We start from the raw sequence: 56,864 nt of genomic DNA on the forward strand, positions 1-56,864 counted from the left end.
TGCGCGAGCTTCTCGATCAGCCAGACATCCTGTAACAGCGCCGGGCCGCGCGGGCCTGCGGTCTGGGTGTTCTGATTGTCGACGACGGGGGCGCCGAATGCCGTGGTGAGTTTGCTCATGGGGTTTCCTTTGGAGTGGCGATCAATATTGACTTCAAAAACATCCAGCTAGTGCCCCGGCGTGATCGACGCCGGCGCCTGGGTCAGCCGTGCTGATGCGACGGATCATCGCAATGCACGCAGCCATGTGCGTCATCAACCCACGCATTGCCGAGGATGATGCTGCAAAAGTTCATGCGTCTGAATTTCGGGTCCTTCAGCGCGAGCACGTCGTCGTTGACGGTGCCGAACGTCGACTCCGGACGATGCTTCATGCCATCGTTGAACGCGTCGATGATCTGTTCCTTGAAGTTCACCGCGCGCGGGTGCGCGGCCACCACCTGGCGGCGCTGCTCTTCGCTGAATTCGTTGTAGGCCAGGCCGAGCACATCCATTTCGACGCCGGCCGTCACCAGTTGCACGACCGGCTTCTTGAACGGCGGAATGCCCGGTGTCGTGTGCAGCGCAATCGCGTCCCAGACAACGTCGACATCCGTTTCAGCGATGCCGTGCGAACGCAGGAAGCTGGCTGCGGCATTCGCGCCGTCCACTTCGAAGCGGTCCTGCGAATTCCGGTATTTCTGCGTGAGTCCGATATCGTGAAACATGCCGCCGATATACAACAGCTCCGCGTCGTACTTCAGCTTCTTGCGCTCGCCGGTCAACGCACCGAACAGAAACACACGAGTCGAGTGGTGGAAAAGAAGATCCGATTCGGTATCCCGGATCAGTTCAGTCGCCTCACGTGCCATTTTGCTGTCGGGGATCTTGATACCGGCGATGGTCTTGCTCATTGCGTTGCTCCAAAGAAGTAGAAGGTCTCCGGTTTGCCGCTCGCGCATTGCGTCAGTAAGCGGCATACCCTGTCTGGACTACGCAACAAGTTTGGATCGCTGGCCGTTTTCACTCAATGAGTTCGTTCCGTCAAACCGTGCCAATCACACTGCAAGTTCTGCCATGAGGCCGCTTCAGGCGTCGGCGCGGAGCCAACCGTTGTACGCGCAACGTCATTTGCATATCGAAGCTATAGACGCTATCAATGCGCCACTACGTCAGCGTGACAAGCGACGACTGGCGATCCAGCATGATGGACTGGCAGCGTGTCGGTTTTCTGCCATTTTGCACAAGGATTATCTGAATTGCACGGTTCTCTGTTTGGCCGTCACGCGTGCAAAGGGGATAAACTGACATCGGCGCAATACAAACAAACCACAACGCACAACCAATAATATGGACCAAAAGATAAACGTACGTCGGATCGCTGCGCACGAGGCGACGCACTGCGTCGAGGCGCTCGCCGATGTCCTGATCGACTGTGTGGAAGGTGGCGCGTCGGTCAGCTTCATGCTGCCGCTGCCGCGCGAGCGCGCGCAGGCGTTCTGGCGCGATGTCGCGCAAAGTGTGATGCGCGGCGAACGTGCACTGCTCGTGGCCGAGGACTCTACGGGCCGCATCGTCGGCACCGTGCAGATGATCCTCGCGCAGCCCGACAATCAGCCACATCGCGCGGATGTCGCGAAAATGCTGGTGCGCCGCGAGCTTCGCCGGCGCGGCATCGCGCGACGCCTGATGGACGCGGTCGACATACTCGCGCGCGACGAAGGCAAGACCGTGCTGGTGCTCGATACGGTCACCGGCTCGGCGGCGGCGCGGCTATACGAACAGGCCGGCTGGCAGAGGGCCGGCGACGTACCGAAGTACGCGCTCATGCCGGATGGCGAATTCTGTTCCACGACCTTCTACTACAAGCACCTGTGAAGTACGTCGATGGCCGAAAAGCACATTCCCCTGCTTTTCGGCCCGTGCGGCGCAAAGACCATGTCACATATGACGCAGCAACGACCCTTGCCGGCTGCGAAAAACCGACCTCAGACGATCGAGCCAACCGCGTGCGGCTTGCGCCCCGAAGTAGTCGCTCGTCACTGAAATTTCTACGGCACGATCGGCGTCGGTGCTAATGCTGATGCGTTCGCGCTTCGGCAAGCGAAGCACGCCACCGGGTTCGAGCCAGTAGTCGTAATCGCAGTTGGCGCGGGTCAGCCATACACGCTCGCTGAGCGTGCGCACTTCGGCCCCCGGCGTGCAGTCCCAGTAAAACACCTCGCCAGGTTCGACGGCGAAGTGATAGGTAATTTTCGGAAGTCGCACATTCGCTCGGATGTGCTGCGCCAAGTGTTGCATCTTGCCTCCTTTCTGGCCAGTCGGGCGCGTTCGTTAGCCGGCCCGCCCGCATCGGCGAATGCCGTTCTGTCGAACGAGCAGCCTGAAACGCCTCGCGGTATCAACAAAACACCTGACAACCGCGAATATTCCCAGTCCTGAATAACGCGCGGGCACCGCGCGCCGAACCGGTCAGATCGTGATTGTGGGCGTTACCGGTGTTATCCGTGTGACGTTTGCGGGTGGCGTATGCTTGATTCTGGTGCATCAATTGCGCGTAGCACGGCGCTTGCTGCCTGTGACATCACAAACGATCCGGAGGAGGCACGAGCAAATGAACTTATTTGCGCAACGGACGAATGGGCGCGTACCGTTCACCCGCACGGTCACCGTCACGGTCGCGGCAATGCGAATGCTCGCTGCGCTAGTTGCGCTCGTGCTCGCCTGCATCGCGCCGCTCACGCCATCATTCGCAGCGGACAATCCGGCCGCCGCGCTGCGCGACAAATATCAGAGCCTCGCGCCGCAACTGGCCAATAATCCGTTTCATCGTCCGCTTTATCTCGATTCGACGGAAGCTTCGAACCTGCTGAAGGGCAGCATCTATGCGGTCATCAATTATCCGTTCGCTACCGTCAGCGGCGCTTTAAACGATCCGGCGAGCGGTCCGGCCAACTGGTGCGACGTGCTGATCCTGCATCTGAACATCAAGTATTGCCACGCGACAACGGACAGCAACGGCAGCACACTCAACGTCAATCTCGGGAAGAAAGTCGAGGAGAAGCTGTCGTCGACGTTTCGCGTCGCGTTCAACTACCACCCGGACGTCGCCCGTTCCGACTACTTCAGGGTGGACCTGAGCGCGGACACTGGGCCAATGAGCACGAAGGACTATCACATCGTGCTCGAAGCGGTCGCGCTCGACAGCACGCGCACGTTCATCCACCTGACCTATTCATATGGTTATGGCGCCGCGGGACGGCTTGCGATGAAAACCTATCTGGCGACCATCGGCAGCGACAAGGTGGGCTTTTCGAAATCAGCCGACAGCGGCGACTATATCGGCGGCGTGCGCGGCCTCGTCGAGCGCAATACCATGCGCTACTACCTCGCGATCGATGCGTATCTTGCGTCGCTGTCCGCCCCGGCCGGCCAGCAGCTCGACGATCGCCTGAATCGTTGGTTCGACGCGACTGAACAGTACCCGCGACAGTTGCACGAGGTGGAGAAGGACGACTACATCCAGATGAAACACCACGAGTATCAGCGCCAGCAGACGGCACAGTAACTCGGCACAGTCACGCGCCACCCCATCACGCGGCGCGCTCACGCAAGCGGCGCCGCACCCGGTGATGCGGCAAGCGCACCTGGCCTGCGCAGCAATTTGTCGACTTCGCCGGCGTGCAGCTCTTCCGCGTAAATCATCTGGCGCGCGTATTCCTCGAGCGCCACCGAGCGGTCCTGCACAAGCGCGAGCAGCTCGCGATAAAGTTCGAGCGCGATGTTCTCCGCTTCAAGTGACTCGCGCAGAATTGAGCCGATATCGAAGGTGTGCGAATCGAGCAAAGGCCCGATTTCCAGCGACGGATACGCGCCGAGCGTCGTGATCCACTCACCCGCCTGCTGCGCATGCAGCAGCGATTCGTCCGCCTGTTGTCTGAGCCACTCGACAATCGGAATCCGGCCGAAGCCGAACACGAGAAACGAGTAGTGCGTATAGCGCACGACGCCAGCCAGCTCCGATTCGAGAATGTGATTGAGCACGCCCACCACGCTCTGCTGATCGAGTTCGGACATGGTTTCCTCCCCACACGCCGCGCGCGTCGCCGCACACGCAATTGACACACACGCTCAGGCCCAGCCGGGAATTCGGCCGAAGGCTCTCATAGTGCGCCATGCGAGCGCTGCAGAGCAAGCAGACGGATTTGCGCGCCGCAACACCGCGCGGGCGCGGCGCTGCCCGGCGGCGTCCGGCATGGGTGCTTCACGCCGGCGCCCGCGGGCCCTGTGCTCGTCGCCGTTGGTTATCTGTCGCGTACCGTGATTTTCCGGGCGATTTCCGCGGCGTTGCGCGCCTGCTCAGTTCAACCTCCGCCGAAGTAGACGTTGCAAAAGCTGATCGGGCCCACGCAATTCATGCTGTTATTGCCGTAGCTGTACCACGGCCATCCGGTCCGATGTGTGCCACTCGCGGTCATGCCCGCCATGCCGGGTCCCTCTCCGGAGCCACCGCTGCTGGATGCGCTGACTCCCGCGCTCATCGGTTGCGCGTCCGATGGCTGCGCGCTGGTTGACTGGGCGGACGCGCTCGTGAATACACCGGTCAGCAAGAGCGCAGCCACTGACGTCGTAATCAAGACAAGCCTTCTCATTTCCACCTCCTTGCCAAAGCAGAACGTGACAAGTCCGGCAAGCCGCACCCGTCACTTCGAAACTTAGTCCGAAAAAGCAGGCCCGGCAGTTAACATTCGCTGCGTCATTTCAAATCTGCACGGACATGTGTGTTGACGTTCGCGATCGGTTCTTTCGCTTGCGAAATCGCAAGGCGAACGATTGCGTTCAGCTTGTCGCGTTTTCGTCGGTCGGCGTGTGGAAACGCGCGATGTCCGCCAATGCGATGGCGTCGGAAGCGGTTATCTCATTCGTAACCGGACTGTTTCGTCGCGTGCGCGAAAGAAATGCGTCAGCACGCGTGCAGCGTGCGGGATATCCATCGGCAGCAACGTTTATTGAGTTTGCTCGGAGCCGAGGATCGATTGCAGGCACCGCATGAACTCCGCGGCATCGACCGGCTTGTGAAGGAAGAAGCGCGCGCCGTTTTCGCTCGCGCGACGTTTCGCCGCGTCGGACGGAAACGCGGTCACGAAAACGATCGGCAGCGGATTGCCGCTTCCGACGAGGTGCGCCTGCAACTCGAGACCGTTCATGCCGGGCATCTGGATATCGCAGACGACACATGCCGTATGCACGAATCCAGGTGAGCGCAGGAACGCCTCAGCCGATGCGTAGGCCTGCACACACCAGCCCAACGAGCGGATCAGGCTGGCGGTCGCGAGCCTGACCGACTCGTCGTCGTCTACGATCGAAACAATGGGAGCATTGGGCAAGCTGCACATCCTTCACGAGGATTGACGAAGGGCCTGATCTCACGCCCTTTGACACATGGAATTCAATCTATCTGCAAGGGTTTTTAGCGTAAATCATATGTAAGTATGAAGCCCATGATGTATCGGTTATAGACACGGCATCGTTAAGCGTACTGGCTGCATCTACACACCGCTCGGCCTGATCCTTCCGCGCAAGAATGCGACCGATTTCGAATCGCCATCGATCGCTCGCATCGATGGTGGCGCACAACAGCGTGATGCATCTCGCAACCCCACACGCCGCATAAAGCACGCGGCGAGCAGCACTAAATAGCAAAAAACGTGCGTCTGGAATAAACGACCGGCTTCCTCGGTTAACGCACATACACGCGACGCGAACGACATGGAGATACGGCATAAACAAGCGAGCAGCTACAGACAAACATCACGTGTAAGCGTTGCTTGCGCCACGGGTGCACACCGGCATTGATCGTTTACCGCTTGTTACACCGCAACGCATATCGCTATCCCTTTGATCGGACACATCAACACAGCTACGGGAACGCAATATGAAAAATGCCTTCGACGCCACTGTCCGCCTGGCTATCGCACGCTATAGACAATCGCTGATGCGCGAAGCTGCGTCACATCATATGGACTGGTCGACACGGGCATCGTACCGGAACGACCTTTCGAATGAGGGGCGCTTGAACAACATTGTCAAGTTTCGCAGCATCGACCAAGAAGGCTTTTTGTTCGGCGCACTGATCCGTTCAGCGATCAGGCCGACGGCTGCGCGAACAACTGTAGGCGAACTACACGCTGCGCACCGACATCGCTTTTGAACCGGACATTCTCCCAGGGACCGTACCGTGGTCCCCTTTGTGCCGCTCGCTCACTCAGTGCGAGCGGCGCTTTTTTTGCGCACGCTGACGCAAAGCGCAAAGACTGTCCCGAAACAGGTAGGTGTGTGACGAAGCACACGCTAACCCGCGCGATCGACGCCATCTCCATGTGCGCGACTCTTGCGCCAGCCCGCGGGCGGCATACCGAACTCGCGCTTGAATGCACGATTGAACGCCGCTTCCGATTCATAGCCGACTTGCTCCGCGACCGCAGCGAGCGTCTTGCTGCCGGACGCGAGTTCCTGCGCGGCTATCCTGAGACGCCAGCTCGCCAGATATTGCATCGGCGGTTGTCCGAGCAAGTCCGTAAAGCGTTGCGCGAGCGCCGAACGCGACAGGCCGACCTTGCGCGCGAGCTCGTCGACGGTCCAGCCGTATGCAGGCTGCGCATGCAGACTCGCGAGCGCGCGGCCGACGAAGCGATCGCGCACACCCGCAAGCCAACCCTTGCGCTCCTGCGGCAGCGCATCGATGCAGCGGCGCACGGCCTCGACGAACAGCAGTTCGGAGAGCCGTGCGAGCACGGTTGCACTGCCGGCGCGCCACTGCGCGGCCTCGGCCGCGGCGAATTCGAGCGACGCCTCGAGCCACGCAGAGCGCGGATCGTTGCGCATATCGATCTTGAAGATGCGCGGCAACGCGGACAGCACCGGATTGTTCAGCGTTTCGTCACAAGCAAGAAAGCCGCATAAGAGCCGCGTGCACTCGCCACCCCCGCCATACGACACACGCAGCACTTCCCCCGGTGCCGCCTGCATCCGGCTTGTCAGCAGCGGCGCGGCAGGTACGGGCGTGAGGTCGAGAGCGCTACCCATCAGGTGCGCTTCGCCTTGCGGCACCACGAGCAATTCGCCCGCTTCAACACGAATGGCCGAAGCGGGATCGCCCGGCAGTTGCGCCCAGCAATGCCCTTCCGTGATCAGATGATAGGACACCACACGTTCCGCGCGCGGCAGAAAACCTGCACACAGCGTTGCATCCGGTTCGCCGCTCACGCACCAGGGTGCAGTGAACTCTCCATTCAGATAAAGCGCGCCGGACAAGCGCACGAAACGCAGCACATCGGATACGGCATCCATGTTCACTGAACCCTGCAAACCGCGGTGATTTCCTGTTCCGGCGTTCCGCACAAAAAATCTGGACGCCAGATCATTCATCGATGAGGACTTCGTCAAGATACTACTCCCACGTACAGCTGCAACAGCATGCATCCGATGCAAATGACGATGCACGCGGAAACGGTCATCCGTGTATTGAAGTTGAACGATCAACACGTACGTTTTTTGCACGTTCCGGAGGGTTGATCGGTACCAGCGGCGCAGCACTCCGACATTCGATTGTTCGACTATTCAGGAGCACTATCATGACTCGTAGCCACCTCATCCCGATCGCCCGCTCGCTTGCCGCCGCATGCGCGGTATGTGCACTAAGTGCACTGAGCGCACCTGTCTTCGCAAGCGGCTACGGCCCTTCGCCCTACTACCAGCCAGGCGACGGCGCACCGGTTTCGCAACGCGGCATCAGCGCACAGACGTTGTCCACGGAACAGAAATCCGGCTACGCAATGAATGAAACAGACACTGCGGATGCCGCACAGCGTGACATCGCGAACACGATGATCACAGCGGGCGACAAACACTAGCGTCTGTGCGACCCGTGCGCCGTGCTCGATTCGATGCGGCGCGCAGTGGCACGAAGGGCCGGCATGCATCGGCATGCCGGCCCTTCGGTATCGCGCAACGATGTCGTGCTATCGCACGTCAGCCGGTTCCCATACGCGTCTGGTCGACGAATCGCTCGGTCGCGTCGTCGATCTTGCGGCCCTTGCGGCCGACCGGACCGTGTATATAAAGCGTCTTCGCACTGGCGTTCGCCTCGGCGCTTGCCGTCTCGGGCGGCGGCGTCATTTCATAGCGCACTTCGCGTGCATGATCGGCAAGCTGCAGTTGCGGATTGAATACCGAGTTGAAACGCCACAGCATCCGCACAAAGTTCGTCTGACCATGCAACAGCAGGCGACACGCTTCGCCAGCGGCGCCACGCAAGGCGGCCCAGCCGAGGTGTTTGCGATTGAGCACCTGTTGGGTGTTCACCAACTCCCGGTAGAACTCGGGCAAAGGTAAGCGCGTCGGCAGCACCGCGTGCTGAATGTCGTACAGACGATAGTCGAGGCTCGTCAGCCGGCGCCGCTCGCGCAGCCAGATCTCCGTGCCTGGGTACGGCGTATTCACGCTGATGTTCACGATCTCCGGAATCTCGAGGCACCATTGCCGCACCGCTTCAAAGCGATCGTGATCCCAGTCCGGATCCGCAATCAGATTGATCGCGACCACGATGCCAAGCGAGCGAGCGAACCCGAGCGCCTCGAAGTTCTTGTCGAGATCGATGCGCTTGCGGAATGCTTCGAGCCCTGCGGCGTCGATCGCTTCCATACCGATGAACATGTACTCCAGACCGAGCTCGCGCCAGAACTTGAACACTTCCTTATTGCGCAGCAGAACGTCGCCGCGCGTCTCGAGGTAATACCGCTTGCGGATATTGCGTCGCTGGATCGCACGGCCGATTTCCATCCCATGGTCCGCATGCACGAATGCGACGTCGTCGACGATAAAGATGCCCGGCTCGCGAATCGACTCGAGCTCGTCCGCAATCACCTCGGGGCTGCGCGATCGATAGGTGCGTCCGTAGAATGTCCACGCGCTGCAGAATGTGCAATCCCATGGGCAACCCCGCGCAAATTCGATCGACGCGCAAGGGTCCAGCACGCCGATGAAGTATTTGCGCCGATGCCTTAGCAGGTCGCGCGCAGGGCGAATGTGATCGAGTGATTCGATAAAGCCCGGTGCCGGCCCGGCACCATTGCGCGTAACAACGCCCGGCACGCGCAACAGTTCGCCGCGCTGTTGCACGGTCTCAAGCAACTGCGCGACTGATGCCTCGCCTTCGCCTTTGAGCACGCAATCGATCGCCCCGTCCGCATGGCGCAGCAGGTCCGGCGCGGTGAACGACACGCTATGGCCGCCGACGAACACGAAGCAGTTCGGCAGCTTCTGCCGGATCGCCTTCGAGAGGTCGATTATTTCAGGAATGTTGGCGAGATAGTTGCCGGAGAAACAAACTGCATCGGGCCGCCAGTCGCGTATCCAGCGGTCGAAGTCGCGATGCGTCTCGACTTGCAGGTCGAGCAGGCGCACGTCATGGCCCGCTTCACGCATCACCGCTGCCACGGTTTCGAGACCCAGAGGCTCCAGGCGCAGAAACACACGGGTGTACATCAAGCCACTGGGGTGAACCGCAAGTACTTTCATGCAATCTCCTCGCGGCCGAAACGGCACGCCAAGTGCAGCAGCGGTCATCTGCTGCCGGTTACGATGAAATTTCCTGCGCATCATCCGCTGCCCGTCCTGCCACGGCAGCCGACATTGGCGAGGTTCCGCTCCCCGTCAGATCTCCTCGTCAGGACGATTCTACTGTCGAAGCGGGCAAGTCTGCGTTGAAGTGCGCGCGAGCCCGTGTTGGAGACCGTTGTGTCCGGTCTGCAGCCGGACGGTCGGAAATGGGTGGCGCCAAGGCGCCACCCCGCTGGCGGGCCGTACGCTACGGGCGGCCGCGCTCATACAGGCCGATACACAGACCGATACACGAGCCGACAATCGGACACGCCCGGAGCGGGTTTGTTCTTCAACATGCTCCGCAGCGCGTTGCCGGGCGCATGGCTCCGGCTAATCGAGGTCGCGCGTTTCCAGTTCGACCGACTGGCCGCCGTTGCGCTCCAGCACGCGCTGCGCGGCGGCCTCGATGCGCGGGCGATTCGCTTCGAATGACTGAATCAACTCATGGGAAGACGTACCCCGGTTGCCGAAATGATCGTTCAACGCATCCATCGAAACGCTGCACCAGACTTCCTTGCCGCTCACCTTCGCTTCGAATGCAACGCGCGACGCCGCCACGACATGGCGCCGGCCGGTAAATTCGATCGTCATTTTGCTTTTCCTCGTGTGCTGAATCCCTTCACGATGAAATCGTCACGCAGCAAGGAACGCTCCCGCACCGTCAGCAAACATGCGACGGCGCTGCAACGGGCGCCGCGCGAGCGACAGTGGACAGCCTATGCCGATCGCTGAAGACACACAATAGGCGCTCTATAATCGGCATCGGGCGTGTCGAAGGTTCAACCTGCTGCCGCCAGCAGGCTCGCGCCGGCATAGCGGGTCACCCGCTATGCGCCTGCCTTTTGCGTCGGCTTTTACGCCGCTTTTGCGTCAGTTTTTACGGCCGCTTTTGCGTCCGCTTTTGTGTCATTTCCGCGCCGCACAGGATCGATCCCATGTATATCGCGATGAATCGCTTCAAGGTCACCCTCGGTTCCGAGGCCGCGTTCGAACAGATCTGGAAGAGCCGCGACTCGCACCTGGCACAGGTGCCCGGCTTTGTCGAATTTCACTTGCTCAAGGGTCCGCAAAAAGAGGATCACGTGCTGTATTCGAGTCACACGATCTGGGCAAGTCAGCAGGCATTCGAAGACTGGACGCGGTCCGATGCGTTTCGTGCAGCGCACCGCGAGGCTGGGAACAATCGACCGCTCTATCTGGGCCACCCCGAATTCGAAGGCTTCGAGGTGATCCAGACCATCGGCAAGTAGCGGCAGCACGGGCACGGCGCCCGCAACTTAGGCCAGCCTTGCCGGATCACCCCCGCCCAATACGCATCGTCCGCGAACAGCGCCGCGTAGAAATCGAGGAACGCGCGCACTTTCGACGCCACCGTCTTCGTCGGCGGATACACGGCCCCGAACGGGCCGCTGCCGCGCGGGTTGGGCTAACGCCGCCCGTGCGTTTCACGAGTATCCATTTGTCGTCAGGCGCGAGCGAAAAGCGCAACGCGGCATGCGCGACCCGTTGCGAATCGGGCAGCACACCGACGCGGATCGCCAGATCGATGCGCGCTTCGATGATATTCAATGGCTCATCCGTGACCACCGCATCGACATCGATACGCGGATAACGCCTGGTGAATTCAGGCAAGTGCGGAATCACATGCCGACGTCCGAAGGAAGCGGGCATCGTCACACGCAGCACGCCTTTCGGTGACGCGTTGAGCGACGAAGTCGACTGCCGTGCGTCATCGAGGCTTTGCATCGCGGCCAACGCATGCGTGCGAAAGACCTGCCCGCCCTCGGTCAGCACAAGCCCGCGGGTTGACCGGTTGAACAGCGCGATACCGAGATCGGCTTCGAGCTCGTTGATATGCCGCGACACCGTCGACGTCTTGACCTCCATCTGCGCGGCGGCCTTGCTGAAGCTGCCAGGTTCCGCCGCATGAAGAAAGGCACGCACCGCAGCGAAATAGTCCATGGCGATCGATAGGTAGCGGGAACAATAAGCACGCAAAGCGCGCGCGAAACCCGGGTTTGAGCACAACAACGGATGATGTTCCACCGAACATAGCGTCGCGCCGCACGCCTGGCCGCCCCCAAATCCGCAAAGCAGATTCTGCGTTCGGGACTCTTCTCCATCGCGTGCAAGCCGCGCCCCGCAAGCCTTGGCGGTCCATGAAACCGCGCGACATAGTTTTCCAACAGACTTCGCGGGACCGTCCTTCTATAGTTCGTTCCGTCGCCACGCAATGCAGTACCGGCAATCGCCCGTGGCCCGAACTGACCGAACCACGAAGGACTTTCCGTGAACACCTTTTCGAACGTCGCTCCCGTCGGCCGCGTGACGCCGGCCTTCACCGCACCGGCCACGCGCTCGCGCCATGCCGTGCGCCGCCTGGTCCTGACGGCCGCGGCGGCCGTGCTCACGCTCGGCAGCGCGTCGGCCTGGGCCGGCTGGGCGCACGGCGGCACCGCGTACACATCGCGTGGCACGTACAGCGGCGGCCACTACACGTCGTGCGGCGGCAGCAGCTGCTCGCATGCGGGCGGCGTGGTCGGCCCGTGGGGTGGCGTCGGCACCAATAGCGGCACGGTCACGCGCACCGCGCCGGGGCAGTTCTCGAACTCCGGCACGGCCGTCGGCCCTTATGGCAACTCGGTCCAGCACGCCGGCAACACCAACTGCGCGAGCGGCACCTGCTCGCATACCGGCAGCATGACCGGCTCCAACGGCAACACGGCCACGACGTCGGGCAGCGTGACGCGCACGGCGCCGGGCCAGTACTCATCGTCGGGCACGGTCACGGGATCGAACGGCAACACGGCCACCCATTCTGCGTCGACGAATTGCGCGGGCAATTCGTGCTACCGGTCAGGCACGGTTACCGGCAACGACGGCGGCACCGTGACGCATTCGGGCAGCGCGACGCGCGTGTCGACCGGCACCGTCGTCACCACGGGCACCGTCACCGGCACGCACGGCACAACGGTCACGACGAGCGGCTCGGTCACGACGGTGGGGGCGACGGTCGCGGTCGGCACCGCACCTGTGGTGGTGGCGCCGGCTGTCTATGTGCCGCCGCCCGCGCCGGCTGTCGTGGTAGTGCCGCCGCCTCCGCCTCCGGCTGTCGTGGTCACGCCCGCGCCTGTCGTGTACGTGCCGCCGCCTCCGCCGAAGACGGTTTATGTTGCGCCGCCTCCGCCGAAGACCGTCTATGTTGCGCCGCCTGCGCCGAAAGCGGTGGTGTATGTCGCTCCGGCCCCGGTCGTATATGTCGCACCGAAGCCGCGGCCCGCGGTGTGGGTGCCGGGCCACTGGGTCGGGCGCGTGTGGATTCCGGCTCACTGGGTGTGAAGGGGATTGGGCGGATACACGACGTAAAAATCAATGCGGGCCGGAACCGGATCAAACCGGTTCCGGCCCGTACCATTGAACCAGAGATGAATCCCTAAAGATTGTCGTTAACCGACAACGCCGGCTGCGCGCGAAACCGCATGCAATAGGTCAGAAAACGCCCCGCGAAAATACCCGCGACGATCCCTGAAATCAGTCCATCGAGCACGACATAGCCCGAATCGGTCGGCACCGGCGCTGACACCGCGAGTTCGACGCCAAGCCAGAACTTCGAAGCAAACGTGACAAGAATCAGAATCAACGGCACAGCCGAGCCCGGCAGCGTGACGGTCTTGTGCTGACGGTCGACCGTGAAACGGCTCTTGCGCGCGATGAACGTGCCGACGATCAGCCCGGCGACGGCCCCGAGCGCCCACGCGCATGCCGCCTGCCAGCCGGCGGCCGGCTCCTTGACGAGGTGTGCGATGCCCCAGACGGCAAACACCACCGGCACGATCGCGAGCTTGCCGAGCGGCGCGGTGCCGCCCTTGAGCGCGTTGATGCCGCGCGACAGCAGAAAGGCCAGCAGGATCCACACCCATACAGGTGTGCCGCGCACGATCTGTTCGAAGGACATGTTCATCTCCCGCAAGGGTCGCCACGATGCCACTGGATTATGCCGCTCGCACCCGCATGCCCGACAAGGCCGCGCCGAACACAAACTGAAGTAGCCCGCGTATGGCGATCCATGCTGCACCACACATCCGCCAGCGAACTGCGTTAGGGAACTATAATCGTCCTTGACACGTAACCAAACGGTTGCCTATCATCGACATGAACGACGATGCGGTTTTCCGCGCGCTGGCCGACGCGAGCCGCCGCCTGCTGCTCGACCGGCTGCATCAACACAACGGCCAGACGCTGGTCCAGCTCTGCGATGGTCTCGACATGACCCGCCAGGCCGTCGCGAAACACCTGGCGCAACTCGAGCAAGCGAATCTCATATCGACGCAGCGCCAAGGTCGCGAGAAGCGGCATTTCCTGAACCCGGTGCCCATCAATGAGATCGCGGAGCGCTGGATCGGCAAGTTCGAGCGGCCGCGTCTCACGGCGTTGTCCGACCTCAAGCAGGAACTCGAGCGCCCGGAGGGCGATGCCACCCGGTGACGCGCGCCGGGCGCTCCAAGCGCGTCTGCGCGACGGCACCGCTACTTGGACCGTGGGATGCGATACAGGGAGGGCTACCATGAAAGACAACAGCACATTCGTGTATGTCACCTATATCCGCACATCGGCGGACACCCTCTGGTCGGCACTGACCAGCCCCGATTTCCAGCGGCGATACTGGTTCGACACACATTGCGAATCAGACTGGCAAGCCGGTTCGTCGTGGCGAATGGTGTTGCCGGACGGACGCGTTGCCGACACGGGTGAAATCGTCGAAACACCGCCGAAACGGCTCGTCATCCGCTGGCAGAATGAGTTCAGGCCGGAGCTCAAAGTCGAGGGCCCGTCGTTATGCGTGATGGAAATCGAACCGGCAGGCGACGCGTCGAAACTGACCATCACCCATTCAATCGATCGCGCCGATTCGAACTTTATCCGCGCGGTATCGGGCGGCTGGCCGCGCATCCTGTCGAATCTCAAGTCGCTGCTGGAGACAGGCCATGTTGTACTCGCTACAAAGGACATCTGACGGACGGCACGCGTGCCGCCGCACTAGCCGCAGCCGTTGCGCTCGCGGCCCGCGCCGCTCGCGCATCGCGCCGCCCATCACGCCGTGCCGAACAGATCGGAACACACTTGCGCGCCCTGTTCCGTCAACGCCGCGCAGCCGGTTCCGTCAGGCCGCGTCTCGACATCGACGAGACCGGCCGACGATAACTCGGTCAACAACCGACGCAGCGTGCTCATCGGCAACTGCACGCGTTTGCTGAGCTTCGCGAGCGACCACGGCTTGTCCGGCGATTCGTGACGCGCCCCCCATAGCTCACCCAGCACGATGACAAGCTGCACCTGCGGGTCGTCCATGTCGGGCCCGTCTTCCTGCGCTCGCGGGTCTTGTGGATCATCTCCGATCGAAGTCATCCGTACCTCATCTATCAAGTACTGGCCGCACCGTGCTTCACGCCGCCGACCGTATACACGATGCAACCAGCTTGCCCAGCGCGATCACCGCCTTCTCGACCCGCTCATTCCAAGGGTAGCTGTAGTTGAGCCGGATAAAGTTCCGATAGCTCGGCGTGGTTGAGAACATATAGCCGGGCCCCACCGTAATGCCATTCGCGAGTGCCAGCTGATAAAGCCGCATCGAATCGACCTCCTGCGGCATCTCAACCCACAGCACGTAACCGCCGACCGGTTCCGACATCTTCGTGCCTTCCGGAAAGAATCGCTTGACCATTGCCTTCATCAGGTTCGCCTGCTGCGCGTACGCCTTGCGCAACTTGCGCAAATGGTGGTCGTAGCTGTCGTTCTTCAGATACTCGGCGATCGCGAGTTGCGGAATCGACGGCGTCGTCAGCGTATTCAGGAACTTGAGCTTTTCGACCTGCTGGCGGTATCGCCCGGTGATCGCCCAGCCGATCCGGTACATCGCCGACAGGCTCTTCGAAAACGACGCGCAATGCAGCACGAGGCCCTTCTCGTCGTAGGACTTCAACGAGGTCGGGTGCGAATTGCCGTAGTACAGCTCGTGATACACGTCGTTTTCGATTGCCGGCACGTCGTAGCGCGCGAGCAGTTCGACCAGCTCGCGCTTCTTGTCATCGGGCATCTGAAAACCGAGCGGATTCTGGAAGTTCGGCATCACCATGCATGCGCCAATGCGCTGCGATTCAAGAATTTCGGTCAGCGCGCCGAGATCGATTCCTTCGCGCGGATGCGTCGCGACCTCGATCGCGCGCATCCCCATCCGTTCGATCGCGTGCAGCATCGCGTAGAAGGTCGGCGACTCGACCGCGATCACGTCACCTGGCCTGGCAACGGCCTGCAAGCACAGATTGATCGCCTCGGTCGCGCCGACCGTGATCACGATCTCGTTCGGATCGATCGACAGGCCGTTTTCCAGATAGCGCTTCGCAATCTGGCCAATCAGCGCCGGCGCGCCGGGCGGCAACTCTTCGGAGCCGTGCCACAAACCCGGACGCCGCGCGATCGCATTCGCGTACTGATTGATGCGCTGATACGGAAACGCGGATGGGTCCGGATACGGCGAACCCAGCGGCACCGCTTCGTCGCTGCGAATCGAACGCAGCGTCGAGAGCACGAGGCGGCTCACATCCACCGATGCGGAAATCGCGAGCGGCTTCGATGGCGCAAGCTCGGCGGCCATGGCCAGCCCCTGCGGGCGCACCACGTAGCCGGACTGTGGGCGACTTTCGATGGCCCCGCGGCTCTCAAGCAGCGCGTAAGCGCGCAGCACGGTGGTAATGCTCAAACGGTGATGCTGGCTCGTGCGGCGCACCGAAGGAATCTTCTCGCCGGGCCGGTATACGCCCTGCGTGACGAGCGCCTCGATATCGTCGGCAAGCTTCTCATACAGTTTCAACGTCCCTCCCCCGGTCGTGGACGCGCCCCGCTCGCCGGTTGCGGCGTAGATCGAATCGAGGCAATGAGCCGCATTGTGCCACCGCTTGCGCCCGGCCCGCAGGCGCTGTGCCTCTTTTCGGTGCAACGAAGCGGCGACTGTGCTCTTTCCCGATCGTCGATTGTGTGTCTGCCCAGCCAGCCTGCGCGCCCCTACGATCCCTCCCATGAATGCAGTGCGTCGTGCCCATGCCAAGCGGCAACGGCAACACAAGCCGGCGCGGCGGTCACTGTCGAATGCATCCCGGAGTGAAACCTCGTGGAAGAAACAAAACAGCAAGGGCGCATCGAGCCGTACAAACACGCAGCCGCCGGCTGGGGCGCGCTCAAGTACGTTGCGCTGAATCTGATCAAGGAAAGGGTCGCGGGCACGAACTACCGGACGCTGTTCCGCCAGAATCAGCCTGATGGATTCGACTGTCCGGGCTGCGCATGGCCTGATCGCGAGAAGGCGTCGACCTTCGAGTTCTGCGAAAACGGCGTCAAGGCAGTCGCCGCCGAAGCGACCAGCAAGCGCGTGACGCCTGCGTTCTTCGCGGAGCACACGGTCGCCGAGCTGATGGCGCAAGACGACTACGCGCTCGAGCAGCACGGCCGCCTGACCGACCCGATGGTCTACGACCCCGCGTCGGACAAGTACAAGCCGATCGGCTGGGATGACGCCTATCAGTTGATCGCCCGCCACCTGAACCGGCTCGACGACCCGAATCAGGCCGCGTTCTACACATCGGGCCGCGCGAGCAACGAGGCTGCGTTTCTGTATCAGCTATTCGTGAGGATGTACGGCACCAACAACTTCCCCGACTGCTCGAACATGTGCCACGAAGCGACCAGCCGCGGCTTGCCCGTCACGGTCGGCGTCGGCAAGGGCACGGTGACGCTCGACGATTTCGAACACGCGGATACGATCCTGGTGTTCGGCCAGAACCCGGCGACCAACCATCCCCGCATGCTCGGTGAGCTGCGCGAATGTGCCAAACGCGGCGCGACGATCGTGTCGATCAACCCGCTGCGCGAGCGCGGGCTCGAGCGCTTCGCGAGCCCGCAGCATCCGGTTGAAATGCTGACCGGCGGTAGCACGAAAATCGCTTCGACGTTTATCCGGCCGAAGCTGGGCGGCGACTTCGCGCTGTTGAAGGGTGTCGGCAAACGTCTGATCGAAATGGACGACGCGGCACGGGCAGTCGGTGCCGAACGCGTGCTGGACAGCGAGTTCATCGATGCGCACACATCGAACTTCGCCGCGTTCGCCGACGACTTGCGCGCCGAGTCATGGGACCTGCTGATCGAGGAATCGGGTGTGCCGTTCGATGACATCGACGCGCTCACGCAGATCTACGCGAAGGGCCGCCGCGTGATCTCATGCTGGGGCATGGGCCTCACGCAGCACAAGCATTCGGTCGCGACGATCCATATGCTATCGAACGTGATGATGATGCGCGGCAATATCGGCCGGGAAGGCGCAGGGCTGTGCCCGGTGCGGGGCCACTCGAACGTGCAGGGCAACCGCACGGTCGGCATCGAAGACAAGCCCACCCTGGCGTTCCTCGACCGGCTCGGCCAGGCATTCGCCTTCGAACCGCCGCGCGAGCATGGTCTCGACGTCGTCGAGACGATTGCCGAAATGATTGAAGGCAAAGTCAAAGTGCTGATCGGTCTTGGCGGCAATTTCTCGATCGCGACGCCGGACACGCCGCGCACCTGGGAAGCGTTGCGCGCCTGCGAGCTGACGGTTCACATCACGACCAAACTGAACCGCAGCCACCTCGTGCACGGCAAGGACGCGCTGATCCTGCCGACGCTAGGCCGCACCGAGATCGACATTCAGGGCGGCTATTCGCAAGGCGTGACCGTCGAAGATTCGATGTCGATGGTGCATGTCTCGTACGGGATGAACGTTCCGGCGTCGAAAAACCTGCAGTCGGAAACGGCGATTGTCGCGGGCATCGCGGATGCGACGCTCGGCAGCAAGAAGGTGCCGTGGCACTGGTACGCGGAAGACTACGCGCGCATTCGCGATGCGATCGAAAAGAGCATCGACGGCTTCGACGGGTACAACGAACGCATCACGCACCCCGGCGGCTTCCGGATGCGCATCGCGTCGAGCGAGCGGATCTGGCTCACGCCGACCGGCAAGGCACAGTTCGTCGTGCACCCGATCGAGCGGGACACGCCGATCAAACGCGCCCGCGAACAGCACGGCGAACGCGTGATGACGCTGATGACGACGCGTTCGCACGATCAGTACAACACCACCATCTACGCACTCGACGACCGCTATCGCGGCGTGTTCGGCCAGCGGCGCGTGGTATTCGCGAACACGGAGGACCTGAAGATGCTGGGCCTCGCGGCGGGCGAATGGGTCGATATGGAAACCGTCTGGCACGACGGTATCGAGCGCCGCGCGGACCGCTTCCTGCTGGTCGAATACGACATCCCGCGCGGCTGCCTCGGCGCGTATTACCCGGAAACCAATCCGCTCGTGCCGCTGCATAGCGTCGGCGATATCTGCAATACGCCGACATCGAAATCGATTCCGGTCCTGTTGCATCGGCACGCGGCATAAGGATGCATTGAGCCATGCGGCGCTGCCGATGCCGATGCCGATGCCGATGCCGATGCAGTTGAGCGCCGGACTCGCGCGCGGGTTGACGTAGCGGCGCGCCGCGCGATGACCCCGCCGCTTCATCCTGCCATTGCCGGCGTACGGGTAATCTGATCGATCAGGCTTTTGACCGCCGGCGCCCGCTCGAACCGGCGAAACACCGCCGCCACTCCCGACAGGATCGGCTCACCGGCGATCTCCTTGAACACGACGTTCGGCAAAGCGACCGCTTGCGTCAACACGTTCGGCACGATGCCGACGCCTACGCCCAGCGACACTTCGGTGAGCACCGCGATGAGACCGCCGGGCGCGCTGCCGATGACCGGACTGAAACGGCCGCGCCGCCCCACTTCGAGCGTGCCCTCGCGCTGCTCCGGTACGACGAAGGTTTCGCCGGCAAACGCGCGCGATTTGAGCGGCGACTTTGCCTGCGCGAGCGGATGCTCGGCGGGCAGCACCGCGCAAAAGCGGTCGTGAAACAAAACATGCGTGCGCAACGAACCCGGCAGCTCGACCGGCATCCGGACGAACGCAATATCGACGCGACCGTCTTCGATAAGCGCCGGCAATTCGCCCATCGGGAACTCGCGCGCATCGATCAGCACGTGGGGCCGCGCGCCGCGAAACGCGCGCACCTGATGCTGCAGCACGCCGCTGAATGCGGCCGAGCCGACGAAGCCCAGATTCACGCGCCCCAGTTCGCCGCGACCCGCGCGGCGGCCGATATTCAACGCGCGCTCGAACTGCTCCACCGCCGCACGCGCTTCGATGAGAAACGCTTCACCGGCCTGCGTGAGCGCAACCGAGCGCTTGGTGCGGCTGAACAGCTGCGCGTCGAGCGTACGTTCGATCTGCTGGATTTGCACGGTCAGCGTGGGTGGCGCGATACCGAGCATTTCCGCCGCCTGACCGAAATGCAATTGCTCGGCGACCGCGATGAAGTAACGCAAGTGTCTTAGCTCCACAGCCTTCCTCCGAACACTCTATTAGGTTGCATCTAATTATATTTTCAAACGCCGATAATGAAATGAACCGCCATGACTGGTTGAATGAGGATCGGTGCCGCTGCCCTGGCGGCTTCGCCTCTTCGACCCTGCGCCTGCCCGGCGAGCGCAGCACCCAAAGGCCCCTGATGAGTTCCGTTTCCAACGCGCAGACGACGTCGTCGCGCAACACCCCGCTGCTGCTGACCGCTTCGTTCGGCTGCGCCATGACCGTGCTCGATACGAACGTGGTGGGCATCGTGCTGCCGACTATCGCGCGAGACCTGAACGCGTCGTTTGCGGATATCGAGTGGGTAATCAGCGCGTACGTATTGTGCTTCGCGTCGCTGCTACTGCCCGCGGGCTCGATCGCCGACCGCTTCGGGCGCAAGCGTGTGTTTATCGCCGGCATTGCGCTGTTCGCGCTGGCGTCGCTCGCGTGCGGGATGGCGCCGACCGCGCGGGCGCTGTATGTCGCGCGTGCGCTGCAAGGGGTCGGCGCTGCGTTTCAACTCGCGCCGGCACTCGCGATCATCGGCCACGCGTTCCACGACGAAAGTGAACGTGCACGAGCGTGGGCAATCTGGGGCGGCATCATGGGGCTGACGATGGTGGTATCGCCGCTCATCGGTGGCGTGATCAGTGCATCGCTCGGCTGGCGCTGGGCATTCAATATCAACGTGCCGATTTGCGCGGCGCTTGCGTTCGCGGTGTTGAAAATCGTCGACGAGTCGCGCGACCCGACACCGCGCACGGTCGATTTGCCGGGCATCGGCCTCTTCGCGTTTGCGATGTTCGGACTCACGTGGGCGCTTATCCTTGGCCCGGACCGCGGCTGGACCAGCGCAGCGGTGCTGTTGCGCGCGCTTGCGGGAGTCGGCCTGTTTGCGCTTTTCGCCGCCGTCGAACGCCGTCGCGCGCATCCGATGCTCGATCTCACGCTGTTTCGCGCGTGGCCTTTTGTCGGCGCGATCGTCGCGATGTTTGCGTATGCGGCTTGCGCTCAGGTCATGGCGTCCTTGCTGCCGCTTTTTCTACAGAATGCACGCGGGGAAAGCGCGCTCGATGCAGGCGTCGGCATGCTGCCCTTCGCACTCGCGATGCTGTTGCTGCCCATGATCGGCCGCCGGCTCGGCCAACACCTGGCGTCTTATCAGATCCTCACACTCGGCCTCGTGACCGTCTGCATCGGCAGCGCGGTAATGAGCGTGGCTGCACGCTCAGGCGGCTTCACGGTGTTGCTCGTCGGCATGGCGGTGCTCGGCAGCGGCGGCGGCCTGCTGAACGGCGAAACGCAGAAGGCGATCATGGGCACCGTGCCGCGCGACCGCGCGGGCATGGCGTCCGGCATCAGCACCACAGCGCGCTTCTCGGGCATCCTGCTCGGCTTTTCCGGACTCGGCGCGGTGCTGGCCGTCAGCGTGCATGACGCAGTGCGACGCAATCTCGCCAACGCGCACGTGCCGATCGCGCCGGGCTTTATCGACCGGATCGTCGCGGGCGACTTCGAACGCGCGACACAGTTGTATCCGCAATCAGTGGTGCAGAGCGTCACGCAGCTTGCGCGTGCCGGCTACGGCGCGGGCTTCGGCGACGCATTCGTCACCGCGTCGATGGTCGCGCTGACAGCCGCGGTGATTGTCTTCTGCTCGATGCGTCGCGGCGCGCGATAATGTCGTGCGCGCTTTCGCGCGTTCACGACGGCAATCGCGATGACACGATACGAACAACTCGCCAATACGATGGCCGCGCAGATCCGCTCGGGAAGTCTCGCGGTCGGCGCACGCATGCCTTCGCTGCGGCAGGTGATCGCGCAGCACGGCGTGAGCCAGTCGACGGTATTTCGCGCGTACTACCTGCTCGAAGAGTGGGGGCTGATCCGCGCGCAGGAGCGCTCCGGCTATTACGTCGCGCGCGGTGCCGCCGTCGCGCGCAACCACGCGCAGTCGCAGCCCCGGACACCCGCAGCGCCCGCCAAGGTCGACATCAGCGATCTCGTCTTCTCGGTGCTCGAAGCCGCCAAACATCCGGGCATCGTGCCGCTCGGTTCTGCGTTCCCGTCGCCGTTGCTGTTTCCGCTGCAGCGTCTCGCGAAGTCGCTCGGGCAGTCCGCGCGTTTTGTGAGCCCGTGGAATAGCGTCGCCGATCTGCCGCCCGGCAACGAAACGTTACGCAGCCAGATCGCGTTGCGCTACCTCCGCATGGGCATCGCGCAGCCGCTCGACGAAATCGTCGTCACGAATGGCGCGCTCGAAGCACTGAATTTGTGTCTGATGGCCGTGACGCGGCCAGGCGACGTCGTCGCGATCGAATCGCCCGGCTTCTATGCGGCGTTGCAGGCGATCGAGCGGCTCGACCTGCGGGCCGTCGAAATCCCGGTCGACCCGCGCACCGGGCTCGACCTCGACGCACTTGCGCACGCGCTGCAAACCTATCCGGTGCGCGCGTGCTGGTTGATGACCAATTTCCAGAATCCGACCGGCGTCACGCTCGCAGTCGAAAAGAAGAAAGCGCTGGTCGAATTGCTCGCGCAGCACGACGTGCCGCTGATCGAAGACGACGTGTATGGCGAGCTGCATTTTCAGGCCGACTATCCGCTGCCGGCGCGCGCGTTCGACAATCGCGGCATGGTGATGCACTGCAGCTCGTTCTCGAAGACCCTCGCGCCGGGATACCGGGTCGGCTGGGTCGCGGCGGGCAAGTTCGCGGACAAGGTGCAAAAGCTCAAGCTGATGACGACCCTGTCATCGAGCATTCCGGTGCAGGCCGGCATAGCCGACTATTTGCAGCACGGCGGGTATGACCGTCATTTGCACAAGCTGCGCGCGGCGTTGCTCGCGCAACGGGGCGACATGGAAGCCGCGATCCGGCGCTGGATGCCGGACGGCGTAAAGTGGGCGCGGCCCGAAGGGGGATACTTCGTATGGCTCGAGTTTGCGGACCCGATCGATGCGATGGAACTGCACCGGCTCGCGATCGAGCAGCGTATCAGCGTCGCGCCGGGGCCGATGTTTTCCGCGGCACGCGCGTTTGAAAATTGCGTGCGACTCAACTTCGGTCACCCATGGAGCGCGAAAATCGACGACGCATTGCGCGTGCTGGGCGAACTGGTGCGCCGCACCGTGACCCCCGCGAGGCGCTGAATGGCGGGCAACGCGCTGCGCGAGCCGTTTGTCACGGGATGCGCTTTCGCGCGTCAATGCGCAACCGTGATTGCGATTTTCGCGAGTGCGAACAGCAGCGCGCCGAAGCAGCCCGCCAACGCCACTGCCATTACCGGCAACAACGGCAGCTTGACCGACGCGAAGTCGGCGTCATGCGACGCGCCGCGCCGCACGCCAAAGAAGCTCCACAACACGATTCGCATCATTCTCAGCATCGACATGATCGTTCTCCGGTGGACTGGCCACACGCCCGATATCCGGACGTGTTTCGATGCGCTTATCGTACGGGCGACGCCAACCTCCGCACAGCAGCAGATGCGTGCCGATTCAGCGTAGCAGCGATGCACGCGGCGCGGCTTTGATTTACATTGAGCTTTCGGCGCCGCGCCCTTTTCCCCTTTCCGAAGAGACCCTGACCATGTTCGAAGAAACCGTATCCGCCAATCTGCCCAAGCCGGCTTTCTACGCTGAGCTCGAGCATCAGGCACGCGCGCTGCTTGCCGGCGAGTCGAACCGGGTCGCCAATGCGGCGAATTTTGCCGCATTGCTGTATCACACGATGCCGCAGTTGAACTGGGCAGGCTTCTACTTTCTTGTCGACGGTGAACTGGTCGTCGGTCCGTTTCAAGGCAAACCCGCCCGTGTGCGCATTGCGATCGGACGCGGCGTGTGCGGCACCGCTGCCGCAACCCGTCAGACACAACTGGTGCCCGATGTGCACGCGTTCGCCGATCACATCGCGTGTGATTCGGCGTCGCAATCGGAAATTGTGATTCCCTTACTGACGCGAGCCGGTGAACTGCTTGGCGTACTGGATCTCGACAGCCCAGTTCTCGCGCGTTTTGATGATGAAGACCGGCAAGGGCTGGAGGCGGTTGCGAAGGTATTGGTCGAATCGATCGACCGGTAACGCAAAACGCGGGTGATACAAAACTCAATTCATGCCATTGCGACGACGGAGTGGGGGGCAGCGGGCCCCCGGTCTCCTTCTTCAGCCATTTTCATAGATCAGCCGCCAAAGTAAGGCTCACAGAAACCAATGGGGCCGACACATTCGTTGCCCGGATGACGGGCCTTCGATATACGCGAACCACTCGCACTCGAACCCGACACGCTACCGCCGACGCCGCTCGTCGACATGTTTTGCGCCCAGATCTTCGCTTCGGCTGCCTGGATATCGGCGGGATAGTTGACGTGTTCACCGGACGATGGATCGTAGCCGGCCTGCTCGACACGCGCCAGATCCGCGTTGACTTCCGCACGCGTCAGCGAGCTCTGTGCGAACGACAGAGCAGGAGCCGCAATCGCGCTGGCGGCTAGCGTCAGATAGATAAGCGTCTTCATGATTTCAATTCCTTGATTGGCCAAAAGGGATTCGCAATCCGGAAGCGCCTCGCATTAGCTACCGAAGTAGATATTGCAGAAGCTCACCGGGCCGACACACGTCTGAGGCTTGCTGGACGTGCCGTCAGGCATCGCAATGTGATGGCCGCTCTGGCTCGTACCCGACATGCCAGGGCCTTCGCCGCTATCCGGATGCTGCGCCTGCTGGCGCGCCACCTGATCCTGATAGATCGGCGCGACGTCCGGATACGATGCATCGGATACGAAGCGCGATCCATTGTTTTCAGCCTGAATCAGTTCCTGACGAACTTCCGCACGCGTCGTTTCCTGCGCAAAGGCGTTGGTGAAAACCGTTGTCGAAGCAAGAATGGCAGCGGACATCGTCAGCATCGCAAGCATCTTCATCTTAGACTCCTTAAGTGATCGTGGGGGGTGAGTTCAATGGTGCCCACATCAGCGTGAACATCGCCGCCACGGCCAGTATTCCGGCGTCCGAAAATTATTTGCGTTTCACTGTTGGATAGTGTCCTTTTCAATACCGACCGGTCCTTTTTTGGATACATCTTCGTGATTGACCAATAGGCGTTCCCGTGCGATTTGAAAAAATCGCATCGCATGCTTTTCAATTCGGGAATAAACGCAGTGCGCTACTGTTTGTCAGGTGGAAGCGAACATAGACGACAATACGTTCATCCGCGGACCCGTTTGCACATTTCATTATCCGTCCAGTCCACACCAGGCTCACCGAGGAGACTGTCATGTCCATGCAGGCGCTTGTATTGAATCGTCACCACGGTCCGCTCGAATTGACCCGCTTGCCGAAGCCTGCGCCGAACACCGGACAGGTACTCGTGCGTATCGCGGCGAGCGGATTGAACCCGCTCGATGCAAAGATTCGCGCGGGGCAAGCCGCACACGCGAAACACCCGTTGCCGCTCGTGTTGGGCATCGATCTCGCCGGTACCGTCGAAGCAATCGGGTCCGGCGTCACCGCGTTCAACGTGGGAGATCAGATATTCGGTATGACCGGCGGTGTTGGCGGAATTCAGGGGTCACTCGCGCAGTACGCGGCAGTGGATGCACGCCTGATCGCGCTCAAGCCGCAGAGTCTGTCATTTCATGATGCTGCCGCGCTGCCGCTCGCGTTCATCACCGCGTGGTCGGGCATCGTCGATCGCGCGCATCTGCAAGCCGGACAGCACGTGCTCGTGCACGGCGGCGCAGGGGGCGTCGGTCACGTCGCGGTGCAACTTGCGGCCGCCATGGGCGCGACGGTCTGCGCAACAGCCAGTGCGCGCGACCTCGACTACGTTGCGCGACTGGGCGCAACGCCGATCGACTATCGCGCCCATACGGTCGATCAGTACGTCGCGTCCTGCACCGCCGGTGCGGGCTTCGACGTCGTGGTCGACACAGTCGGCGGCGGGACGCTCGACGCGTCGTTCGCCGCTGTCAAACATTTCGGGCACGTGGTCAGCGCACTCGGCTGGGGTACGCACGCGCTCGCGCCGCTATCGTTTCGCGAAGCGACCTACTCGGGCGTGTTCACGCTGTATCCGCTCTTGAGCGGACAACATCGTGCTCACCACGGTGAGATGCTTCGCGAAGCGGCGCGTCTCGTCGACAGCGGCAAACTGACGCCGTGCGTCGATCCGCGCCGCTTCGATCTGGGCTCGGCCGAAAGCGCGTATCAGGCGCTTTCTGACAGCAGCGCACGCGGCAAGCTCGTGGTCGATATCGCCTGACGCGCGCGCCGGCCCACAGGCGCCGCAGCGGCGCCTAAGCCGATACCGGATGGATTACGAACCCCACACCTGCATCTCGTCCAGCGAATAACCCCAGGCGGTCGCGCGTTTCGTGCCGTACATGCGCACGTAGCGGCCGCTGCCCTTCAGGTTCGCCAGCGACACGTGACCCGAGCCGACGCCGCTCGTTGTTGAGTAAATCGAAGTCCAGTTCACGTTGTCATTCGACGTCTGGATCTGATACCACGCCGCGCCCGCGTCCCAGTAGAGGTCCACCGCGGTGATGCTTTTCACCGCGCCCAGATCGACCATCAGCCACTGCGTACCCGCGGCGTTGCCTTCAATCGAATCCCAACGCGTGCTCTCCGTGTTACCGTCGAACGCCTTGTCCGCCGTCAGGCTCGAGTTGTAGCTTGACGAAGCGCTAGCCGGCTTGCCTTGCGACAGCAGCGTCTTGCCGGGTGTCGACGTGCTCGTGCCGCTCCAGTAGTTCGAGCCGAGCTTCGCCTTCGTCGAGTCCGAATTCACGCCGAACTGCGACAGGTTCCAGCGCTTGCCAGTACTGACATCCGCGACATACAGCTGATATCCACCGTCCGTCGTCGACGACATGAACAGGTAGTTGGTGCCATCGACCGGCGACGGGTCCGAATTGTTGCCCTTGCAGTCGTTGATCGACAGCTGGTTTGGCGTATCGGTCGGGTTGACCTTCGAGTAGATCTGATCGAGCTGGCTCGCTGCACTGAGCCAGCGCGCGTAGAACACCGTACCGTCCTTGCGCACCATCGGATAGTAGGTTTGCAGGCCTGACGGCGCGTCGAACGCGACCTTCTGATGCGTCGCGATGGTTTCCTTGTACAAGCCGAGTCCCGCGCCGGTACCGGTCGCGAAGTACACCGCGCTGCTGTCCGGCGACGGGAACGGCATCGAGCTTTCGATCGACGGCGCGGTATTCGTCACGTCGACCACCGACGTGAACTGCGGACCGCCGCTGGTGAACGACAGCGTGGCTTCCATCACATCGCCGTTCTGCTTGAAGAACAGCTTGCTGCCGTCGCTGCTGAATTTCGGATCTTCGTTGCGGGTCTGGCCGGTGCTGTTGGTCATGTTGATCGGCGCGCTATTCGAGCCGACCTGCCAGATGAACACGTTCCACGCGTTGTTCGTGACACCCATGAACGCGATCCATTTGCCGTCCGGGCTGAACACCGCATTCATCGGATCTTTGATGCCCCACGAGCTCTTTGACACCTGCGTGAGCGTGCGGGCCGTGAAGTCGTAGATGAAGATCTGGCTGGTGCCGTCACCGTAGCTGACGTAGCTGTGGTACGCGAGCTTGCCGGTGAGCGTGGACGGGAAGGAGGCGTTCGATTGGTCGGCGGGACTGTTCACACAGGCTGCCTGGACCTGAACTGCAAGTGCGGAGAGCGCAATGCCGGCGGCGGCGATACGGAGGGCGGGAGAGGTGAGGCGCAAAATTCAGTATTCCTATGATAAATGGCCGTTCGAATCCGATTGACGCGGACGCGGTAAATCTGTCCGATCTCCTTTTTCAAGGAAAAAAGCTCCGCCACTCGGGTCGATGCCGAGGAAAAAAACGCCAATTCGCTGAAGTTGGCGAAGCTGAGGAAAGGACATCAGGACTGCGCACCGTGAAAAACCGGTACGAACCTTCGTTCCTTTCGGGGTGGCAGGTTTCGCTTAGTAGCGCAGGGCTACTAACGGAACCTAACGATAGACAAATGAGCCTGGAGCATACCCGCAGTTATCTGAAAAATAAACCCTCGGGAATGGAAAATGCTCTGGTCAGTTCTGAAACTATGACCTCGGATCGCATCACACTGGGGTCAGACGGAAAGTATTACGTAGCACCCCTATTTTGTTTCTTAAGGGGGTAAAGACCGCAAAACATCGCATCTTTTGTCGTGAGATCGCCGTCTGTCTGCTAGAGTGAAAAAGTAACTAAAACGCAGGACGTCGAGATGAAAATCCCCGTTCACATCGGTAGTTACCTTGCTTCCGTCTCCAACCGTCTGCTGCGCCGCAATCGTACCCCGTTAGACCGCACCCAATTCGACCGCGATGAATGCGTGAGCCTCGACCATCGCGATCCGCTGTCCCAAACATTGGATGAAAAGAAACGGTCTGATGAAATCATCGTTCCGCCCATTCCGATCGGGTTCGCAATACCAGGCGGTGCGAATCAGCGGTTCGAAAGCAGCCCTTTTTCGGAGCCTATTGGTCCGAACAATAACGCGGCCGCATGGATGGGCCTGGGTGTCGCGGTAAGTGCGTTCGTGTTGGTATTCGGCGGGTACGTCGCGATAGTGGGGATGGGAAACCCCGCGACGCTGCGTCGTGCAGAAGCGTTCATCCCGCGCACGGTGATGGGAATGACGTGGCTGCCTGGCGATCTCGCGGCGTTCCCCGAACTGCCGGCGTCATCGGCCACGACTACGGCGCCGGCATCGGACGCCGGGTTGCTCGCCGACAGGCAAGCGACCTCCAGGAAAGAAAATGCGGTCGCGCCCGCGCAGCCAGCACGCGATCGGACGCGTGCCGGGTCACCGGCGGCTCGGAACGAAGCGACCTTGCATACGGCCGATGCGTGCACCAGCAAGAATCAGCGCGGGTGCTACCGCAAGTACGCGACGAAAGCACCGCCGATCGATCCGTTCGGCGGCGCGGCGGCAAACGGCCCGCGCCGCGTGCAACGCGACTTCGATCAACCGATGCAGTGGCACGGCGAGTCCACTGTTGTGCCACCGCATGCGTCAACCACGTATCTGCACCACTGACCGGTCATTCGACGGTGACCGACTTCGCCAGGTTGCGCGGCTTGTCAACGTCGGTGCCGCGCAGGCAAGCGACGTGATAGGCGAGCAACTGGAACGCGATCACGTGCAACACCGGCGATAGCGGTCCATAGTACGCAGGCATCTGAATCACACGCATGCCCGGCGAACTCGTGAATTGCGTATCGGCATCGGCAATCACATAGAGCTGGCCACCGCGCGCGCACACTTCCTGAACGTTCGACTTGAGCTTGTCGAGCAATACGTCGTTCGGCGCGGTGACCATCACCGGCATAGCGTCGGTGACGAGCGCAAGCGGCCCATGCTTCAGTTCGCCGGCCGGATAGCCTTCGGCGTGGATATACGAAATCTCCTTGAGCTTGAGCGCACCCTCGAGCGCGATCGGAAAGTGCAGGCCGCGGCCGAGAAACAGCGCGTTCTCCTTGCCATGCAGTTCCTCCGCCCACGCCATGATTTGCGGTTCACGCGCCAGCACGCTGCGCAACGCATCGGGCAAGCCCGCGAGTTGACGCAGATAGACGACAGCCTCGTCGTCGCTAATGCGGCCCCGCCGCCGGCCAATCGTCAACGCGAGCAGAAACAGCGCGGCAAGCTGCGTCGTGAATGCCTTGGTCGACGCAACGCCGATTTCCGGCCCTGCCTGCGTAATGAACGCCCAACGGCTTTGCCGGACCATCGCGCTGGCCGCGACGTTGCAGATGGTCAGGGTGAGCGCTTCGCCCATCGATTGCGCGTAGCGCAGCGCGGCAAGCGTATCGGCGGTCTCGCCCGATTGCGATATCGGCACGACCAGTGTGCCGCGCTCCTTTACATGGTCGCGGTAGCGGAACTCGCTCGATATTTCCGCATGCGCGGTCACGCCGGCCAGACGCTCGAACCAGCCGCGCGCGGTCAGCGCCGCATAGTGGCTCGTGCCGCAGCCGAGCATCAGTACCCGTTCGATGCCCGTCAACATCTCGGGTGCGGCGTTGCCGAACGGCTCCGTATCGAGCGAATGAACGTGCCCGGCAGTGCGCGCGACCGCCAGCGGCTGCTCGAAAATTTCCTTCTGCATGTAGTGGCGATACGCACCGAGCTCCGCGTCATCCTCATGCTTCGCGACCGCGCGGATGTCGCGCGCGACTTCGTGGCCGTCGGGGTCGATGATGCGGACCTCGCCGTGCACGATATCGGCAATGTCGCCATCCTCAAGGTAAATAAAGCGCCGCGCGCAATTGGCAAGCGCAAACGTGTCAGATGCGAGAAACGCGCTATCGTCGCCGAGCCCGACGACAAGCGGCGAACCTTGCCGTGCGCCTATCACGCGTCGCGGTTCATCCCGGCAGATCACGGCAATCGCATATGCGCCGCGCAGCACGCGCGTCGTGTTGTGCACGGCCGCGAGCAGATCGCCACAGTAGTGACTGTGAATCAGATGGGCGATCACTTCGGTGTCGGTCTGGCTATTGAATACGTACCCTTGCTCGCGCAAGGACTCGCGCAGCTCCTCGTAGTTTTCGATAATGCCGTTATGCACGACCGCAATCTCGTCACGCGAAAAAATCGGATGCGCGTTGTCGATTGCGGGCACGCCGTGCGTCGCCCAGCGCGTATGCGCGACGCCGGTCGAGCCGTCCAGCGCTTCGGCGGTGACGTCCGTCTCGAGCGCTCGCACCCTTGCGAGCGTCCGCACGCGCCGTGGCGCGCCCTGCTGAAGCACCGCGACGCCGCACGAATCATAGCCGCGATATTCGAGCCTCTTCAGTCCATCCAGCAACATCGGCACAATATTGCGCTGGGTTACTCCTGCCACGATTCCACACATATTCGCCTCCACTGTGACTGCCTGGTTTGCTCTATTGGGATGACTTCACTTCACTCCGTTCCTCCCTCCTTCCTGATCCGATCTGTTATTTCGCGGTCTGTACCATGCAGCGGTCGGCCGGGCCCGCCGCCACCTGTTTTTGCGTGCTGAAATCCGCTTCGAGCAAGCCATCCGGCGATAGCGACACGAAATGCACCATCGCCCCGCTCGCAATGCCGGTTACGCCAGTATTACCCCACGCAAATGGCGCACGTTGCGTGCCGCGCAGCGCGATATGGTCACCTTCGAGACCGAGCGTCATCAGCCGGCCGTCCTGGGTCGGGACAAACACGGTATTGCCTTCGACGGCCATGCTGCTTTCACGCACCAGCGCAGGCAGGCAGTCGAGTTCGGCGGTGCGGCGCCCCTGTCCATCGACCAGAAAGGCAACGGCGCGACCGGTATCGAGTGTTGCGAGCACAACGAACCGGTCGACCGTCGGCACATAGGCGGCGGCGTAAACGTAGTACTGCACGCGATAGCGATCGATGCTTTCCTGAGGGCGCGTCAGTTTGCCAGTGTGAGGATCGAGCAACGCGTATTGCAGGGACGCGATCGTGCTGCCCGGAATGTACTTTTGCCAGACCAGCAGCGCTTGGGTTGGCGAACCGGCGACGACCGGCCACCATTCACGCACGTGAGCCGCAACGTTGATATGCCGTAAGAAACGGCCGCCCCCATCGTAGACGTTCGCGTAGACACCGCCTCCTGTGCCCAGGTTGTCGACACCGCCGCCCTGCACCCAGTCAGCCGAATAAAACACCACAAACTGGTCGTCGACCGCCGCGACGTGCCCCGAATGGCCGCCGGACTCGACGTCTTTCGGATAAGGCCGGATCGGCGTGAGGTCTTGCCGATAAACACCGTAACGCTGGCTCACATTGCGCGGCGCGTTCCAGCCGTCCTCGAACGTGATGAAGAGGGTCCCCTTCGTGTTCTGCGCGACGGATACTGGCTCCTGTGCTTCGGGCCGTTTGATAAAGGCGCGCACGTTCGACAGGTGCGCATCGCCCGCTTGCCACTGACCGACATAGACGTCGTGCGGCCAGCTGCCATCACGGTTCGCGCCGCGCGGCGGCATGCCCGAGCTGCTGAAGAACACCCACGTCTTGCCGTCGCCCGCGTCCGCGTTGCCGATACCATGCATGAAACTGCGCTCATCGCGAACGCCGGGCGCGGGCACCGCCATCACCGCGCCGACGGGCGCAACGAACGGAGTCGATGCAGCCGCAACGACCGGCATGACCTGCGGCGTGGTCGACAACGCCTGCGCGAGCGCCGCGGCGGACATCTGCAATAACAGCGCGACGATGCCGATCGCCGCTAACGGCCCGCGCATCGCATGCGCAAAGGGGCGCTGTATCTGGACGGGGTTCACTTGCGCCGCTCCGGAAAATCTGGCGGCATCAACCCGGCGATGTCCTGCAGCCCGTGCCGCATTCTTAGTCGGTAAAGCGTGATGCGTGAAATGTCGAGTTCCTCCGCCACTTCGTTTGACCGGTTGCCGTGCGCGATCAGTGCCTCGATCAGGCAATTGCGTTCCGCTTCGTCGCGCGCGTCGGCGAGCGTCAACGCGCGGCGCACCGGCGGCTCGCCCAGTCCGAGATCGACCGCGCGGATATACGCCCCATCCGCCATCACGATCGCGCGCCGCACCCGGTTGGCAAGTTCCCTGACGTTGCCCGGCCAGTCGTGCAGCAACATCGCGCGCAATGCGGAAGGGGTGAAGCCGTGAATCCGCGACTTTCGTTCGCCTGCGTACAGACCCAACAAATGAAACGCGAGCAAATGGATGTCGGTGCTGCGTTCGCGCAGCGGCGGCACGTCGATGCGCAGCACGCAGAGCCGGTGGTACAGATCGAAGCGAAACGACTGGCTGCGTACCGCGTCTTCGAGATCGACGTGGGTCGCCGAAATGATGCGCACATCGAGCGGAATCGACACATCGCTACCGAGCCGCTGGATGGTGCCGTCCTGAGCAAAACGCAGCAGCGTGGCCTGGCATTCGAGCGGCAGATCGCCTATTTCGTCGAGAAACAACGTACCGCCGTTGGCCGCCTCGATATGGCCGATCTTGCGGCGCTCGGCATCGGTGAACGCGCCGCGCTCGTGGCCGAACAGTTCGCTTTGCACGAGCGTCGGCGGAATCGCGCAGCAGTTGATCGCGACAAACGGCCCCTGTGCGCGGGACGAAGCGTCGTGCACCGCGCGCGCGGCCAGTTCCTTGCCGGCGCCGGATTCGCCGGCGATGAAAAGCGGCGCATCGGTGTAGGCAACTTTCTGTATTTCACGCTGCAACGCCTGCATCGGATCGCTGCGCCCGATGATGGATTGACCGCCTGCTAGCGGCGGCGCATGGGAAACGCCACGCAACAGTGACGCGAGGCGCAACGCACGCCGCAATGCAGACTCGACGACATCGAACGCATATGGCAAAAATACATAATCGAGGCAGTAGCACCCGATCAACTCGCGCGTTGCGGCTCGCCGCAACTGGTTTGTCGTGACGGCCGCGATCCAGTGCACTTGCGGCGCGCCGACGCAGTGCTCGAGCATGGCGCCCATCGTGCCGGGGTGCTCGTCGCCGATTTCGAGCAGGCCCACATTGGGCGCCGGCGCATGCCGCAAGGTCCGCTCCAGTTCATGCGCGCTGCCGATCAGCTCGACCGACCATCCCGCTTCGCGCAGACGGTCGCACAGGCTCGGGTCATGTGCGGCCGAAGCGTATACGAGCGCCGGCGCGTCACGATTCCTTTTCGGCACGACGTCATCCTCCTCACGGGTGCGTTCCCTTTCCCTGTTGTTCACACAACAACGAATGAACGCGTTCGCTTCGCGTCGAGCTCGATGCGCGGACAATGACGTTCGTGCGCAACGCGGACAAACGTACAATGAAACTTCGTCCCGCCGCCGCGTGTTTGTCGCGCGCGTTCAACATCTCATGAGCAAAGCACCATGAATCGAGACAAGCTGCTTGCCCCTGCCCAGATGAAGCATGCGTCCGAACCCCTCGTGTCCGGTCAATCCGCCACATCCGGCGTGCGCTTCGCGGACTACGACAGCGTGCTCACGTTGCTGTCCCGCCGTCTGCACCTGCTCGAACGTGTCGACGACTTCGTTTGCATCGACCTGCATGCCGGCCAGGTCGTATGCGACTGCAACGAAGTCTTTCATCATGTGTATTTCCCTCTCACAGCTCGTCTCGCTTACGAATGCATCCTCGACGACGGCCGCTCGATCGAGCTCGTCACGATCGGCCGCAACGGATTCGCCGGCTGGCCGGTCGTCACGCGCACCGGATCGATGCCGTTTCGCACCATCGTCACCGCATCCGGCACTGCGTTTCGCTGCAGCGAAGCATCGCTGCTCGCCTGCCTGAAAGAGGAGCCGTGGGTCGAGGCGCGCATGCTGCAATACGTCGAACTGATGTTCGCCGAAATGTCGCAAATGGCGTCGTGCGCGAGGCTCCATTCGATCGAACAGCAGGTTGCATGCCGCCTGCTCACGCTGGCGGACAACTGCCGCGCGGCGCGCATCGAAACCTCGGCCGTGTCGTTGTCCCGCGCACTCGGCGTGACCGCGCGCTCGGTGCGCTCCGCATTGCACGTGCTCGGCGTCGCGGGCGTCGTCACGCACGATCGACATGGCGTGATGATCGAGCAGCGCGCGGCGCTCGAGCAGCGTTCGTGCGAGTGCTACCGGGTCCTCAAAGCTCTGTATCGGTCATCGGACGACTCCCCATTACATAGCGAACCCGGATCGGCATGTTGACCGGCATTTGCATGGCTCCATCCTGCGTGTCGTACCAGCGCGCGTGAGCAGGGTCCACGCCGATCGGTACATCGACGGGTCCGTCGTCGTCGCCCTCCACCTCAGGCTCGGACATCGCGCGCAGCGCAGCGATGAAGCCGTTTGCATCGTGCGATGCGATAAAAACCCGCGCGACCGCGCCACGAGCTCTCAGCGAAGCGGCCGCGAACGGACCAGGCTCGACCGTCAGGCCCGCGGTCCGTCGCAACAGCCGCTGCATGCGTGAACGCGACGCGAACGGGTGAGCGACGCGCGACACGATCATCCAGACCACCAACGCGGCCGCGATCGTGCCGATTGCCGCCGTGTACGACAGCAACTGCTCGACCGGCAGTTCGTTCTCGTTGAACGGCATCAGATAGCGATACGTATAGACACCGATCGCCGCCCACAACGAGCCCACCGTTGCGGGACGCATCAGACGAAACCACACGACCTGCAACAGGCCAAGCTTGACTCCTTTGTCCGCGATGATCTGACTGGGCGTGCGTAGTGACAGGTCGATGACTGGGGCGTTATTCATGCTGAATTCCTCGGTCTGGGCTTGTCCATACCGCACGCTTGCCGCGCCGGCGCAGGACGATGGAAGGCAAGGCAACGACTGTGGTGATCATGTTGATCAACCAGAAAGCAAGCGGATACCACACGGTATCCATGAAATAGAACAGCAGCTTCTCGTCGTAACGGCGATCAATCAGGCAGCCGATGATCAGTTGCAGTACGCAGGTGGCGACCAGCAACATTCCATGCCAGTGCGGCAGCAGGGAGATATGCCAATCGACCGGCAACGGCGTGAGCATGTTGATCACGCCGAGCAGCATCACGAACGTCATCGAATACGCCCACGCGATACCGACCAGATATTCGAGGAACAGCGGCCACATCATGATCATCGATGGCTTCGCGAGATGCGGCGCGTACTTCATCAGCACCTGAATGCCGCCTTTCGCCCAGCGCAGGCGCTGGCGGTACAGACCGTTGAGCGTCTCGGGCATCAGGATCCAGCTCAGCGCGTGCGGCTCGTAAGCGACACGCCAGTCGCAGGTCTGCAGCTTCCAGCTGATGTCGATGTCCTCGGTCAGCATGTCCGAGCTCCAGTAACCGACATCGGCGAGCGCGGACTTGCGGAACATCGTGATCACGCCGGACACCGTGAAAATACGCCCGTACACCTGCTGCGTGCGTTTGATCAGTCCTACGATCGACGAAAATTCGCCGACCTGCATCCGCCCGAGCAGCGATGTGCGCGTGCGGATGCGCGGATTCCCGGTCACTGCCCCAACATTCGGATCGGAGATAAAGTGCTCGAGCATCCATTCGATCGCGTCGCGACCGAGCAGCGAGTCGCCGTCGATACACATCAGGTACGGTGCATCGCTGATGGTCGCCGCCGTCGTAAGGCCGATCGCCTTCCCTTCGTTCTTCGAATGATGGATGACCGTCAGGCGTGGAATCTCCTTTGCCAGCTCGTTGAGAATCGCACCCGTGCCGTCTTTGCTGCCGTCGTTCACCGCGATGATGTCGTAGTTCGCGTAGCCGAGATTCGCGAGATGGTAGATCACGCGACGGACATTCGACTCCTCGTTGAAGCACGGCACGACCACCGACACCTTCGGCATGCCGGCCGCGACGAGTGCCCGATGCGAGCGAGTCCGCCCCTTCTCCAGCGCAAGGTAGTGAACCACCCCTCCAATCATCCAGAAATACGACATAAAGAACGGGTAGAAGAAAATGAAATCCTGCAGACGGGCGATCAGATCGTGCGTCATTACCGGGTCACTCCTTTCTGCTGTTGCGCCTGAAGGAGCGCGTTAATCGAGGTCGGATCGAGCCGCGCACGCAGCGACATCACATCGCGCATCGTCACCATCTTCGGCACGTCAGCCGCGAAGCGGTCCGGGTAGTAGCCGAAGTTCACCACGCCGCGCTGGCGCAGATGGCGCATTTCGTCGAGCAGGCGCTCACTCGGAATCGTTTCGCCCGTTTGCGGGTCCACCACCGGCAGCTGATACACCGTTTGCCGCAAGCCGTTCGGCGTCGTCGCCGTGATATCCGCCAGCGAGTCGAGCCGGCTATTGATGCTGCCGTAGCGCTCGCCGCCTGGCATCGCGAGCAGCGCGACGAAGTCGTAAGCACGCAGAAACGCGTCGTAGCTTTGCGAGAACCGGGCTTCCGCAGTCCGGTCAAGCAGCACATCGGCATACAGATCGCGTATGGTCAGCACGTCGCCGCCGTTCTGGCTGTCCAATACGATCTTCTCGACTTCCAGCGAAAGGTCGACCAGATACTTTGTCTTGCCGACCGTCCAGCGCGTCATCAACTCGGGGTTCGCGCGGATTGCGCCGATGTCGGCAGGCAGCCCCCACCGTTGAAACGTTTGCGCGGCATGGCGGCCCGCGTCCTCGTAATCGTCGAGTAGCGCATCTCCACCGAACAGCAGTCCCGTAAACGCGGAGTACTTGCCGAGATCTTCATAGATTTCGCGAATCATCGCGTGCGCCGCGGGATCGAATGGACTCAACCGGTACATCTTCGCTGCGCGCCGATCGGCGGGCGCGCCCGCTGCGGCGGTCACCTGTTCAATGCGTCCGGCCTGATCCGCAGGTAAGCGGAATGCAAGCAATGGCATCCACGCGTACACCTGCACCTGCGAGCGCGTGTTCAACTGCCAAGCCGCGCGCGAGAACAGATCCGCACGCATCGGCAAATGGCGGTTCGGGAAATACAGCGCCTCCGCGACGCCGGTATTGTTCGGGTCCGAATAGGCCTGAAGGTAAACTGAGCTCGGCCGCATGTCGTAGATACGCTGGATCAGATCACCGAGCTTCTTTTCCTGCACGCTGCCGTCGGGATCGTAAACATCGTCAAGATGAACCCGCACGACGCGTTCCACCGGATTGATCTGACCACGGTTGGTAGCCGGCTCGCGCATCGACCGTTCGAAGCCGCCGACGTCGACGTCATACGTCATCAGAATCCGGCGCAGCCGGTCGAGCGGCACATCCGGCGTATTCGGTCCGGCTTCAAGACTGAATTGCGTGTGCATGCCAAGCGATTGGGAAATCTTGCGCACCGGCTGGTTCTCGGCGCCATAAGGCCAGACCATCGAACGTACGGAGACGCCCGCGTGATCATGCAAACGGCGAATGCTTCCGGCCAGATCGTTTTGCACCCGCGCTTCGAATTCCTCGTCGGTTTCGTAGCGCTTCTGATCCTGCAAATATAAATGCGATGTCGCAGCGGGCAACTCATTGCCCTGAGGATTTGCAATTGCGCCGTGATGCAAGTCATGCGTATGCGACGCCAGTTCCACCAGCGGAGATTTAGCGACCTGCCCCACCTCGTCCCATGACATGAATGTATCTCTCGGTACTTCGAGATTGATCGCAAGACGGATCTTCTGATTAGGCGGCGTATCGACCCATGACGTAACGATACCCATCACCGCCGGGAAACGGAAACGTTCTAGCAGCGGCAACACTTTCGTGTAGTGGCTACGAAAGCCGTCGTCGAAAGTCAGCATCACGGCGCGCGGCGGCAATGGCTTGCCGCCGCTGCGCGACGCTTCGACATCCTTCACGGTGATCGGGTGGTAGCTGTTGTACTGAAGCCACGAAAAGATTGAGGTCAACGTACCCGTGTCGACTGCATACGGGTCAATCATGTTCTGCGAGTTAAACGAAGACAGCAGGTTGTCCCTAACATCGTGAAAACAGATCACTCTGAAGGTCTTGCCGTCGACCGGGTCCGACGGCGGAAGAATATCGACCAGCTTCGCTGGCGCCAGCTTAGGAAATACTGAACACCCTGCCATCGCTCCAAGACAACCACAAATAAAACGTCTGCGCGACTGCATCGTCGAACCCCCAAAAACGTTAGAACGGCACGGTGAGCAATACGTATGCGGTTTCTGAAAGTTCTTGTTCTCCGTCATAGGCATGCCGGCCGATGCCGATGCCATAAGTCAAAGTAATGTCGTGGCTGAACGTCCATGCATGTTCGAGCCGTGCGGCCCAAAAACCGCTAGTGCCGAACCCCCGCTCGTTATACGGGCCTCCCGATATGTAAAAACGTTGCACCAATGAACGCTCCCCGCTTCTCCAGACCGACCATTGATGCATCAAGCCGAATTCCCCCGAGTAATCGCGTGCCGGACTGAAGTACGGCGTGTTCGTTTGTGTGTTGCTGCTGGTGCCGAAACGCACGGTCGCGTTGAGCTGTTGATTCGGCCATGTGAACAGGCGCTGCGAGCCGCCCACCGTAAACTCCTGATGGAAGTTCTCGTCGCTATAGCGGCCGACGCTGTAACCGATGTCAGCAGAACGTTGGTCGCCGTCCGTATAGGTCAATGCAACCTGTCCCGTGCGCCCCCAGATGTGAGCGACGTAAGCCTTCGACGGCAAATCGTTCGAATCGCTGTCAAAGCCGGCGGTCGCCTTGAAAAAGTCGTTGAACGCATATTCAACCTCGCCGTTCCCTCCCGTTCGTCCATCGCCGCCCAACGAGCGCGACACTTCGCCCTGCACCGTCAACGGTCCCTGGCGAAAGTCACCGCCGACACCATTACGAATGCGTTGCAGCCTGCCGATATCCGTCAGCGCCCACATGTAGAAGTTGTGCGCGAAGATTCGCCAGTAGTCGTAGATCGGCGGCGAATAGATATACGTATCTGCGCTGAACTCTTCATCAGCGAGCGCGGATGCACCATGCTCGCCGGACAGGCTTGTCGATACGGTCGGCGCACGCCATGCGTCGTAATCGCGCTTGAAATTCCTGACCGAGCCGTTCTCAGGGAACGTATCGTCGAATGCGGTGTTGATCGCCGTCGCGTTCGCATAGTCGCCGGTATTGAGCGATGTGCGTCCGAGTCCCGCGAGCGCCTCGATATTGTCAGGATGATCGTTAAGCGCGGCCACGTACATATCCTTCGCAAGCCGGTTGCGTCCCTTGCCGAGCTGTGCATCGGCTTCCGCGTTACGCACCTCCGCGCTGAACGGCACTTGCTCTTCGAGGCGCTTCAACTCCGCGAGGCCCGCATCCGTCTGACCAACGTAAATCAGATACTGCGCACGCAATCGATTGAGCCTTAGATAGTCGTCGTTGGCAAGATCCCACGGCCTCACCTGGTCGGGTGGCGGCAACGATGCGCTGATATCGTCGAGCACCTTGCCCGCTTCGACGTATTTGTTCTGGTCTGTCAGCGCATAGAAAAGTCCCTCGCGCAAATCGATCGGGCGCGTGCGCGACCCGTATTGATATCCCCGTGTCGCCACATCCGCGCTCGCAGCGGTTTCCTGCTCGATCGCCCGTCGATACGCGACCTCCGCTTTAGCCGGGTCGTTCAGGTAGCTGTATGCTTCGCCCGCCGAGGCAAGCGCTTCGACTGAGATCGGCTGGTCCGCGGGAATCGACTCATACGACGATACCGCCTTGTTCATCTGCCCGAGACCCGCGTAAGCCACCGTCCGATCGCCGGCAAGTGAGTAACGCACTTGCTGGTATTCCGGTGTATTCGGCAGACGTGCTTCGAGACTATCTGCTGCCTGCAGCGCGGCAACGATCCCATCGAAGCGGTCAGGGCTCGTCATAGCACGCGCTTTATCGCGACCGCCCCGAACCTGCTGACGAATGGAAAGTTCTTCAAGTTGTGCAATATCTACTGGCGTGAAGACATCGGGCCGCGCCTTGGCTTCTTCGAGCGCTTGCACCGCACCGCCACCTGTTGCAAGACCAAACACTTCCGTGCGCAGCGCGCTCGCGGACTGCGCTCCGCCCTGTTCTGCCGAAGGCGCGGGCGTGCCCCCGGGAGCGGGTTGACCGGGAGCGGGTTGCGCCGGCGCCGCGGGTTGAGGAGCCGTCTGCATCGGTTGTTCATTCTGCGGTTCAGGCAACTGCTCAACGGGTTGCTGAGCTTGCTGAATCGGTTGTGCGATAGTCTGAGCCCGAGTGATCGCCGGCGCCTCCGCGACATCGTTAGGTTCGCGTGAGCCTCCATTGTCCGCTTCAACAGCGGAACACACCGACGAAAGAAATAGCAGCATAACGGGCGCACAGGTCGCTAGCGATATGCAGTTGGCCGGATGAAGCCGCTTCGGCTGAGCAAGCACCGCATATAGACGCTTTGGTTGAGCGTTCACGATATGTCCTTAACGTTGAGTGCATTGTTCTGAAGGACTACTTTTCTAATAGTCGAGACCGTCCCGTACAAGCGACATCTGTGCCATTGCGCACGTATCTGACGATGCGCTTTCCTAAATAGGATTGACAGTCATTTCGCGATGCTTGCGTTTCATTTGCGATACATCCCCGAGCAGCACGTCATCCCTTTGCGATCAATGGCTCCGCACGAAAACGCAACGATACGGGCGGTTCGGAAACAGCGAACAGACTAGTGCATGTCGCGCGTGCTACTGACGTTCATCGAGTGAGATTCAATGCGCGCTGCGTCGAGCATTCAGGCTGACAGGACCGTTATACGTACTATCTTTGACGCTCCTGAACATGGGCCAGGGGAGTCATTTGGCGCAATCTCCGCCGAGTTTTTTCAGGCGTGTCCAAGATGTTTCATTTTTGATTCATGGTTGTGTTCGGCAGGCACGGTGCGCGCGCAAATCGCGTCATATGTGTCAGCGGGTAACTTTTCGTTACAACGACACGCTCAGAAAAAGTACACCTTATTTCAGATATGATACGCATCCCTTAATAATATGAAGCAATTTTTGCTGGTGCATTCCAATTGCGTTTTGTTGTGCCAGTTCGTATTCTTTTCTTTCCACGATCCGAGGGAGGTCGTTATGTGTGCCGTCAGGTGTGCTGTCACGATTACAAGAACAAGCAAAATTACAAACCCGTCCAGGCAGGTACGCTCGCTGGTCATCGTGGGTATCGCGCTATGCGGCTCGACGCTCGCCACGGCACAGAGCGCATCCGCTCCGCAAGCGGTATCGGGCGCCGACTCCGAAGCACAGGAAATGCTGTACTACGTGTGTGGCCAGCCAGGGTTCGAGAAGACCGTGACTTCGCCGGACCCGAAACATCCGTTCAATCTCGGCGTCACGTTTGAGCAGCAGAACGGCGCGCCCGTTTCGGACGTCGCTGTGCGACTGCGTCGTCACGGAAGAGTGCTGATGGATTTCGTCGCGGGAGGTCCGCATTGCCTGTTTTCGGTGCCATCGGCCAGTTACCGCATTGAAGGCACCTATCGCGGCGAAATGAAGTTTGAAATTGTCGAAACCGGAACGTTTGACACGCAGATCAAGTGGTAAACCGCCCCCTGTGCACCGACGGTGCCGCACACTCGGTCCACCGCCGTCGCACAGGGATTGTCGCCTCTCGTAACAGATCGCATGCGCGCCCATTCATAAGAAGCAATCACGTTGCCCGGCGTGTCCGGCCGGGCATACGACCGTTGCCGCAGTGATGCGCCTGCCTGCCGGAGCAACACCGTGACTACCGACAGACTTTCCTCAGACACGCCGACGCCGGCGCACTTAACGAATGGCTCGACACCGAATGACGCAAAACCCGCGGCGCCTGCCGCAAGTCCATCCGGCCCACAACCGCAAACGGCGCCGCGCTGGATGATCTCGTGGGGACCCGGCAGCAGCGCGGCACTCAGCGTCGTGTGCTTTGTATTGATCCTTGGCGCGGTAATCGGCTTTCAGCACACCGGAACGAAGCGCGCGGTTCGCGAGGAAGCGCCGAAAGCGCAAGCCGCTGCGCAGGACACGCCAGCATTCACCCAGGGCGACACCGCAGGCAGCAGTCCGCCGGCCGTCCCGATGCCGGTAGTCGCGCGAAGCACCACAACGCCTCCCGCCACAGTCGATGCCGATGCGTCGCTGTCGCGCGCGCGTGCATGCGCGGCTGCGTCACACTGGAGTTGCGTACTTGACGCCGCGAGCAGCGTGCTGGCGATACAGGAAGGTAATACGGAAGCACAGTCATTGCTGCAACGCGCGATCGTCCAGGGCGGCTGGGCCACCGAGACATCGTCGATCACCCATCAAACGTCCAGCGCAGCCAGTGCCGCAGCCGCGCCGGTATCGAGATCACATGCGCGACGGCATTGGCACACCGCAGCACGCATCAAGTCGTCAGACGAAGACGACGAATAACGCAAGCCTGGAAGAGCACCGTATTCGCCCGCTCGCCGCTGCGGCGAGCACGGGCGTGCGGTGTGCAAATCAAACGCCCGCCATCCGCGCCGCGCGCGTGCCGCCTGACGCGCGGCCCCCGCGCTGCGATCGCCCCCTTGTTCCAGTAAAATCTGACGACATGTCAGGCGACACTGCACGCCGCTGCAACGGCGCAGCGCCGGATATCACTCTCCGATCACGACAACACACATGCGGCTCTTATGGATTTGTTAAGCCGACTCCTTTCGCTGATGCCTGTCAGCGGCCGGCTTGAGGTGCGCTGTCACTTCGGTGCGCCATGGGCGATTGAGGAAGAAACCGCGGGCATGCGCGAGATTCCGTATCACGTGCTGCTCTCAGGCACGGCGGTCGTCGAAGACGGCAACGGGCCGCCTGGGCGGATGGTGCCCGGCGATATCGTGCTGTTTCCCGCAGGCAGCGCCCATCGCATTCATGACGGCAGCGGCAAATCGCCGAGGCCGTCGATCGAACGCCAGAACGAATCGCTGCTGATCGTCGAGAATGGAGAACCGGGCGTCGCCGCCGATCTGCTATGCGGTCGCTTTCTGGTCGGCGCCGTACCCGACCGCCTGTTACGCGATCATCTGCCGGGGCGGTTAATTGTCCACAGCGCGCCGCCATGCTCAGGCGAGCGCAAAGACAACGATCCCGAAACGGGAACGCTCAATGCCGGTACGCGCCTGACGCGGCTGATCGGACTCATGCGCGAAGAAGCCACCGACCAGGGGCCGGGCAGCGAGACGCTGGTCAATCATCTGTCGGCGGCACTGTTTGGCCTGACACTGCGTTTCGCGACCGAAGCGTCGCAGCCGCCGCACGGACTGCTCGCGCTGGCTGGCCGGCCGCGCTTGCAGCCGGCCATCACCGCGATGTTCGACAAGCCTGGCGAACCATGGACACTCGATCAGTTCGCCGCACTGTGCAATATGTCGCGCGCCACGTTCGTGCGTCAGTTTCAGGAGGCGATCGGGCGCTCTGCCACCGACGTGTTGACCGAAGTGCGCATGACGGTTGCCGGGCGCCTGTTGCTGCAAACCACGCGGCCGGTCGCCGAAATCGGCGAAACCGTCGGATACCAGTCGGACGCCGCGTTCCAGCGTATCTTCAAACGGCACACCGGCATCACGCCGGCGCGCTGGCGCACGTCAGGCGGCAGTGGTTATGCAAGGCACACTGACGAAGCGGAAATGGACAGCGCCGAATCGTAACGCCGGGACTCTAAGTCATCGCGCCGACGCGCATTGATCCGATCGAGCATGCGGATGATCCGTTACGCGCTTCACGCAAACGAAGCGCGAATCTAAAGTGGGCTCCAAGCCGTCACGACGGTAACTCACTTAACGGAAGGTCATCCGGCGCGGTCGATTGCGACTGCGTGCGGCGTCCTGTACCGGAAGGCGAACACGATGAACTCGGTCACGATTTACACGCAGCCTGACTGCGAATTCTGCACTGCTGCGAAGGCGCTATTGAAACGCAAAGCCGTCAGCTTTCACGAAATCACGATTGCCGGTGCGCGCGCGTCCGCCGTTGCGCTGTGGCAGCGCGACCTGCATCGCACGGTCCCGCAGATCTATATCGGCACCTATCATGTCGGCGGGTTCGACGATTTGCAGGCGCTCGACGCATCCGGCCGCCTAGACAAGCTGCTCGACCGGAACGGGTTGCTGGTGTGACGATGCGCTTCGCGCGCATCGTCAGCTGGTCTGCTCGACCGGCGTCACGGTCAATTCGACACGCTGCGCGCCGCGCAATACCGTCATACTTACCGCGCGCTCGATTCGCGACGCGTCGAGCACCCGCTGCAACGAGTCGACTCCATCCACCGGCAACGCATCGATCAACACGATCCGATCGTCCGTGCGAACGCCTGCCTGCGCCGCAGGGCTGCCTTTGACCACTTCCATCACATGCACGGCGCTTCCGGACGTCAAGCCGAAATAGCGCTGGATACGCCGCGGCAACGCGACCGTCGTGCCGGCGACGCCGATATACGCGCGCCGCACGCGCCCGTGCGCGAAGATCTGCATGATGACCCACTTCGCGGTATCAATTGCAGTCGCGAAGCAGATCGCCTGCGCACCTGGGATGATCGCGGTATTCACGCCGATCACCTGGCCCGCTGAATTAACAAGCGGCCCGCCCGAATTGCCGGGGTTCAACGCGGCATCGGTTTGAATCACGTCGTAGATCATCCGGCCCGAATTCGCGCGCAGCGATCGGCCAAGCGCCGATACGACGCCGGTCGTCACGGTCTGCTCGAGTCCGAGCGGATTGCCCACTGCAATCGCGATCTGTCCGACGCGCAGCTTGCCTGAATCGCCGAGTTCGACGTGTGGCAATGGTTCGGCTGAGCCGATGCGCAGCACCGCGAGATCGGTGTGCGGATCGTCGCCGACCAGATCGGCGTCGAATTTCGCGCCGTCTGCTAGCGTCACGCGAATGTGTGTCGCGCCGTGCACGACGTGGCTATTCGTGAGCAGATACCCGTCGGGCGTAAACAGGAAGCCCGAGCCCGTGCCGGCATGCGCGGTACGGCCATCGGGCAGGCGTCGTTCGACAGCAATAAATGCGACGGCCGGGCGCACGCGGTCAAGCGCACCGATGACGGTGCGCGAATAGGCGTCGAGCAATGCGTCGTCCGACGACGTGGAAGGAATAGGCGCGGCCGGTTCCGGTATGCCCGGCGCTGCGCCCGACAGATCGTCGATGAAACGGGGACGGCTTCCCATCGCATGGCTCCAGATAATTGGGTCCGCACATGCAGGGCCTGTCTGCCGTTTTTCAAGAGCAGGACGGGCGGCGCCGCGCGAAGCGTGCCGTGGGAGCAGTCGAGGAGCACCGGGCGCGCGCACAGGCGCCGTGGCGCACTATAGGGCGTTATGCGGCGGCTAAGCGCCGCTCGTGCCGATGGCGCGCAGAAATTCGGCGCGCGCCGTGCTGTCGCTGACGAATTCGCCCGCAAACGACTGCGTCACGACCCGTTCGTCACCGCGCCGCACTTCGCCGATCAGTTGGCAAAGCTGCTCCGCTTCGATCACGCAGGCCGCGCCGCGCGCATGGCCATGGGTGACCAGCGCATTCGCGATCGCATCCGTCGCCCACTCCTGATAGACGAACCGGTGACACACCGCATCGACCAGCCGCGTCAAGCCGCCGAAACCGTGCAGGCGTCCGCCCGGCAGATACGCGAGATGCGCGACGCCGCGAAACGGCAGCAGATGGTGCGGGCACATACCGTGCACGGTAATGCCGCGCATGATCACGACATCGCGGCGCGCGTCCGCGAAGCCGCTGCCCAGCGCGGCGGCGGGTTCGACATCGTAGCCGTCGAGCAGCCGCTGTTGCCACAATTCCCGCACGCATTGCGCGGATGTACGCAGGTGCTCGCTTTCGACGTCGACACCCGCGGCCGTCAGCATCGCGGTTACCGCTTGTTCGAACGCAACTGCATCGAAGGGCCTCACGCGCGCGATGCCGCTGGTGGACCGCTCGCGTGACGCGTCTTCACGCACATACTGATATCCGGGGTACGCCATTATTCCTCCGCAACGGTCGGGCGGCGGATGCCGCTGGAAATGAATCGCTCCGGTAACAGAGAACAGGCGCGCTGCGGGGATATTCCTTTACGGTCAGTAAGGGATCAGTGGGGGCAAGATAAAGCGATGCGGGAGCAAATTGGGGGTTCGCCAATGCGGATGCAAGCGGCCCTGTGGGCCTCCAACATAACCCGCCGATTCTGGACACTGCTGTTACGGTTACGCCACTGCTCGGGTTGCCTGGCGCGATCGTCGGCATGGTCGAATCGTTCAACGTGCTCGGTACAAGCCGCACCGCAAATCCGAACGGCGTGGCACGGGCGTTAGTACCCGCCACCCTCCATTGATCCGAATGTTCGCACACTGGATATGAGCTAGTGCGCGACCCTCTCCTAACTGCTCCAGTTAAATCCAAGAGGATGATCAATTCCCCACCACACTTCCCAGCCATTTACGAGACTCCTCTCAAACTTACCTCGGTTTGACACAGCTTTACATTTCCGGGCTGTTTATCCGTTTTACGTTATCGCAAGTTTCGGTACATTGGCTGCGGCTCATCCAAACCGGCACCCCGCAGACTAGCCAGGTGGCCCCTCTTCCATCCGATTGCTCAAATTAACAAGGTCGCTTATACGCGTAAAGCTGTGGTCCGACATGGGGATCCGACAACGACCGGAGGTTTTGTCATTGCGCTGACGTCTACGCTTTATGACGGCGTCAAGCAACTCGCACTGAATGGCGACGAAGCGACATGCGGCAACTGTAAAGGTCGCTTCAAGATATTCGGAACCGGCACAGGAATGTCTGAAGGCACGCGTCTCGTCGTGATCGATGGCGATCTGGTTTTGTGTCCTTGCAACAGAAACCGGGTCATAGTTGGAAAGGATCCGGGAATATTTTTGGATGTCGATGCTGCTGCGGCCACCTGCAATCCGAATACGGCCGCAACCACTTCATCAATACCCGGACAGATTCATGACGAGCAATTTACGCTACGTGATCGGCGAACAAATCTTCCGCTTGCCAATGTACGTTATAGGATCCGGTCTGTTTCCGGTGAGGTCGCGAAAGGGAGGACGGATGCGATCGGTCGCACAGCGAGAATCAAGTGCAGCAGCCCAGAACAATTGATTCTTGAGATCGCTTCCGATCATAGACCAACATCGACGACAGGTCTTTAAATGAGCGAAGAATGGATGGAGGTCGGGCGGGGAATAGCCAATACGACGCCAAATTCAAATGTCGACATACACGTCGCGGACACGATGCTCATCTGGGAAATCCTGGATAACGTCCACGGAGACAAATTACCGATCATTCCCAGCAATTCCCGGGTTGAGCATGGAAGGATCCTGTATCGACTGCAATTGAAGCTGACCATACGCAGCCGCACTGGTGGCGTCATATCGCTGCGCAATATCCGCGTCAGAACCAATCGGAAAGAGGATCGATTGGAAATCTGGCCGGCTTTCGATACCACCGCATCGTTGATCGTGGGTCTGGAGACCAGAAATTCAGGCACGGTGGAGTTGCAAGTCGATGACCCCGATATTTCGGCTTTGCCGCTGATAATCAAGCTCGGAGACGCATGGTATGAAAGCATGTTTCTCGTTACTGGCTATCACGTTTGTCACGAAGCCGACTTCACCGGCGAGATGGTCCTGGCGCACGGCGTAAATGATCACCATAGACGAGATTTTCTTTATGGGGCGCGGGGCGTCGTTATGCAGGGGACGGGTATGACGTTAAACGGTCAATATATTCGCCCAACCCGCGTTAGTTCCGCTTGGCATAGGAACTCCCGTGGTAATCGGGACTACCTCGAGACACCAGATGGCGTGGCATTCGCCTACGCGAACTCGGTGCTGGGAGCATACGGTCCAGTAACGGCAAATCACTCGATCGCCGTCGACCCGACTGTGATTCCAAAGCATGCACAGGTTGATATCGAAATGGTCGGCCGGAGATTCGCGGACGACACGGGAAGCGCCATCGTCGGACACCACATCGACAACTTCGTTGGCGCAGGCGCGGCGGTTCAAGCCACGTGGGAACGCGGCCCAGTGAACAACACAAGACGCAGGATAAAGTACATCAACCCGACCGAAAGGGACTAGTGGATGAATCTCACAAGAAAAGCATTCCGTATCGTCTTACTAGCCGCAGTGATTCCGTTCAGCCCAGTCGCTCGCGGCGACGGATCGGTGAGCTTCGCGACAGATATTTTGCCCATGGCGAATGAGCGTCCGTTGTTCGCCCAGTTTATCGTGGAGAGCTTTACGGTTACCGATACAGGTTGGGGCGTGAGAATCGATAGCCCTACCATGCCCAAGATGAAGGGAACGCGCATCGGGCCATATGAATTTCAGGCTGAATGGCGTAGCCCCAATGGGAAGCGGCCTGTGACCCTCATCATCGACACCAAGATCCGCTATTTTGACGATCACCGTCGAGAGATATTGGGTGGTGATCTTCGGCACACGACCTCGATCGTTGAAACGCTCGATTCGATTGAGATCGCACCTCCTCGACAGTAGGGCTGCAGACCTGACCGCATTACGACACCCCCTAGCCCCTCAACGCGTCGCCGGAGCAAATCTAGTGTTCGCCAACGCGAATGCAAGCCACCTTACCGGATCGAGGCGGCCACGTGCGCGCAACCGGCACTTCGCCCGCGCAGGCTTCGATCGCCTGCGGGCAGCGCGTCCGAAACACGCAGCCTGATGGCGGATCGAGCGGCGACGGAATCTCGCCGCGCAACAGCAGATGGCCGCGCGCGCGCTCGACCGCCGGATCGGGTGTAGGCACCGCGGCTAGCAGTGCACGCGTGTAAGGATGCATCGGATCGCCGTAGACCGCCTCCTTCGCACCAAACTCCATCACCCGCCCGAGATACATCACCAGCACGCGATGGCTAATCGCCTTGACCACCGCCAGATCGTGCGCGACGAACAGCAGTGATAAAGCCAGTTCACGCTGCAAGTCTCGCAGCAAGTTAACGATTTGCGCCTGAATCGACACGTCGAGCGCGGAAACCGGCTCGTCGCAGATCACGAGCCGCGGCTCGCCGATCAGCGCACGCGCAATCCCGACCCGCTGGCATTGCCCACCCGAAAACTCATGCGGATACCGCTGCAGATGGTAAGCATTGAGACCGACGCGCTCGAGCATCGCCTGCGCGCGCGCGCGAAGTTCGGCGCGTCCGATGTCAGGCCGATGCGTTTTCAGCGGCTCCGCGACGATCTGCTCAATTGTCATCCGCGGATCCAGTGACGCAAGCGGGTCCTGAAAAATCATCTGAACGTCACGGCGCAACCCCGCAATATCGCGTCGCGCGCCGAACACGGTTTCCCCGCCACGCCAGCGTACGCTGCCGCCGGTGACCGGCACGAGGCCGATCAGCGCGCGCGCGAGCGTCGACTTGCCACAGCCCGATTCGCCGACGAGACCGACGGTCTCGCCTCGCCTCACGTCGAACGACACACGCTCCACCGCGCGCACCGTCGCGCGCGGCGACCACGGTAGCGCACGGCGCCCCGCCCGAGCCACGCTGAAATGAACCGTGAGGTCTTCGACTGACAGCAATGGCTCGTCGGCATGCTCAAGGCTTGTATGCTGCGAATCCGTTGTCATGCCTGCGCTCCGATTGGTGGCGCCGCGATTTCCGCGGCCGTTTTGTGGCATGCGCGCGATCCACCTTCGAATGCCCGCAATATGGGTCGCTCGGCGCGGCAAACTTCGCCCGCGTGCGGGCAGCGCGGTGCGAACGCGCAACCGTCGCCGATCATGCCCGGCAGCGGCGGATGGCCTGGAATCGTGCGCAATGGCGCGTCGCCTTCGTCGGTCAGACGCGGTAGCGCATTGAGCAGCCCGATCGTGTACGGATGACCCGGCGCCGCGAACAGCGAAGGTGCGCTTGCATGCTCGACGGTACGCCCCCCGTACATCACCATCACGTCATCGCACAGTCCCGCGACCACGCCCATGTCATGCGTGATAAGGATGATCGCGGTACCGCGCTCGCGATTCAGATCGCGCAGCAGTTCGATGATCTGCGCCTGCACGGTGACGTCGAGCGCGGTGGTCGGCTCGTCGGCAATCAGGATATCCGGCTCGCACAGCAGCGCCATGGCGATCATCACGCGCTGCCGCATACCCCCGGAAAATTCATGCGGATACATGTCGAGACGGCGCGCGGCATCCGGAATCCGCACACTATCGAGCGCTTCGATTGCCAGATGACGCGCGGCACGGCGCGATATCTTCCGGTGCAACTGCAACGCCTCGGTCATCTGGCGCTCGATCGTCAGGAACGGGTTGAGCGACGTCATCGGGTCCTGAAAGATCATCGCGATCCGGTTTCCGCGAATGCGGTTCAGCTCGCGCGTGTTCAACTTCAACAGATTCTTCCCGCGATAAGCCGCCTCACCCGAAACCGTGCCGTTCGACGCGATCAACCCGAGCAGCGCCATCACGGTCTGACTTTTGCCCGACCCCGACTCGCCGACGATGCCGAGCGTGCGGCCGCTGTCGAGCGAAAACGATACGTCCTGCACCGCATCGACCGGCGCGCCGTCGTGACGCGCGAAACGCACGCGAAGGTTCTTCACTTCCAGCAGCGCCATCTCAACGCTCCTTCGGATCGAACGCATCGCGCAGGCCGTCGCCGACGAAGCTCACGCAATAAAGCGTCACACAAAGCATCGTCGCCGGACACAACAGCAGCCACGGCATCGCTTCGAGTTTTTGTGCGCCATCTTCGACCAGCACACCCCAACTTGTCATCGGTTCCTGCACGCCGAGGCCGAGAAATGACAGCACCGATTCGGTCAGCACGATAGCCGGCACCGTCACGCTTGCATACACGACGACCACGCCAATCAGATTCGGCACGATATGCCGCGCGATGATCGCAGAAGGCTTCACGCCGGTCGCGCGCGCGGCGTCGACGAATTCACGCGTGCGCAGCGTCAGCGTCTGGCCGCGCACGACGCGCGCCATGTCGAGCCATGAAAAAGCGCTGATCGTCAGCACGACCAGGTAGAACGAGCGGCCAAACAGCGTCATCATCAGGATGGCGATCAGCATGTACGGAATCGCGTACATCATGTCGACGATACGCATCATGACCGCATCGGTGCGGCCGCCCGCATAACCGGAAATCGCGCCGTACGTGACGCCGAAAAAACCCGACACGAACGTGCCGAGCAAGCCGACTTCGAGCGATACGCGGCCGCCCTCCAGTGAGCGCACCAGCAGGTCTCGGCCGACTTCGTCGGTGCCGAACCAGTGCGCGCCCTGCCAGGTGGGCGAGAGGCTGATGGACGACCAGTCGTTATCGATTGCGTTGTTGGGCAGCAGCAGCGGGCCGACGAAGCACGCGAGCACGATCAGCAGCAGCACCGCAAGCGCAACGACGGCAGCGCGATTGCGCATGAAGCGCGCGCAGGCCGTCACAAGCGGGCTGCGCGAGCGCGGCTGCGCGGGCGGTGACGACGGCGAAACCGCGCCGGCCGTCAAAGATGAGCGGTTCATGGAGTCAGTACCGGATGCGCGGGTCGAGCCATGCATACGCAAGATCGACGAGCAGATTGAACAGAACGGCCACGACGGTGGTCAGCACGACGAGCCCGAGCACCAGCGTGTAGTCGCGATTGATCGCGCCGTTCACGACGAGCTGGCCAAGCCCAGGCAACGCAAACACCGATTCGGTGACGATCGCGGCGGTAATCGATGAAATGCACACCGAACCCAATAGCGAAACGACCGGCATCAACGCGGGCTTCATCGCATGACGGAACACAATCGTGCGTGTCGACAGACCTTTCGCGCGCGCGGTGCGGATAAAGTTGCCGGCCAGCACTTCGATCATGCTGCCGCGCATCACACGTGCGATGGTCGCCATGTTGATCAGCGTCAGCAGTGCGACAGGAAGTACGCGGTATTGCCACGCGCCGTCTCCCCAGCCACCCGCGGGTAGCCAGCCGTGCCCGCTCGCGGTGTGCAGGAGAATCGCGAAGACCCACACGAGCACCGGCCCGAGCACGAACGATGGCACCACGTTGCCGATATTGCCGAACACCATCACGCCATGATCGATAACGCTGTCGCGACGCACTGCGGCAAGCGTGCCCAAACCGACACCGAGCGCAAGCGCGATCGGCACCGAGATACCGCCAATGCCGAGACTCACCGGCAATGCCTTGCGCACAAGGTCGTTGACCGTCCAATCGCTGTAGCGGAACGACGGCCCGAGGTCGCCGTGCAGCAGCGCGCCGAGGTAGCGCAGATACTGGCGCCACAGCGGTTCGTCGAGGTGGTACTTCGCGTTCAGGTTCTGCATCACGGCAGAGGACAATTTTCGTTCCGCGTCGAACGGTCCGCCAGGCGTCAGATGCAACAACAGGTAGCAGACCGTGATCACGGCCAGCACGGTTGGAATCGCCCACAGCATACGGCGTAGCGCATAAGCGAACATCAGTTCACTCCATTGCTCAATGTTTGACGATATACATGTCCTGCGTCACGCGCTGGTCGATGTAGTTCGTCAACGAATAGCCACCCACGTAGGGCTTCACCAGCCGGTTCGTCGCGTACTGGTAGAGCGGAATGACCGGATAGTCGTTCATCGCGAGCGCGTGCGCCTGGGTTAGCAGCGCGGTGCGTTTCGCTTCATCGGTCTGCTGGTTGCCTTGCTCGATCAATGCGTCGACTTGAGGGTTGCAATATTCCTCATCATTCTGAGGGCTGTTACAGCGGACGAGGTCGAGGAAGGACGTCGAGTCGTTGTAGTCGATAAACCAGCCGTTGCGCGCGACCTGCGTTTTGCCTTCATGGCGCATCTTGAGCAGCACCTTGTTTTCGACGTTCTCCAGCTTCGTGCTCACGCCTAGCTTCGTGCGCCATTCGGAAGCAATAAACAGCGCGATCTTCTTGTGCTGCTCGTTCGTGTTGTACGTCAGCGTGAGCGTCAGCGGTTTTGCATCGGAGTAGCCCGCGTCCTTCATCAGGCCGCGCGCGTATTCGACACGCTTTTGCATCGGCCACGACGCCCAGCCAGGTATGAACGGATCGGCGCCTTTCGTGCCCTTCACCACCAGGCCATACGTCGGCAGTTCGCCCGACTGCAGCAGGCGCGAGGTCAGCAGATCGCGGTCGATCACCATCGATAGCGCCTGCCGCACCCGTTTGTCGCGCAACGCCGGGTCCTGGTTGTTCAGGTTGTAGTAGTAAGTACCAAGCGCAGACGCCGATTTCAGTTCGCTGCCGAACTGCTTGCGGAGCTGCGGGTAGACGCCGGATGGTATCGACATTGTTACGTCGAACTGCCCGGCCTGATACATCCGCTGCGCGGTTTCATCGCTTTCGATCGGCAAGTACGTCACTCTGGTAATGGGAACGTTGCGAGCATCCCAGTACTTGTCGTTCTTTAGCATCACGATATGGTTGTTCGGCTGCCAGTCGCTCAGCACGTACGCGCCATTGCTGACCATATTGCCGGCACGTGTCCATGCGTCGCCGAACTTCGCAACCGTGTCGCGATTGACCGGCGCCAAATCTACCTTCGAGGCGATGTCCGGAAAAAAGGACACCGGCGTTTCGGTTGTCACTTCGAGCGTGTACGGATCAGGCGCACGCACGCCGAGCGTCGCTGGCGCCGCTTTGCCCGCGACGATCGCCTTCGCGTTCTTCACGAACTCGACGAGGATCGTGTATTTCGAACCGGTCTTCGGGTCGGCCAAGCGCTGCCATGAATAGATGAAATCAGCCGCTGTGACCGGTTGTCCGTTGCTCCAGCGCGCATCGTGACGCAGCTTGAAGACCCACCTATCGGGTGCGTCGCGCGTCCAGGATTGCGCGACGCCGGGCACCACGTTGCCCGCCGCGTCGACGCGCGTCAGGCCCTCGAACAGATCGCAGCCGATCGTATTGCCCATCACAGTCTCGATATGCGCGGGGTCGAGCGATTCGACCTCCACTTGCGCATCGCGCGTCAGCTCCTGTTGCGCGGCAAGCGTTACACCGGCGGGAACCGTGGCGGCCGGCGCGCGTCCCGCCACCGAGACAACGAGCGCGCTGAGTGCCGTCGCGAACATTAGCTTGAATTTCATAGGCGATTTCAACGGGAACTCCACAAGCGGATCGTGCTGCGCGCGCACATCGATCCGGTCACATCGAACGGAAAAATACGGCGGTGCGCGCAGCACCGCCGCAAAGCCCCTTCATCCGAAACAGAAAGAGCGAGAGGAGATTCACCTCACCATCGATACCGCACGGCCGCCGGCCCACTGCACGCCGGCGTTCCGCTTCGCGTCACTTAGAAGCGATACGTCGCGCCGATCTGGAAGGTCCGGCCCAGATCGGTGTAAAGCGACTGGTCGTAACCGGTGATGTCCGGATACGACTGCCATTCGACGTCGAACGGCGGCGAGCGGTCGAACAGGTTCGAGATGCCGCCATAGATCGTCCAGTGCTTGAAGCCCGTGTACGACGCCATCAGGTTGAACTGGCTATACGACGCGACCGACAGCGTGCCGCCATCGCCGAATTCCGCAGCCACCGCGTTCGTGTACGGACCCGTGTACTGCCACGTGAGCGTCGTCGTGAACTTGCGGTAGTCCCAGGTCAGGCTTGTATTGCCCTTCCAGCGCGGGTTGCTCGCGCCGAACGGCTGCAGGAATGCGAGGTTGTTGCCGGCGAAGTCCTGCGTCGGCTGACCCGGCGCGTTCAGCTTGAAGTGCCACACGTACGCCCAATCGCCTGCGAGCGTAAACGTGCCGTACTTCGTGCCGACCGACTTGCGGAAATTGAAGTCGAAGCCATCGGTATCCAGCGAACCGAGATTCACGAACTGCTGGTTGATAAAGCGGATCGAGCCGTCCGGATTGCGGACCACGGTCGACGGATCGTTCGCCTGCAGCACCGCGTTCGGATCGTTCGTGCCGATCACGCCATCGATGTGAATCTTGTAGAACGCCGCACCGAAATCGGTCGACCGGTCCGGCGACAACTCGAAACCGATGTTGTAGTTCTTCGTGTGTTCCGGCTGCAAATCGGGGTTGCCGTTGACCTGCTCAGTCGTAAAGTGTTTGGTCGGTGTGCCGCTCGGGTCGTTCGGGTCCGTCAGGTTCTGGTGCCCAAGATAGACCGCTTGCGAGTTCTCCACCAGGGTCGGCGCGCGAAAGCCCCGGCCATACGACGCGTACGTCGTGAACGCCTGAACCGGCTGGAAGCGCAACAAGAAGTTCGGCGAAAACGCGCCGCCGAAATCGCTATAGTGGTCGTAGCGTCCCGATTGCGTAAACGTCAGGTTGTGCACGATCGGAATATCGACCTGGTAGTAGACCGCCGCGACATTGCGCGTACCGTCGACCGTCTGCACGTTTGCCGGCGTGACGATGCCCTGCGACGACAGCGTGCGCGGGTTGATCAGCGAGCTTTCATGGCGGAATTCGCTGCCGAGGCCAAGGCCGACGTTGCCGGTCGGCAACGTGAACAGATTGCCGGTCGACATCTTCGCGGTCACGTCGTCGATCTTCGAGATGGCCTGCTGATCATCCGTCAGGAACAGGCCATTGGTGCCGTTCGGTGTGGCCGCCGGATTCGCGAAGTTGAATACGCCGTTCGCGAGAATGTTCTGCACGCCCGCGACGCTCAGCTCGTTCGAAAAGCTCGTATCGACGGTGCTTTGCGAATGACCGTAGTCGACCGACCAGTCCCAGTCACCGACCTTCGGCGTGGTAAATGAACCCTTTACGCCGGTCGACGCCTTCCAGAACGTCGATACCGTATCGGCGACGATCGTATGGCCGGGAAACGTATAGTTGATGTCGGTCGGCATGCCGAACGGATTGAACGGATTGCTCGCCGACACGGTGCGCGAAATGGGCGACACCGAGCCAGTCGCCGGATCGAACACGTTCGACAGGCTGCTGATCGCCGCCGGCCCTTGCAGTTGTACGTTCTCGTCGCGACTAAACCACAAGTCCGCATACGCCTGCGTATCGTCGTTCACCTTGAACGTGCCATGCAGTTTCGCGTTCAGCCGTGTGACCGCCGGCATCAGCGAGGTCTGCGACGCCGGGTTATGCACGCACACCTGGCCGTTCGAATTCGTATTCGGCGGGCACGGATTGATTGGCGCGGTACTGCCGTCCGGCAGTTCCCAGTTCGACTGCTGGTTAGGGCCGAGCGGGCCAGCACGGCCGCCGGGAAACTGCGAGAAGTCCTGATTCGCGGTCATCGAGCGGTCCGCGAGCGTCGAGCCGGAATCGCGATACCAGCTGGCCGCCGCAGTGATGTTGAAGCG

55 protein-coding genes (2 of these 55 cut by a window edge) are annotated in these 56,864 nt (G+C 61.6%); 22 read left to right on the plus strand and 33 right to left on the minus strand.

Annotated features, from left to right (window positions below):
* Nucleotides 1-119 carry the 5' end (the start) of a catalase gene (locus HV796_RS03490; protein ID WP_175225073.1) on the minus strand. Its footprint begins 1,333 nt before the window's first position, so only the first 119 of its 1,452 coding nucleotides appear in the window; the start codon lies at nt 117-119; its stop codon lies beyond the left edge, outside the window.
* Nucleotides 120-202: 83 nt separating this feature from the next.
* Nucleotides 203-892, minus strand: a complete 690-nt coding sequence (locus HV796_RS03495; RefSeq protein WP_175225074.1) for an HD domain-containing protein — start codon at nt 890-892, stop codon at nt 203-205.
* 436 nt (nt 893-1,328) lie between these two features.
* Between HV796_RS03495 and HV796_RS03500 the strand changes: the two genes are divergently transcribed.
* Nucleotides 1,329-1,856 (plus strand): GNAT family N-acetyltransferase, encoded by a 528-nt coding sequence (locus HV796_RS03500; RefSeq protein WP_175225075.1) that lies wholly within the window; start codon nt 1,329-1,331, stop codon nt 1,854-1,856.
* A gap of 63 nt (nt 1,857-1,919) precedes the next feature.
* On the opposite strand, the gene HV796_RS03505 is transcribed toward HV796_RS03500, so the two are convergent.
* Nucleotides 1,920-2,246, minus strand: coding sequence for a DUF2917 domain-containing protein (locus HV796_RS03505; RefSeq protein WP_175225076.1), 327 nt, complete (start codon nt 2,244-2,246; stop codon nt 1,920-1,922).
* A 418-nt stretch (nt 2,247-2,664) separates the two neighbouring features.
* Here HV796_RS03505 and HV796_RS03510 point away from each other — a divergent pair, with 418 nt between their 5' ends.
* Nucleotides 2,665-3,546: a hypothetical protein gene (locus tag HV796_RS03510; RefSeq protein WP_377693094.1), complete on the plus strand. Its 882-nt coding sequence runs from the start codon at nt 2,665-2,667 to the stop codon at nt 3,544-3,546.
* A gap of 38 nt (nt 3,547-3,584) precedes the next feature.
* Here HV796_RS03510 and HV796_RS03515 read toward each other — a convergent pair whose 3' ends face one another.
* The 3 genes from HV796_RS03515 to HV796_RS03525 all read right to left on the minus strand — a co-directional run bounded on the left by HV796_RS03515 (nt 3,585) and on the right by HV796_RS03525 (nt 5,365).
* A complete protein-coding gene (locus HV796_RS03515) occupies nt 3,585-4,055 on the minus strand; it encodes a ferritin-like domain-containing protein (protein WP_175225077.1) in 471 nt (156 codons plus the stop codon).
* A gap of 287 nt (nt 4,056-4,342) precedes the next feature.
* Nucleotides 4,343-4,630 carry a hypothetical protein gene (locus HV796_RS03520; RefSeq protein ID WP_175225078.1) on the minus strand — a complete coding sequence of 96 codons (288 nt, stop codon included), beginning with the start codon at nt 4,628-4,630 and terminating at the stop codon, nt 4,343-4,345.
* Between the two features lie 354 nt (nt 4,631-4,984).
* On the minus strand, nt 4,985-5,365 hold the full coding sequence (locus HV796_RS03525) for a response regulator transcription factor (protein ID WP_175225079.1): 381 nt from the start codon (nt 5,363-5,365) through the stop codon (nt 4,985-4,987).
* Between the two features lie 548 nt (nt 5,366-5,913).
* On the opposite strand from HV796_RS03525, the gene HV796_RS03530 reads away from it, so the two are divergent.
* Nucleotides 5,914-6,189, plus strand: a complete 276-nt coding sequence (locus HV796_RS03530) for a hypothetical protein (RefSeq protein ID WP_175225080.1) — start codon at nt 5,914-5,916, stop codon at nt 6,187-6,189.
* Between the two features lie 140 nt (nt 6,190-6,329).
* On the opposite strand, the gene HV796_RS03535 is transcribed toward HV796_RS03530, so the two are convergent.
* On the minus strand, nt 6,330-7,328 hold the full coding sequence (locus HV796_RS03535) for an AraC family transcriptional regulator (protein WP_175225081.1): 999 nt from the start codon (nt 7,326-7,328) through the stop codon (nt 6,330-6,332).
* A 284-nt stretch (nt 7,329-7,612) separates the two neighbouring features.
* Here HV796_RS03535 and HV796_RS03540 point away from each other — a divergent pair, with 284 nt between their 5' ends.
* Entirely contained in the window at nt 7,613-7,891 is a 279-nt protein-coding gene (locus HV796_RS03540) for a hypothetical protein (protein ID WP_175225082.1), read from the plus strand.
* A 118-nt stretch (nt 7,892-8,009) separates the two neighbouring features.
* On the opposite strand, the gene hpnR is transcribed toward HV796_RS03540, so the two are convergent.
* Nucleotides 8,010-9,557 (minus strand): hopanoid C-3 methylase HpnR, encoded by a 1,548-nt coding sequence (gene hpnR / locus HV796_RS03545; RefSeq protein ID WP_175225083.1) that lies wholly within the window; start codon nt 9,555-9,557, stop codon nt 8,010-8,012.
* A 414-nt stretch (nt 9,558-9,971) separates the two neighbouring features.
* Nucleotides 9,972-10,232 carry a DUF1488 family protein gene (locus HV796_RS03550; protein WP_175225084.1) on the minus strand — a complete coding sequence of 87 codons (261 nt, stop codon included), beginning with the start codon at nt 10,230-10,232 and terminating at the stop codon, nt 9,972-9,974.
* Between the two features lie 344 nt (nt 10,233-10,576).
* On the opposite strand from HV796_RS03550, the gene hmuQ reads away from it, so the two are divergent.
* Complete coding sequence (gene hmuQ, locus HV796_RS03555; protein WP_175225085.1) at nt 10,577-10,891, plus strand: heme-degrading protein HmuQ; 315 nt, start codon at nt 10,577-10,579, stop codon at nt 10,889-10,891.
* A 46-nt stretch (nt 10,892-10,937) separates the two neighbouring features.
* Here hmuQ and HV796_RS03560 read toward each other — a convergent pair whose 3' ends face one another.
* Entirely contained in the window at nt 10,938-11,603 is a 666-nt protein-coding gene (locus HV796_RS03560) for a LysR family transcriptional regulator (RefSeq protein ID WP_246355661.1), read from the minus strand.
* A 327-nt stretch (nt 11,604-11,930) separates the two neighbouring features.
* Here HV796_RS03560 and HV796_RS03565 point away from each other — a divergent pair, with 327 nt between their 5' ends.
* The gene (locus HV796_RS03565; protein ID WP_246355662.1) at nt 11,931-12,980 is read left to right on the plus strand and encodes a hypothetical protein; all 1,050 of its coding nucleotides are present in this window, start codon (nt 11,931-11,933) and stop codon (nt 12,978-12,980) included.
* A gap of 94 nt (nt 12,981-13,074) precedes the next feature.
* Here the strand turns inward: HV796_RS03565 and HV796_RS03570 are convergent, their stop codons facing one another.
* Entirely contained in the window at nt 13,075-13,596 is a 522-nt protein-coding gene (locus tag HV796_RS03570; RefSeq protein ID WP_175225086.1) for a DUF6622 family protein, read from the minus strand.
* Nucleotides 13,597-13,793: 197 nt separating this feature from the next.
* Here HV796_RS03570 and HV796_RS03575 point away from each other — a divergent pair, with 197 nt between their 5' ends.
* Complete coding sequence (locus tag HV796_RS03575; RefSeq protein WP_175225087.1) at nt 13,794-14,126, plus strand: ArsR/SmtB family transcription factor; 333 nt, start codon at nt 13,794-13,796, stop codon at nt 14,124-14,126.
* A gap of 79 nt (nt 14,127-14,205) precedes the next feature.
* Nucleotides 14,206-14,655 (plus strand): SRPBCC family protein, encoded by a 450-nt coding sequence (locus HV796_RS03580; RefSeq protein ID WP_175225088.1) that lies wholly within the window; start codon nt 14,206-14,208, stop codon nt 14,653-14,655.
* A gap of 77 nt (nt 14,656-14,732) precedes the next feature.
* On the opposite strand, the gene HV796_RS03585 is transcribed toward HV796_RS03580, so the two are convergent.
* On the minus strand, nt 14,733-15,047 hold the full coding sequence (locus HV796_RS03585) for a helix-turn-helix domain-containing protein (RefSeq protein WP_175225089.1): 315 nt from the start codon (nt 15,045-15,047) through the stop codon (nt 14,733-14,735).
* Between the two features lie 37 nt (nt 15,048-15,084).
* Nucleotides 15,085-16,509: an aminotransferase-like domain-containing protein gene (locus HV796_RS03590; protein WP_175225090.1), complete on the minus strand. Its 1,425-nt coding sequence runs from the start codon at nt 16,507-16,509 to the stop codon at nt 15,085-15,087.
* Nucleotides 16,510-16,806: 297 nt separating this feature from the next.
* Between HV796_RS03590 and HV796_RS03595 the strand changes: the two genes are divergently transcribed.
* On the plus strand, nt 16,807-19,113 hold the full coding sequence (locus tag HV796_RS03595; RefSeq protein WP_175225091.1) for an FdhF/YdeP family oxidoreductase: 2,307 nt from the start codon (nt 16,807-16,809) through the stop codon (nt 19,111-19,113).
* A gap of 119 nt (nt 19,114-19,232) precedes the next feature.
* Here the strand turns inward: HV796_RS03595 and HV796_RS03600 are convergent, their stop codons facing one another.
* Nucleotides 19,233-20,117, minus strand: coding sequence for a LysR family transcriptional regulator (locus HV796_RS03600; RefSeq protein WP_175225092.1), 885 nt, complete (start codon nt 20,115-20,117; stop codon nt 19,233-19,235).
* A 167-nt stretch (nt 20,118-20,284) separates the two neighbouring features.
* Between HV796_RS03600 and HV796_RS03605 the strand changes: the two genes are divergently transcribed.
* Complete coding sequence (locus HV796_RS03605; protein ID WP_175225093.1) at nt 20,285-21,808, plus strand: MFS transporter; 1,524 nt, start codon at nt 20,285-20,287, stop codon at nt 21,806-21,808.
* 39 nt (nt 21,809-21,847) lie between these two features.
* Nucleotides 21,848-23,278, plus strand: a complete 1,431-nt coding sequence (locus HV796_RS03610; protein WP_175225094.1) for an aminotransferase-like domain-containing protein — start codon at nt 21,848-21,850, stop codon at nt 23,276-23,278.
* A gap of 53 nt (nt 23,279-23,331) precedes the next feature.
* Here the strand turns inward: HV796_RS03610 and HV796_RS03615 are convergent, their stop codons facing one another.
* Nucleotides 23,332-23,520 carry a DUF2970 domain-containing protein gene (locus HV796_RS03615; RefSeq protein WP_175225095.1) on the minus strand — a complete coding sequence of 63 codons (189 nt, stop codon included), beginning with the start codon at nt 23,518-23,520 and terminating at the stop codon, nt 23,332-23,334.
* 197 nt (nt 23,521-23,717) lie between these two features.
* Here HV796_RS03615 and HV796_RS03620 point away from each other — a divergent pair, with 197 nt between their 5' ends.
* On the plus strand, nt 23,718-24,209 hold the full coding sequence (locus HV796_RS03620; protein ID WP_175225096.1) for a GAF domain-containing protein: 492 nt from the start codon (nt 23,718-23,720) through the stop codon (nt 24,207-24,209).
* 98 nt (nt 24,210-24,307) lie between these two features.
* Here the strand turns inward: HV796_RS03620 and HV796_RS03625 are convergent, their stop codons facing one another.
* Entirely contained in the window at nt 24,308-24,643 is a 336-nt protein-coding gene (locus HV796_RS03625; RefSeq protein ID WP_377693069.1) for a DUF4148 domain-containing protein, read from the minus strand.
* A 54-nt stretch (nt 24,644-24,697) separates the two neighbouring features.
* Nucleotides 24,698-25,048, minus strand: a complete 351-nt coding sequence (locus HV796_RS03630; RefSeq protein ID WP_175225097.1) for a DUF4148 domain-containing protein — start codon at nt 25,046-25,048, stop codon at nt 24,698-24,700.
* Nucleotides 25,049-25,401: 353 nt separating this feature from the next.
* Here HV796_RS03630 and HV796_RS03635 point away from each other — a divergent pair, with 353 nt between their 5' ends.
* Nucleotides 25,402-26,388 (plus strand): zinc-dependent alcohol dehydrogenase family protein, encoded by a 987-nt coding sequence (locus HV796_RS03635; protein ID WP_175225098.1) that lies wholly within the window; start codon nt 25,402-25,404, stop codon nt 26,386-26,388.
* 54 nt (nt 26,389-26,442) lie between these two features.
* On the opposite strand, the gene HV796_RS03640 is transcribed toward HV796_RS03635, so the two are convergent.
* The gene (locus tag HV796_RS03640) at nt 26,443-27,837 is read right to left on the minus strand and encodes a discoidin domain-containing protein (protein ID WP_246355688.1); all 1,395 of its coding nucleotides are present in this window, start codon (nt 27,835-27,837) and stop codon (nt 26,443-26,445) included.
* A 533-nt stretch (nt 27,838-28,370) separates the two neighbouring features.
* On the opposite strand from HV796_RS03640, the gene HV796_RS03645 reads away from it, so the two are divergent.
* Nucleotides 28,371-29,186 carry a hypothetical protein gene (locus HV796_RS03645; RefSeq protein WP_175225100.1) on the plus strand — a complete coding sequence of 272 codons (816 nt, stop codon included), beginning with the start codon at nt 28,371-28,373 and terminating at the stop codon, nt 29,184-29,186.
* 4 nt (nt 29,187-29,190) lie between these two features.
* Here HV796_RS03645 and glmS read toward each other — a convergent pair whose 3' ends face one another.
* The 3 genes from glmS to HV796_RS03660 all read right to left on the minus strand — a co-directional run bounded on the left by glmS (nt 29,191) and on the right by HV796_RS03660 (nt 33,810).
* Nucleotides 29,191-31,008, minus strand: coding sequence for a glutamine--fructose-6-phosphate transaminase (isomerizing) (glmS, locus tag HV796_RS03650; protein WP_175225101.1), 1,818 nt, complete (start codon nt 31,006-31,008; stop codon nt 29,191-29,193).
* Nucleotides 31,009-31,093: 85 nt separating this feature from the next.
* Complete coding sequence (locus tag HV796_RS03655; protein WP_175225102.1) at nt 31,094-32,425, minus strand: hypothetical protein; 1,332 nt, start codon at nt 32,423-32,425, stop codon at nt 31,094-31,096.
* Nucleotides 32,422-33,810, minus strand: coding sequence for a sigma-54 dependent transcriptional regulator (locus HV796_RS03660; protein WP_175225103.1), 1,389 nt, complete (start codon nt 33,808-33,810; stop codon nt 32,422-32,424). The genes HV796_RS03655 and HV796_RS03660 overlap by 4 nt, the downstream gene beginning before the upstream one ends.
* Nucleotides 33,811-34,002: 192 nt before the next feature.
* On the opposite strand from HV796_RS03660, the gene HV796_RS03665 reads away from it, so the two are divergent.
* Entirely contained in the window at nt 34,003-34,818 is an 816-nt protein-coding gene (locus tag HV796_RS03665; RefSeq protein WP_175225104.1) for a Crp/Fnr family transcriptional regulator, read from the plus strand.
* Here HV796_RS03665 and HV796_RS03670 read toward each other — a convergent pair.
* From HV796_RS03670 to pgaA, 4 genes are read right to left on the minus strand one after another with little or no spacing between them, the layout of a single operon-like run.
* Nucleotides 34,754-35,380 carry a Biofilm PGA synthesis auxiliary protein PgaD gene (locus HV796_RS03670; RefSeq protein WP_246355663.1) on the minus strand — a complete coding sequence of 209 codons (627 nt, stop codon included), beginning with the start codon at nt 35,378-35,380 and terminating at the stop codon, nt 34,754-34,756. The genes HV796_RS03665 and HV796_RS03670 overlap by 65 nt on opposite strands.
* On the minus strand, nt 35,373-36,626 hold the full coding sequence (pgaC, locus tag HV796_RS03675; RefSeq protein ID WP_175225105.1) for a poly-beta-1,6-N-acetyl-D-glucosamine synthase: 1,254 nt from the start codon (nt 36,624-36,626) through the stop codon (nt 35,373-35,375). Before pgaC ends, HV796_RS03670 begins: the two co-directional genes overlap by 8 nt.
* On the minus strand, nt 36,626-38,713 hold the full coding sequence (gene pgaB, locus HV796_RS03680) for a poly-beta-1,6-N-acetyl-D-glucosamine N-deacetylase PgaB (RefSeq protein WP_175225106.1): 2,088 nt from the start codon (nt 38,711-38,713) through the stop codon (nt 36,626-36,628). Before pgaB ends, pgaC begins: the two co-directional genes overlap by 1 nt.
* Nucleotides 38,714-38,732: 19 nt before the next feature.
* Nucleotides 38,733-40,721 carry a poly-beta-1,6 N-acetyl-D-glucosamine export porin PgaA gene (gene pgaA, locus HV796_RS03685; RefSeq protein ID WP_246355664.1) on the minus strand — a complete coding sequence of 663 codons (1,989 nt, stop codon included), beginning with the start codon at nt 40,719-40,721 and terminating at the stop codon, nt 38,733-38,735.
* A 1,014-nt stretch (nt 40,722-41,735) separates the two neighbouring features.
* On the opposite strand from pgaA, the gene HV796_RS03690 reads away from it, so the two are divergent.
* The 4 genes from HV796_RS03690 to grxC all read left to right on the plus strand — a co-directional run bounded on the left by HV796_RS03690 (nt 41,736) and on the right by grxC (nt 44,692).
* A complete protein-coding gene (locus HV796_RS03690; RefSeq protein WP_246355665.1) occupies nt 41,736-42,122 on the plus strand; it encodes a hypothetical protein in 387 nt (128 codons plus the stop codon).
* Nucleotides 42,123-42,302: 180 nt separating this feature from the next.
* The gene (locus HV796_RS03695) at nt 42,303-42,974 is read left to right on the plus strand and encodes a hypothetical protein (RefSeq protein ID WP_175225107.1); all 672 of its coding nucleotides are present in this window, start codon (nt 42,303-42,305) and stop codon (nt 42,972-42,974) included.
* A 242-nt stretch (nt 42,975-43,216) separates the two neighbouring features.
* Complete coding sequence (locus HV796_RS03700) at nt 43,217-44,224, plus strand: cupin domain-containing protein (RefSeq protein ID WP_175225108.1); 1,008 nt, start codon at nt 43,217-43,219, stop codon at nt 44,222-44,224.
* A 198-nt stretch (nt 44,225-44,422) separates the two neighbouring features.
* Entirely contained in the window at nt 44,423-44,692 is a 270-nt protein-coding gene (gene grxC / locus HV796_RS03705) for a glutaredoxin 3 (protein ID WP_175225109.1), read from the plus strand.
* Between the two features lie 21 nt (nt 44,693-44,713).
* On the opposite strand, the gene HV796_RS03710 is transcribed toward grxC, so the two are convergent.
* Together HV796_RS03710 and folE are read right to left on the minus strand one after the other, a co-directional pair.
* The gene (locus HV796_RS03710; RefSeq protein WP_175225110.1) at nt 44,714-45,748 is read right to left on the minus strand and encodes a S1C family serine protease; all 1,035 of its coding nucleotides are present in this window, start codon (nt 45,746-45,748) and stop codon (nt 44,714-44,716) included.
* A 159-nt stretch (nt 45,749-45,907) separates the two neighbouring features.
* The gene (gene folE, locus HV796_RS03715; protein ID WP_175225111.1) at nt 45,908-46,555 is read right to left on the minus strand and encodes a GTP cyclohydrolase I FolE; all 648 of its coding nucleotides are present in this window, start codon (nt 46,553-46,555) and stop codon (nt 45,908-45,910) included.
* Nucleotides 46,556-46,728: 173 nt separating this feature from the next.
* On the opposite strand from folE, the gene HV796_RS03720 reads away from it, so the two are divergent.
* The 3 genes from HV796_RS03720 to HV796_RS03730 all read left to right on the plus strand — a co-directional run bounded on the left by HV796_RS03720 (nt 46,729) and on the right by HV796_RS03730 (nt 49,092).
* Entirely contained in the window at nt 46,729-46,902 is a 174-nt protein-coding gene (locus HV796_RS03720; protein WP_246355666.1) for a MotA/TolQ/ExbB proton channel family protein, read from the plus strand.
* 834 nt (nt 46,903-47,736) lie between these two features.
* A complete protein-coding gene (locus HV796_RS43345; protein ID WP_217477843.1) occupies nt 47,737-48,672 on the plus strand; it encodes a 3D domain-containing protein in 936 nt (311 codons plus the stop codon).
* Between the two features lie 3 nt (nt 48,673-48,675).
* On the plus strand, nt 48,676-49,092 hold the full coding sequence (locus HV796_RS03730; RefSeq protein ID WP_175225112.1) for a hypothetical protein: 417 nt from the start codon (nt 48,676-48,678) through the stop codon (nt 49,090-49,092).
* 61 nt (nt 49,093-49,153) lie between these two features.
* On the opposite strand, the gene HV796_RS03735 is transcribed toward HV796_RS03730, so the two are convergent.
* The 6 genes from HV796_RS03735 to HV796_RS03760 form a co-directional block, all read right to left on the minus strand.
* Nucleotides 49,154-50,188, minus strand: a complete 1,035-nt coding sequence (locus HV796_RS03735) for an ABC transporter ATP-binding protein (RefSeq protein ID WP_175225113.1) — start codon at nt 50,186-50,188, stop codon at nt 49,154-49,156.
* Nucleotides 50,185-51,180 (minus strand): ABC transporter ATP-binding protein, encoded by a 996-nt coding sequence (locus HV796_RS03740; RefSeq protein WP_175225114.1) that lies wholly within the window; start codon nt 51,178-51,180, stop codon nt 50,185-50,187. The genes HV796_RS03735 and HV796_RS03740 overlap by 4 nt, the downstream gene beginning before the upstream one ends.
* 1 nt (nt 51,181) lies before the next feature.
* Nucleotides 51,182-52,090: an ABC transporter permease gene (locus HV796_RS03745; RefSeq protein ID WP_175225115.1), complete on the minus strand. Its 909-nt coding sequence runs from the start codon at nt 52,088-52,090 to the stop codon at nt 51,182-51,184.
* Between the two features lie 4 nt (nt 52,091-52,094).
* A complete protein-coding gene (locus HV796_RS03750; protein ID WP_175225116.1) occupies nt 52,095-53,033 on the minus strand; it encodes an ABC transporter permease subunit in 939 nt (312 codons plus the stop codon).
* Between the two features lie 16 nt (nt 53,034-53,049).
* Nucleotides 53,050-54,651: a peptide ABC transporter substrate-binding protein gene (locus tag HV796_RS03755; RefSeq protein WP_377693092.1), complete on the minus strand. Its 1,602-nt coding sequence runs from the start codon at nt 54,649-54,651 to the stop codon at nt 53,050-53,052.
* 221 nt (nt 54,652-54,872) lie between these two features.
* On the minus strand, nt 54,873-56,864 hold the 3' portion of the coding sequence (locus HV796_RS03760; protein ID WP_377693090.1) for a TonB-dependent receptor plug domain-containing protein. 669 nt of this gene lie beyond the right edge of the window; 1,992 of the gene's 2,661 nt are visible here — the last part of the coding sequence; its start codon lies beyond the right edge, outside the window — the gene reads right to left on this strand; its stop codon occupies nt 54,873-54,875.

Origin of the sequence: Paraburkholderia humisilvae (assembly GCF_902859855.1) — a bacterium.
Classification (GTDB): Bacteria; Pseudomonadota; Gammaproteobacteria; order Burkholderiales; family Burkholderiaceae; genus Paraburkholderia; species Paraburkholderia humisilvae.

What these genes read in the sequence shown, in the direction of transcription:
- HV796_RS03510 (WP_377693094.1), top strand. Translation starts at nt 2,665, where the DNA reads ATGCGAATGCTCGCTGCGCTAGTTGCGCTCGTGCTCGCCTGCATCGCG.
- glmS (WP_175225101.1), bottom strand. Translation starts at nt 31,008, where the DNA reads ATGTGTGGAATCGTGGCAGGAGTAACCCAGCGCAATATTGTGCCGATG.
- HV796_RS43345 (WP_217477843.1), top strand. Translation starts at nt 47,737, where the DNA reads ATGAGCGAAGAATGGATGGAGGTCGGGCGGGGAATAGCCAATACGACG.
- grxC (WP_175225109.1), top strand. Translation starts at nt 44,423, where the DNA reads ATGAACTCGGTCACGATTTACACGCAGCCTGACTGCGAATTCTGCACT.
- HV796_RS03645 (WP_175225100.1), top strand. Translation starts at nt 28,371, where the DNA reads ATGAAAATCCCCGTTCACATCGGTAGTTACCTTGCTTCCGTCTCCAAC.
- HV796_RS03610 (WP_175225094.1), top strand. Translation starts at nt 21,848, where the DNA reads ATGACACGATACGAACAACTCGCCAATACGATGGCCGCGCAGATCCGC.
- HV796_RS03665 (WP_175225104.1), top strand. Translation starts at nt 34,003, where the DNA reads ATGAATCGAGACAAGCTGCTTGCCCCTGCCCAGATGAAGCATGCGTCC.
- HV796_RS03740 (WP_175225114.1), bottom strand. Translation starts at nt 51,180, where the DNA reads ATGGCGCTGCTGGAAGTGAAGAACCTTCGCGTGCGTTTCGCGCGTCAC.
- HV796_RS03570 (WP_175225086.1), bottom strand. Translation starts at nt 13,596, where the DNA reads ATGTCCTTCGAACAGATCGTGCGCGGCACACCTGTATGGGTGTGGATC.
- HV796_RS03700 (WP_175225108.1), top strand. Translation starts at nt 43,217, where the DNA reads ATGGATTTGTTAAGCCGACTCCTTTCGCTGATGCCTGTCAGCGGCCGG.
- HV796_RS03745 (WP_175225115.1), bottom strand. Translation starts at nt 52,090, where the DNA reads ATGAACCGCTCATCTTTGACGGCCGGCGCGGTTTCGCCGTCGTCACCG.
- HV796_RS03520 (WP_175225078.1), bottom strand. Translation starts at nt 4,630, where the DNA reads ATGAGAAGGCTTGTCTTGATTACGACGTCAGTGGCTGCGCTCTTGCTG.
- HV796_RS03530 (WP_175225080.1), top strand. Translation starts at nt 5,914, where the DNA reads ATGAAAAATGCCTTCGACGCCACTGTCCGCCTGGCTATCGCACGCTAT.
- pgaC (WP_175225105.1), bottom strand. Translation starts at nt 36,626, where the DNA reads ATGACGCACGATCTGATCGCCCGTCTGCAGGATTTCATTTTCTTCTAC.
- HV796_RS03735 (WP_175225113.1), bottom strand. Translation starts at nt 50,188, where the DNA reads ATGACAACGGATTCGCAGCATACAAGCCTTGAGCATGCCGACGAGCCA.
- HV796_RS03635 (WP_175225098.1), top strand. Translation starts at nt 25,402, where the DNA reads ATGTCCATGCAGGCGCTTGTATTGAATCGTCACCACGGTCCGCTCGAA.
- HV796_RS03625 (WP_377693069.1), bottom strand. Translation starts at nt 24,643, where the DNA reads ATGAAGACGCTTATCTATCTGACGCTAGCCGCCAGCGCGATTGCGGCT.
- HV796_RS03560 (WP_246355661.1), bottom strand. Translation starts at nt 11,603, where the DNA reads ATGGACTATTTCGCTGCGGTGCGTGCCTTTCTTCATGCGGCGGAACCT.
- HV796_RS03540 (WP_175225082.1), top strand. Translation starts at nt 7,613, where the DNA reads ATGACTCGTAGCCACCTCATCCCGATCGCCCGCTCGCTTGCCGCCGCA.
- HV796_RS03495 (WP_175225074.1), bottom strand. Translation starts at nt 892, where the DNA reads ATGAGCAAGACCATCGCCGGTATCAAGATCCCCGACAGCAAAATGGCA.
- hpnR (WP_175225083.1), bottom strand. Translation starts at nt 9,557, where the DNA reads ATGAAAGTACTTGCGGTTCACCCCAGTGGCTTGATGTACACCCGTGTG.
- HV796_RS03500 (WP_175225075.1), top strand. Translation starts at nt 1,329, where the DNA reads ATGGACCAAAAGATAAACGTACGTCGGATCGCTGCGCACGAGGCGACG.
- HV796_RS03585 (WP_175225089.1), bottom strand. Translation starts at nt 15,047, where the DNA reads ATGACTTCGATCGGAGATGATCCACAAGACCCGCGAGCGCAGGAAGAC.
- folE (WP_175225111.1), bottom strand. Translation starts at nt 46,555, where the DNA reads ATGGCGTACCCCGGATATCAGTATGTGCGTGAAGACGCGTCACGCGAG.
- pgaA (WP_246355664.1), bottom strand. Translation starts at nt 40,721, where the DNA reads ATGCAGACGGCTCCTCAACCCGCGGCGCCGGCGCAACCCGCTCCCGGT.
- HV796_RS03615 (WP_175225095.1), bottom strand. Translation starts at nt 23,520, where the DNA reads ATGTCGATGCTGAGAATGATGCGAATCGTGTTGTGGAGCTTCTTTGGC.
- HV796_RS03710 (WP_175225110.1), bottom strand. Translation starts at nt 45,748, where the DNA reads ATGGGAAGCCGTCCCCGTTTCATCGACGATCTGTCGGGCGCAGCGCCG.
- HV796_RS03575 (WP_175225087.1), top strand. Translation starts at nt 13,794, where the DNA reads ATGAACGACGATGCGGTTTTCCGCGCGCTGGCCGACGCGAGCCGCCGC.
- HV796_RS03620 (WP_175225096.1), top strand. Translation starts at nt 23,718, where the DNA reads ATGTTCGAAGAAACCGTATCCGCCAATCTGCCCAAGCCGGCTTTCTAC.
- HV796_RS03580 (WP_175225088.1), top strand. Translation starts at nt 14,206, where the DNA reads ATGAAAGACAACAGCACATTCGTGTATGTCACCTATATCCGCACATCG.
- hmuQ (WP_175225085.1), top strand. Translation starts at nt 10,577, where the DNA reads ATGTATATCGCGATGAATCGCTTCAAGGTCACCCTCGGTTCCGAGGCC.
- HV796_RS03730 (WP_175225112.1), top strand. Translation starts at nt 48,676, where the DNA reads ATGAATCTCACAAGAAAAGCATTCCGTATCGTCTTACTAGCCGCAGTG.
- HV796_RS03750 (WP_175225116.1), bottom strand. Translation starts at nt 53,033, where the DNA reads ATGTTCGCTTATGCGCTACGCCGTATGCTGTGGGCGATTCCAACCGTG.
- HV796_RS03605 (WP_175225093.1), top strand. Translation starts at nt 20,285, where the DNA reads ATGAGTTCCGTTTCCAACGCGCAGACGACGTCGTCGCGCAACACCCCG.
- HV796_RS03550 (WP_175225084.1), bottom strand. Translation starts at nt 10,232, where the DNA reads ATGACGATCGAATTTACCGGCCGGCGCCATGTCGTGGCGGCGTCGCGC.
- pgaB (WP_175225106.1), bottom strand. Translation starts at nt 38,713, where the DNA reads ATGCAGTCGCGCAGACGTTTTATTTGTGGTTGTCTTGGAGCGATGGCA.
- HV796_RS03670 (WP_246355663.1), bottom strand. Translation starts at nt 35,380, where the DNA reads ATGAATAACGCCCCAGTCATCGACCTGTCACTACGCACGCCCAGTCAG.
- HV796_RS03630 (WP_175225097.1), bottom strand. Translation starts at nt 25,048, where the DNA reads ATGAAGATGCTTGCGATGCTGACGATGTCCGCTGCCATTCTTGCTTCG.
- HV796_RS03535 (WP_175225081.1), bottom strand. Translation starts at nt 7,328, where the DNA reads ATGGATGCCGTATCCGATGTGCTGCGTTTCGTGCGCTTGTCCGGCGCG.
- HV796_RS03515 (WP_175225077.1), bottom strand. Translation starts at nt 4,055, where the DNA reads ATGTCCGAACTCGATCAGCAGAGCGTGGTGGGCGTGCTCAATCACATT.
- HV796_RS03755 (WP_377693092.1), bottom strand. Translation starts at nt 54,651, where the DNA reads ATGTTCGCGACGGCACTCAGCGCGCTCGTTGTCTCGGTGGCGGGACGC.